Source organism: Arthrobacter vasquezii (assembly GCF_029455255.1).
Classification (GTDB): domain Bacteria; phylum Actinomycetota; class Actinomycetes; order Actinomycetales; family Micrococcaceae; genus Arthrobacter_D; species Arthrobacter_D parietis.
Window position 1 is genome coordinate 1 of sequence record NZ_JAROKN010000007.1, and the last position, 54,648, is coordinate 54,648.

Consider the following 54,648-nt stretch of genomic DNA (forward strand, 5'->3'; position numbering starts at 1 on the left):
GCGTGTTCGCGGGCAGAACGTGCAGCCTTGATGGACTCCACCTGCTTCTCGCCGCCCTTGGTCCACGTGAGGGCGAAGCCGCGGGGCAGAAGGTAGTTACGTGCGTAACCGTTCTTGACCTCGTGGAGGGCGCCGCAGCCGCAGCCGCCGTGCCCTGGCCGAGGGACGCGCGCGGACCACCCAACTCGGGAACCTGGAAGCTGAGGACAGCGGCAACGAGGGTAGCTCCGGCACCCACCCAATAGGCGCCGTCGAGCCCCAGAAAACTCATGGCAAGCGCGCCGGCGAACGGCCCCAGAAAGACACCGATCCGGGTCACTCCACCGAGGGTCGAGAGAGCGCGCGCCCTGAAGTGAACGGGCACCGCCTCAGTGAGGTAGCTCTGGCGCGCGAGCCCGAATACCGCCCCTGCCATACCGACCATGAAGATCGCAGCCGCGAATACGGCCAGGTTAGGCGCCGACAGCGCAAGGATCATCGCCGCCGAGCACCAGAGCGACGCCGCTACCAGCGCCCACCGCTCCCCAAACCGGGAGGTGATCAGCGTCGCAGGTACGTTGGTGACCAGCGATCCGATGCCGGTGAGCGTGAGGATGAGCGCCGCCGTCGCCACATCGGCGCCGAGCTCAGTGGCAGAGAGCACGATGACCGGGATGATGGACCCCGTTGCCGCGCCGTACAGGAGTGAGGGGCCGTATGCGCCAACGGCAATCTTTCGGAGGTTGAACGGTTCCTGGGGCACCGTTCACACGCTAGCGCAGTGCAGTGTCCTTCCGCGGAACCAGGAAGAAGCCGACGACGGCGAGAACTCCCGCTATGCCCTCGGCAACCGCGCTGAGCGTCTTCTCGAAAAACCACAGCGGTTCATACATGGCCGGAATCGGGCCCACTTGCGGGAGCTGGATATAGACGGACAGCACGACGGCGGCGAAGGCCGAGAGCGCAACCAGCGCGGCGATGGCGTAGGACAGGCGGCTTCCGCGGATCAGTACGTAGAGCCCCGCAAGGATGGCCGCCACGGCTTGGATGCGGAAAAGAGTCCCGCCGCCCATGCCGTCGGGGTAAGCCTGCTGGTATTGGGGAGCAAGGATGAAGTGCACGTAGGCGTCAACAGCCAACCCCAGCGCAATGACCACGCGGATCACCATCAGCAGCGGAGCCGAGCGTCCGCGCCCGCGGGTAACCCGGCCGTGCGTTGCCGCGTTAGCCATCGCTGCTCACCACCAGCGTCCCCGTCATGTTGGGGTGGTAGGTGCAGATGAAGGGGTACTCGCCCGGTTCGGACGGCGCGGTGAAGGTTACGGTCTCCCCGCCCTGCACAATGGCGTCGAAGTCTTCGGTCTCGGTGGTGGTCACCGTGTGGGGTGCGGTGTCCTCGTTGACTACCGTGATCTCCGCACCGGCAGGCACGGAGTCGGGCATCTCATACTCGAAGTTGCGGATGGTGATGACGATTTCCTCGGCCGGCGCTTCTTCCGTGGGCTCTTCCGAGGCCGCTTCGCTGGGCGCTTCAGAGGCCGCTTCGCTGGGCTCCGCAGCTGCGGTTGTCTCCTCTGCCGTGGGCTCGGCCGCACTACTGGTCTCGGCCGGCGGCGCCTCACTGGTCGGCTCGCCGCCTGAACCGCAGCCGGCCACTCCAATGAGCGCTGCAGCAAGGACCAGGCCAAGGGCACTACGCGTGATTTTCATTGCTCTCCATTCCGGCGGGATTCACCACCGGCTTCCCCGGGAGCATGCATCCCTCTCACCTGGTCTTCGCTGTGGGAAGCCGGATGAACTGCAGAGACAGAGTGATACTGGCGCTATCAGTCTTCGTCCAGCCGCCCTTGCGATGATTGTTCACAGAGAGTACACCCGTGAAAGGTGAAAATGACCCGGTTCCCAAGGAATCCACAGGTTCTCCGCGTGGTCCTGCTGGGGATCGACGGAGCGGGCAAAACAACGGCCGCGCGGTCAGTTGTTCGCAAGCTCCGGGAGGACGGCATCGAGGCGGCGCTGTTTCGCAATCCCGGCGGCCGGCGAACCCTCGACCGCTGGGCGTCACGGCACTCGCACACCGCTCAATCCCTGCTAGGAAGCCGCTTCCTGGATGCAGTCGAGAGTTTCCTCCGCGTGCTTGCAGTGCTGCGCTCCACGCTGCAGGCACGACGACGGCGGGGTGTCGTTCTCTTTGACCGCCACCTGCAGTGCCAGCTGGCCTTGCGGCGGGAGCGGGGTCTTGACGCCGGCCGACTGCTGCCCTGGTTGCTGCGCGTTCTGCCGCAGCCCGATCTTGTGGTTTACCTCAGCGTTGACCCGAACACGGCGCAGGCCCGCGTTGCGTCGCGGAATACCGACGAGGAAACCTTTGAATTCCTCACCGCGCTCGACGCTTCCTACCGGCAGTTGCCCGGGTTCGAGGACTACGCCCTCGTGGATGCGAACGGGACCGCGGCAGAGATTGCCGAGGCGCTCGCGAAGCACATCGAGCCCCGGCTCCGCACGCGCGGTTCGTCGTCAGTTGCTGCTGCCCTGGCGCTCCAGCCACTTCCAGTGCGCGAGGGTACGCAGGCGAGTCAGTAGCGCCCGCGACTGCTCGGGGCCGTACGGGAGAATCGGGATGGCCTTGGTCATGTCCACCGATGCCTCGTCCATGGCCACCTTCGTGACCCGGACCGCGCTGCGCATCTTGTTCAGCTGCGTGGCCACAAAGTCGACGTCCACCGGAGCACCATGACCGGGGACAAAGACGTCATACAGGTCATCGAGCGCCGTGATCTTGCCCAGCGTGCGGATCCACTCCGCCGGGAAGGAATCCTCAAAGCCGGGGTCTGCACCCTCCTCGACCAGATCACCGGTGAACAGCACGTTGCCGGCGCCGACCAGAAGGTCGTTGTCCGTGTGACCGAAGCCCAGGTGGAACAGGGTGACCGAGATACCGCCGAGGTCCAGATCCACCGGCGATCCCGAAACGTGCCTGTCGGCCGGGTGGATAGCCGTGTGATCACCGCGGTTCTCGGCCATCGCCGGCTCTGTCTTGCCAACTTCCGCACGCTGTTCCTCGCCGCTCTCGCGAACGACTGCGGCGCACCGGTCAGTTGCCCAGAAATCCTCAGCGCCGTGGGCGGCAAAATACGCGTTGCCGAACACGTGGTCGAAGTGCGAATGGGTGTTGACCACGCATAGCGGCAGGTCAGTCAGCCCACGCACAGCGTCGAGGATCCGGGCTGCTTGTTCCGGCCCCGCCCCGGTGTCTATCACGAGCGCCCGGTCCGTTCCCACAACCAGTCCGGTGTTCAGGCCGAAAGGATCGGTCCGAAGCATCCACACGCGGTCTCCCAACTGGGTCCAGGGGTGGGACTGTTCGTCTTCTCGCTCGGACATGGGTTCCTCTCTGGTGGCGGCTGTCCGCTAAGCGTAATCGTCAGAGGTCCGCGAGGACGCCGCCCGGGTTCTCTATTGCGTCGGCAACGTAGCGCAGGAAGCCTCCGGCCACACCACCGTCGCAGACACGGTGGTCAAAGGTCAGCGTCAGCTCGGTCACCTTCCGGACGGCGAGCTCGCCGTTGACGACCCACGGCCGGTCAATGATCCGTCCCAGCCCGAGGATCGCGGCCTCCGGGTGGTTGATGATCGCTGCACTGCCGTCCACGCCGAACACACCGTAGTTGTTCAGCGTGAACGTACCTGAGGTGAGTTCCGCGGGTGTCGCCTTGCCCTCGCGTGCGACGGCGGCAAGACGCCGGATCTCCGCATCCAGTTCCCGTGCGCTCATCCGGTCGGCCCGCTGAACCGCGGGAACCAGAAGCCCGCGGTCGGTCTGCGCGGCGATACCGAGGTTCACGCCGTCAAACTTCAGGATCTCCGAGCTACCGTCCTCACGCTCGACGATGCGCGTATTCAGTTCCGGGTACCGGGCGAGCCCGGCCAGTGCGAACCGTGCGACAAATGCCAGCAGGCCGGGCGTTGCATCCGGCTGCCTGCGCTTGAGCTCGGTGCGCAGGTCAAGCAGCGCGCTGGCATCGACGTCCACCCAGACCGTTGCTTCCGGGATCTCGCGCCGACTGCGGGTCATGGCCTCGGCTACCGCCTTGCGGACGCCCCGGACGGGGATGCGCTCAGCGATTTGCAGACCACTGCGGCGATCCTGGTCCACTCCCCCAGCGGTGCTTTGCTGGTTACTGGTGGTTTGATTCCTGCTGGTGCTTTGATTCCTGCTGGTGCTCTGCTTGCTGCTGCTCGGCAGGGACTCCTGCTTTTCGCCGGACGTGCCGGCGGAAGCCTGCAAAGCGCGCTCGACGTCCCGGCGCAGGACCATGCCGTCCACGCCCGTACCCTCGACAGAGGACAGAGTGAGGCCGGCATCCCGCGCAAGCTTGCGGACCAGCGGCGAGATGCACAGCACTGCACGCTGCTCGGACGCTGCCACAGGTGAGTCCTGCGTCTGCGTTGCCGGCACTTCAGCGGTCTCCGGCGCTTCCATGCTCGCCGGCGCCTCCGCTGCCGCAGCGGAGGTTGAGACCGCGGCTGAACCGGCGTCGCCCCTGCGACGCCGGGTCCGGCCTCCGGTACCGGTTCTGGGGGTGCCGTAGCCGATCAGGACATTGCCCGAACCTTCACCCGACTCTGCAGCTGATTCCGCGGCGTCCGGCGCTGCGGCGACCTCCGCGTCCGTAGGCACGCTGACCCCGGCTCGTTCCTCCTCGCGGTACGCCTCAGCGTCAGGGTTACCCGTGGAAGCTGCTGTGGCAGCCACTGTCTCGGCCGCTGCGCCGTCGGGCCGCACCGAGATCAGGGGAGCGCCAACGTTGATGGTGGTCCCGGCTTCACCGTGCAACTGGGCAACGACGCCAGCGAACGGAGAGGGTACCTCCACCATGGATTTCGCCGTCTCCACTTCGGCCACCGGTTGGTCGACGGAGACGGTGTCCCCCTCGGCCACGAGCCAGTTCACCAGTTCGGCTTCGGTCAGGCCCTCACCGAGGTCAGGCAGCAGGAACACCTTCACCGAGGGGCTCGTTGTCATGGCGCTCATGCGTCCTCCCACTGCAGTTCATCCACGGTGTCGAGGATCCGGTCAACGCTTGGCAGGAAGAAGTGCTCGAGCTTGGGTGCGGGGTACGGAATGTCGAACCCGGTCACACGCCGCACGGGGGCAGCCAGTGAGTTGAAGCAGCGCTCCTGCACACGGGCAACGATCTCCGCGGCGACCGAGGCGAACCCCGGTGCTTCCGCGATGACGACGGCGCGTCCCGTCTTCCGCACGCTGGCGGTGACGGTCTCGTCATCGAACGGCACGAGCGAGCGCACGTCGATGACTTCCAGGCTGCGCCCTTCGACCGCAGCCGCTTCAGCGGCGGCCAAGGCCGTCGGCACGGAGGGGCCATAGGCAATAAGGGTGGCATCTGTTCCGGAGCGGGCAACCACGGCGCGGCCCACCGTGGAACCGGCGGTGGCGGCGTCGTCGGCTTCCTTGCGAAGTTCGTCCAGGTCCAGCGTCTCCTTGGTCCAGTAGAGCTTTTTCGGCTCGAGGAAGACCACGGGATCGGGGAAGCGGATGGCGTCGCGGAGCATCAGATAGGCATCGCGCACGGTGGCGGGGGCCAGAACGGTCAGCCCGGGCGTGTGCACGTAGTAGGACTCCGAGGAGTCGCAGTGGTGCTCCACTCCCCCAATGCCGCCTGCGTAAGGGATGCGCATGACCAGCGGCAGCTTCACCTTGCCCTTGGTCCTGTTGGGCATTTTCGCGACGTGACTGACCACCTGCTCAAAGGCGGGGTAAGCGAAGGCGTCGAACTGCATTTCGACGACGGGAGTCATCCCGTTCATCGCCATGCCGACCGCCATGCCCATGATGCCCGACTCCGCCAGCGGCGTATCGAAGCAGCGTTCCTCACCGAAGCGGGCGGTGAGTCCATCCGTGATCCGGAAGACGCCGCCGAGCGGGCCGACGTCTTCGCCGAAGATGACGACGGAGGGGTCGGCCTCCATGGCGTCGGCCAAGGCTGTGTTCAGCGCCTTGGCGAAGGTAAGCGGCTGGAGCCCCGTCTTCGTGGTTCCGGCTGCCTTTTCGGCCGAACCGGATCGAACTGCGGTGTCAGTCATGGCTAGGCACCTTCCCGTGAGAGTTCGTCGGCCAGGAGTGCGGCCTGTTCGCGCAGTTGGCTCGTTTTCTCGGTGTAGACGTACTCGAAAAGGTCTGCCGGGTTGATCTCCGGCTCGGAGTTGAGCCCGTCCCGCAGGGTGCTGGCCGTCTCTTCGGCCGCCCCGGCGATACGCTGCTCCTCTTCTGCGGTGAGGAGGTTCAGGTTGCCCAGGTAGGTGCGCATGCGGGTGATCGGGTCTTTTGGAACCCACTCGTCGACGTCGGACTGGGCCCGGTACCGCGACGGATCGTCAGCGTTGGTGTGCGCCTGCATGCGGTAGGTGTGGGCTTCGACGAGTGCCGGGCCACCGCCGTCGCGCGCTCGGTCAACTGCCTTGCCCAGCACGGACAGCATGGCAGCGAGGTCATTGCCGTCCACGCGTTCGCCGGGCATGCCGTAGCCGATCGCCTTGTGCGCCAGCGACGGCGCCACGGTCTGGTGCTTCAGCGGAACCGAGATGGCGTACTCGTTGTTCTGGACCAGGAAGACCACCGGCACGTGGAACACGGCTGCGAAGTTCAGGGCCTCGTGGAAGTCACCCTCGCTGGTGGCGCCGTCACCGCACAGGGCCAGCACCACGGTGTTTTCACCGCGCAGCTTGGCCGCGTGGGCCACGCCGACGGCGTGGAGCAGCTGGGTAGCCAGCGGCGTTGCCTGGGTGGCGGTCTTGTACTCGTAGGGGTCATATCCGGAATGCCAGTCGCCCCTCAGGAGCGTCAACACGCCAAGGGGATCCACGCCGCGCGTGATGACAGCAACGGTGTCCCGGTAGGTCGGGAAGAGCCAGTCATCCTTTTCAAGCACGACGGCGGCAGCCACCTGGCAGGCCTCCTGCCCGTGCGATGAGGGGTAGACAGCCATCCGGCCCTGCCGGACCAGTGCGTTGGCCTGATCGTTGATGCGGCGGCCGACGACCAGCTTCTCGTAGGCGCTGAGGAGAGCTTCGCCGTCGGGCAGGGGGTAGCGGTCATTGTGAATGTGCTCGCCGCTGGGGTCCACGAGCTGGACCGGCTGGGCGGACGGGAGCATGTATTCCTCCGCCGTAGGGCCCTGGTCACTGCTGCGACCGGTGGGCTTCATTGACTCGCCGAACTGGTTGTTGGCGGAGTTGCCGGTTGAAATGGTCATACTGCCTCCCTCAGCCGTTCCACTGGGAGGGACGGCTTCGCTGCCTTGGCATCCTCGGCCCATGGCTGAGGAACTGTATCTGTTGCTCAATTATGCGTTTGCCATCCGATTCGTATCCACAATCCGGCAATATCGTGGAAGAATAGTCGTTCTGTGGCTGATTCTGCAGACATATCGACAATGTGAGCTGGATAACTAACAAGGGTGTAGACAGATGGCGGAACAGCCGCTCGATGAAGTGGACCGGAAGATCCTCGCCGAGCTCACCCGCGACGGCCGGCTCTCAGTCACGGCGGTGGCCGAGAACGTTCACATCTCCCGGGCGCACGCGTATTCCCGGATTGCGCGGCTGACAGAAAGCGGCGTGCTGACGAAGTTCACTGCACTGATCGACCCGATCAAGGCGGGGCTCCGGTCTTCGGCTTATGTAACGTTGAAGGTGCGCCAGCATTCGTGGCGGGAGCTCAGGGAGCAGCTGCGTGCCATTCCGGAGGTGCATCACATTGCGCTGGTGGGCGGCGATTTCGACGTCATCCTGCTGGTTCGCGCTGAAGACAATGTGGATCTTCGGCGGGTCATTTTCGATCAGCTGCAGTCCATGCCCGGCGTGCTGGATACCCAGACCTTCTTGGTGTTTGAGGACATGGATACGCGTTAGGAGTGCCCGGCGGAGGAGGAATTCCGAGGACGGTCTTATTGGTTTATTGAGCGTGGTCCTCATGGGGGCCTTTGGACGGGGAATTGCCCTGGCAGACATCCCGCCGGTTACAGATTGCGTGCATCCATCAATAGCTTCAGGGCCTTTGGGCCGACTCCGTGGATGTCACTTAACTCATCGAGGTTGGCGGGTAGGTCCGGCAGCGAGTCGTAGCCAGCGTCGATGAGGGCGCCGGTTGCTGCCCGACCGATTTTTAATCCGTCGAATGTCGGGCCCCGGTCGCGGGAAGCACCGCTGTTGTCGGTCATACCGTCTCCTTCACTTGTGGTCGGGATGCAGGAGTGGCGCAATTTAGCGGTAACCGTTCAGCGCCGAGGTCACTGCAACACCGGCGTCGTCCGCACACAATGACCAAGCAAGGGCGTGCGCTGACTACTCTTTAGCCCCTTGGTCGACGCATGACGATAACGAAATCGATCCCACCAACCTGCACTGACTTCCCCCAAACACAAGACTGAGACGTTCGCTACAGACTACCGAAAGGCAGCGGACTCATCAGGACCGAAGCACAGTGCTCGAACGCTGAGCGATTCTGCGGGCCGCCGGGTACGACGTTTCGGGGCTACCTAGGAATGCCGCCGATGCGAGTGCATTCTTGCCGCCAAGCGGGATCTGTGGTCCATAGGATTTGGACATGACAAGTGATGAAGAAAAAGACCCTCCTGTACCGTCTTACGTGGAGGGAGTCTCCCTGAAGCGCATCCACAACGATCGAGATGGAGAAGAGCGCGAGACCAACGACGTTGATTCTCCACCGCTCAACCACCCCGAGGAATAACGGTCCTCCTCTTGTCGCTCCATGAACCGCGTTTAGCAGAACACTCAGAACTGGATGAGCGGCGCAAGCCGATAAATACACGGACGGACCCGCTGGATTCACCTCCCACTTCTTGTGGGGCCACCCGAGTGGCTTCTTGACGGGGGCTGCTAGCCTCCTTGCATGGGGGATAATACGGCGAAGTTCGTCCGTGATTTCGGTGCGATGGTCAGGCTTGTGCAGTCGGCACAACCTACCTCGGAACGTGGTCGGGAACTGGTCAATGCCTTGGCTGCCCACCTCGGCGCTCCGCCATCGTCCCTTCCGCTGGTTGTTGAGGAAGTGCCTGTTCACCGGTTGGTCGACGCGGATATAATTCTCGCCTCGCTCGTGGGCGAGAACAGCACGCTGACTGGCATCGGCGGCGGTGACCAGAGGCACCATATGTCCTTGAGCGACATGGTCCAGCAGTCCGACATGTATCCCAACTTTCCGCTCTCGCAGCCCGACTACGCCAATCTGCCAGTCGGTCCTGACGAGCAACGACAAACTGTTGCGCTCGGTCTGCGCCTCTTTCACCACAACGGCGAACCAATCGCACTCCTGCAGCGCAAGGCGGAACCCCGATATGGTCGGCAGTTCGCTTCAATGGAAGTGCTCTGTGCGGATGCGGCGGTCACAGCCGACTTCCTCGCCGTATTTCGGCGCCGTATGCAGCGCGAAAGCATCCTCAAAGGACAAATACTCTCCTTCACCGTCGAGGAGTTCGGTCCTAGTAGCGCGGGCGTCACATTCCACCGGCGGCCGGATCTGACCAGGAACCAGATCGTGTTACCTGACGGTCTCCTTGCCAGGATCAGCGAGCATGCCCTCGGAATTGCCGCCCACAAGAACGAACTTGTCGCAGCTGGACAACATCTCAAGCGCGGGATTCTGCTGTACGGCCCACCCGGCACGGGCAAAACACACACAGTTCGTTACTTATTGGGCGCCAGCCCGGGAACAACGGCCATCATCTTGTCCGGAGGCACGCTCGCCCATGTGGGTGAAGCAGCCCGGATGGCACGAGCTCTTCAACCGTCCATCGTGGTGCTTGAAGATTGTGACCTCATTGCGGAAGACCGCAGCTTCGGCCATGGCCCGCAACCTCTACTCTTTGAAGTGCTGGACGCCATGGACGGCCTCGATGATGACGCGGACGTCACGTTCGTGCTTACGACCAATCGTGTGGTCATGCTCGAACGCGCCCTTGCGCAGCGTCCCGGCCGGGTGGACCTCGCTGTCGAGATTCCGCTTCCGGATGAGGGTGAACGCGCCGCCCTGTTGAGGCTTTACGCACCGCGGCAAGCGTTCAGTCCCGAAGCTGTCCACGCGGCAGCGGTAGGAACGGAGGGAACGACGGCCTCTTTCACGAAGGAACTCGTTCGCCGTGCCGTGCTTGCTGCAGCTTCTGATGCGACTCCCTTGAGCGACGATCACCTGCTAGTCGCGGTGAATGAGTTGATGGCCGACGGTGCCGCCCTCACCCGGAGCCTGCTGGGTAGCAACTCTCAACGGGGAACAGACGGGCCGGCGGAAGATGCCAGCCCGTCCTTCGGGTATCGCCCTCATGCCGAGCACTATTCCGGGTCCTATGCGCCGGCGTATAGCTCAACCATGTCCGTGACTTTTGACGATCACCAAAATGTATCGGACGCTCAGCATCCACAACCTGATGACGTCGAACGCGAGAGCGAGGATTCGTGAAAGCCGATCTGTATGACGCTTTTGCTGACAGCTATTCGGCGGAGAACGAGTCCAGCCTTCTCAACGCATACTACGAGCGGCCGGCGATGCTCGCCCTCGCCGGCGACGTCGACGGCCACCGGGTCCTTGACGCAGGGTGCGGCTCTGGGCCACTGGCCGCCGCTCTGAAGGCGAAGGGCGCCATCATGACCGGCTTTGATTCCAGCCCCGCGATGCTCGAACTGGCGCGACAGCGTCTGGGCGCGACGGCGAACCTGTGCCTGGCAGATCTCGGCAAGTCGCTCCCCTTCGCCGATGACTCGTTCGACGACGTCGTCTCGTCCTTGGTGCTGCACTATCTCGAGGACTGGTCAGGACCCCTTGCCGAAGTGCGGCGGGTGCTGAAGCCCGGGGGCCGCCTGATCCTGTCGGTGAACCACCCCACAGTCAGCCTGATCAACCAACCCGACGAGGACTACTTCGCTATCCGGCAGTACTCGGAGGACTACGAATTCGATGGCGAGCCCGCGGTCCTGACCTTCTGGCATCGACCACTCCACGCCATGATCAACGCCTTTACATCGGCGGGATACCGCATAGTCACCGTCAGCGAGCCAGCGCCATCTCCAGAAACCCCGCGCGAACTCCTTCCGCAACGCATCCTTGACGGCGAGAAGACGGCGTTCTTGTCCTTCATCTTCTTTGTCCTCGAAGCCGGCTGACGCAAGAGCGTGAACGCAGGTCCGGATTGAGCCGATCCGAGGAACTGGAGTTGTTGGACCAGCTTCGCCTAGGCTAGCCCGAGGTAGAGACTGGATCCTGGAGTCACTACGACGAGGAAAGTAGTGACCGGACGTCCGCCGTACTGGAGGTGACATCCCGTTCTGAATGTCACCATCCCCCATGAGGCCCCCCGGCAGACTGCTCCGGCCACCTGTCCCAGTAAATGCCACGAAAAGACAAATGTCGGCTCTTCACCGCAGATTACGCAGTATTGAGTTCAAACCGTTGCATAACTGGTTGCTTTAGCGTATCGAATTCGCGTTCAGTCGCGGACCAGAACCAGTTCGTCCAGCGACAAGCGCGTGCGCGGAGCCGTCTCACGCTCAGCAAGCGCATCGACCAGCTTTTCTGCCTCATCCACAACTCCGACGGCGGTCACGGTGACCGGCTTCAGATTGTCCGCCAGATCAAAGGCCGCGGTGATCTGGTCCCAGTCGACGCCCGCCATCTGGTGGGTGTGAAGACCCTCATGATGTGCCTGAACCGAGAGGTGTGCCACCGACTGCCCCAGGTCATACTCTGCCCACTGCCGCGGCTCGCCTTCGACTGTGGAGGTCTCCGCAATAGCTACAATCAGCGCTGACGAGTTTCCTGCCCACGCGGCGTTGAATCCCATGAGTGCCTTGACAATCGCATCGAATGTGGTGCTCCCGCGGCGGCCCACAACAAAGCGGCGGGGCTGGCTGTTCGCCGCGGACGGCGCCCAGCGTGCTGCTTCAAGCAGCGCAGTGAGCTGCTCGTCCGTGAGGGTGGCTGTAGGATCAAACGAACGCGGGCTCCAGCGCTCGTCGAGCAGTGGAACCAGCGGGACACTGGTCTCTGCGTTGCGGACGGTGGAATCGAGTGTTGTCGAGGTCATGCTTGCGACAACCAGTTGGATTCCGGCGAGATTCCAGAATCGGCTGTGACATAGGACTCCTGCCGCCGTCACCCCTTGAAAATGGGCGCCCTTTTCTCCTGGAATGCCCGGAATCCTTCGGCGTAGTCCGGGCTGCTGCAAAGCTCACCCTGGACGGTGTTCTCGTCAGCAACCGACTCCCACAAGCCAAGCCTCCGGTCACGAATGGATGCGACCAGTTCCTTCGACGCGCGGAATGCACCCGTAGCGCCCTGGGCAACCCGCTCCACCGTGGACCTCGTTGACGGTAACAGCTCCTCCGCCGGAAAAGCCCTACTGAAGAGTCCGGAAGCGACGGAGTCCGCACCACTCATCAGATCGGCTGTATAAATGAGGTCGAGCGTGCGGTGCGCGCCGAGCCGTTCAGTGAACAGCCAATGCCCGCCCGAGTCCAGCGTTGCACCCAGTTTGGCGAACGGGGACCCGATCTTCGCTGAGTCGGCAACGTACACCACGTCCGTTGCGATCAACAGACCCAGTCCTACCCCGAGACAGGCGCCGTGTGCGGCGGCGAAAGTAGGAGCGGGAAAGGCCGCCATCTTCTTGAGCAGCGGGGTGACCAGCCCGTCCAGGTAGGCAACGGCGTCGTCGGTTTCGGGGGTTACCTGCGAAATATCGCGCCCGGCGCAGAAAGCCCTTCCTTCGCCCCGCAGCAGCAGCGCGCGGACCCGGCCTTCCGCGGCAGCGGAGGCGGCGTCGTCGTACGCTTTTGACAGTTCAGACAGCCCCTCCTCGTTGAGGGAGTTCAGCTTCTCTGGCGCGTCCAGGACTATCTCGGCGACGTTGCCGTCAATGGTCAGGTCGATCAAGCGACCGCTCCTCTTCTGTGATGGGGGTCAGGCGTCGTAGTCGACGGTGACTTCGGGGCTGGTTGGCCTCGACTGGCACGTCAGCACGTAGCCGTTCGCCAGTTCGTCCGGCTCCAGCGCGTAGTTCTCCTCCATGTCCACGGTTCCGCTGACCACCTTGGCGCGACAGGTGCCGCAGACTCCCCCGGCGCAGGCGAACGGCACATCAGGTCGGACGCGAAGCGCCGCGTTGAGGATGGACTCGCGTGCATGGGTGGGGCTGGAGACTGTGCCCTGCAGGCCATCAAGGTTGAAGTTGATGGAGTAGGAATCGGCGTTGCCGTCGTCCTTCACCGGCCGGCCGATCTGGCCCTCGGGTTTGGTCGGCTCGCCGGTGGTGAACAGCTCGAACCGTATCTTCTCCGGGGCGACGCCGCGCTCGGCGAGGGTGTCGCGGCACAGTTGGACGAGTTCGAAGGGACCGCACAGGAACCACTCGTCCACCTCTTCGGTGCGGATGACGCTGGTCAGCATGGTCTGCAGCTTTTCGGCGTCGATCCGCCCGCTCAACAGCGGGGAAATGCGCTGTTCGCGGGAAAGAACATGGTGCAGCGCGAACCGCGCGGGGTACCGGTCCTTCAGGTCCGCGAGTTCCTCGAGGAACATGACGTCCATCGCGGCCTTGTTGGCGTAGATGAGGTCGAACCGGGTTGCAGGGCTGGCGGCGAGCACCGAGCGCGCAATGGCGATGACCGGCGTGATCCCCGAGCCGGCGGCCACCGCTACGAAGGAGTGCTCGGTGGTGGTGTCAATGCTCTCGGGATCGTTCAGCCCCGCCATGGGATGCTTCGAGATGAACTGGCCCATGGGGCTCATCACGTCCAGCTTGTCGCCGGCTTTGAGGAATTCGTTGGCCCAGGTGGAGAAGGTACCGCCGAGATCCTTCTTGATGGCAACGCGGATCTCCCCCGGCTGCGGCTCGGCGCAGATGGAATAGCTTCGCCGAACCTCTTTCGGTTCCCCGTCGATGTCCATCGTGGTTCGCAGCGCTACGTACTGCCCGGGCACGTAGTCAAACCGGCCGGCCAGTTCCTCCGGAACGGCAAAGGTCACTTCAATGGCATCCTCGGTGAGCCTGCGGACTTCGGCGACCGTCAGTTCGTGGAAGGCGGTTCTCCGCTTGGTGGACGGAGCCAGTTTCACTGCCATTAGTGGACCTTGAAGTAGTCGAAGGGCTCCCGGCAGTCCTGGCAGACGTAGAGCGCCTTACAGGAGGTGGAGCCGAAACGGGTGAGCTCACGGGTGTTCAGTGATGAGCACTGCGGGCATTTCACGCTCAGGCCTATGCTGACTTTGCCTGCGGCGGCCTTCCCCGTGGGCGGCGCAACGCCGTACTCCTCGAGCTTCGCCTTGCCCGCCGCGCTCATCCAATCCGTGGTCCAGGCCGGAGACAGCACCAGGTTGACCCGCACGTTGGTGTGGCCCTGCACCGCGAGTGCGGTGATGATGTCGTCGCGGATGGCGTCCATGGCCGGGCACCCCGAGTAGGTGGGGGTAACGGTGACGGTGATGGCGCCGTCGTTGTCGATGTTCACCGCGCGAAGAACACCGAGATCCTCAATGGTGAGCACAGGAATCTCGGGATCGGCCACTGTTGCGGCGATGTCCCAGACAGTCTGCTCAAGGGTAAGTATTGTGGTCACCATGTCGCTCCCGGATGTTCGCGGGCCAGGACCTGCATTTCGGCAAGGATGTACCCGAGGTGTTCGCTGTGGCGCCCGTAGCGCCCGCCGCCAACGGCGAAGGGGACAGCAGGCACCTCAAGCTCGGCTTCGGCGAAGAGAGACTCAATGTCTGTATCGAAGGCCGGGCGGAGGTCCGAAGGACGCACCGCGACGCCGTCGAGGCCGGTCACAAGATCATCATCCTCGAAGAGCTCGCCCACGTACGGCCACGTAAGAAGGATCCCCTCGACGATGCGACGGCGGGATTCCTCCGTGCCCAGCGCCAGGCGCAGCACCCATTGACGGGCGTGGTCCCGGTGGTAATCAACTTCCTTCACGGCCTTGGCCGCGATGGCAGCAAGGGTGGCATCGGTGGAATTCATCAACCGGGCGTACAGGGTGAACTGATATTGCGAAATCACCAGCTGCCGCGCAATGGTCCGCGCGAAATCGCCGTTGGGCTGCTCCACGAGGTGGCACGAGCGGAACTCGTCCTCGCCGCGGAAGTACGCGAGATCATCCTCCGTCTTGCCCCAGGCATGCCCGGCGTAGGCGAGGAAAGAGCGCGCATGCCCAATCTGGTCCAGCGCAATATTGCCCAGCGCCACGTCCTCCTCGAGCTCCGGTGCGCGGGAAATCCACCAGCCCAGACGCTGCGCAAGAATCAGGGCGTCATCACCCAGGCGCAGCGCGTACTCCCCCACGGCTTCGCTCGGCTTGACGTCTGACGCCGCAATGTCCTCCGGCCGGAGCGCGTTACCCGGAGTGATGCGCGTGGCGCTCGCATTCGACTCGCTCACAGGTGCTTCACCCCTTCGCTCTTGGTGTAGTAGGTGGCATGCCGGTAGTCCTTGCCCTGCGGCGACTCGAAGAACTGCCCCTTGGCGTCCGGATCGCTGGAAATGATTGACGACGCCGGTACTACCCATAGGCTCACACCCTCGTTGCGCCTGGTGTACAGATCGCGGGCGTTGCGGACGGCCATGTCAGCATCAGGGGCGTGCAGCGAGCCGGCATGCACGTGGCTGAGACCGCGTGAGGACCGGACGAATACTTCCCATAGCGGCCACGGTTCGGCCGCCGGATGACCCGGCTGCTCCGCGCTGGGAGCCTTGGAGCCGTCGTCGCCCGTTGTTGATCCGCCGACCATTTATGCCGCCTCTTTCATTTCAGAATGCTTCGCGGCTTGCTTTGCAGCGTAAGCCGCCGCGGCCTCACGGACCCAGGCGCCGTCGTCGTGCGCTTCGCGACGCCGCTCGAGGCGCTGGGCGTTGCACGGTCCGCGGCCGGCGAGGACTTCCTTGAACTCATTCCAGTCCAGCGGGCCATGCTCCCACTTGCCGGTGGCCTCGTTGTAATTGATCTGGTCATCCGGGAGGGTCAGGCCGAGGGTCTTGATCTGCTCGACGATCATGCCCACAAAGCGCGAGCGCAGTTCATCGTTGGAGAACCTCTTGATGTTCCAGGCCATGGACTGCTGCGAGTTCGGTGAATCCTCATCCGGCGGACCGAACATCATGAGGCTCGGCGCGTACCAGCGGTTCACGGCATCCTGCGCCATCTGCTTCTGTGCTTCGGTTCCGTTGGCGAGTTCCAGCAGAATCTCGAATCCCTGGCGCTGGTGGAAGGACTCTTCCTTGCAGATGCGGACCATGGCACGCCCGTACGGACCGTACGACGCACGGCAGAGCGGCACCTGGTTGGCGATAGCAGCGCCGTCGACCAGCCAGCCGATGGCACCCATGTCAGCCCAGGTGCGCGCGGGGTAGTTGAAGATGCTGGAGTAGCGGGCCTTGCCGGCGATGAGGTCAGCCATCATCGAATCGCGAGTTGTTCCGAGAGTCTCCGCCGCTGAGTACAGGTACAGGCCGTGCCCGGCTTCGTCCTGGACCTTAGCCATCAGAATGGCCTTGCGCTTGAGGCTCGGCGCGCGCGTGATCCAGTTGGCCTCCGGCTGCATGCCGATGATTTCGGAATGCGCGTGCTGGGAGATCTGGCGGGTGAGGGTCTTGCGGTAAGCCTCGGGCATCCAGTCACGGGGCTCAATACGGGAGTCCTCGGCGATCAGCCTGTCGAACTGTTCCTGCTCCGCTGTCAGGTCCTGCGGAGCGTCAGTCGCGGTTGTCATGATGGTCACCTCACTGTGCGAGGCCGGCCCAAGTGCCAGCCCGAAATAATTACCGACCGTTCGTTCAGGATATCGGCGAGGTGAGTTCAGAGTCAACACCGGTGCGGTCCCGGGACGCACGAAGGGCCGGAACAGCACGCTCTGCTGTTCCGGCCCTTTCCCTGCCTGGTTGCTACTTCGCCTCGAACACCGCCACCGTGAGCGGCGGGACGGTGAAGCTGCCCGTCGCGGGGTCGAAGGACGCAGCCTTCACCACATCATCCGAGCCGCTGCGCTGGACCGGATGCAGCCCGAAGGACTGCCCTTCCGCCCCCGGAACCGTCTGGGTTGCGGCAGTGTCAGACGCATTGAAAACGACGACGACGCCGGTCCGCTCGCTATCCACGTCCGGTCCGGTGGTGTCGTCAATGTGCATCACGATCACGCCCGGAGTCTGGCCAGGGCCGCCGGTGGGGAACGACACCTTCTGCTGAACCAGGTCGCCCGTACCCAGATGGAACAGCGGCGTGCTCTTGCGGATTTCGAGGAGGGACAGAGCCTGCTCGCGAGCCGTTGCAATTTCCGCCGGCGCGGGCTTGAGCGCGGGATCCGCCAGCAGCGGCTTCATGAATTCGTACTTGTCCGCGTTATCCGCACGCGGCGGCAGTCCACGGGCGAAGCCGTTGTCCGTGCCGGTGTGGTCCAGGAGGTTGAACCAGTCACCGGAGTCATAGCTGTTGCGATCCAGCGACTTGCTGCGCAGGGCCTCTCCCCCGGCGTGCCAGAAGGAAATGCCCTGACCGAAGGCCGTAGTGCTGAGCGAGAGGGTCTGGAACCGGATGCGGTCGGCCATCGATGTTCCTGGCGCCAGCTTGAAGGCGAGGCTGTCGAACAGGGTCTCGTTGTCGTGGGCCTCGACGTAGGTGATCGCTTCCTGCGGATCGGCGGTGTAGCCCGCGGGGCTGCCGTTGTAGTCGACGTCGGCGCCGGTCACTTCCGCTCCGGTGCGATCGATGAAGGTGTAGTCCCGCAGGTTTCCGGTCAACCCCACCTTGATCTGGTCCTGGCTGAGCAGCAGGCGTGCGCGCTGCTCCTCTGGCGTGCCATTGACCTCCGCGCCGTTGGGCTGGGTCCAGAGACCGGAGCCGAAGCCCTGCACGCGGGGGTCCTCATCGAACGGTCCGCCGCCGCGCACGGCGTCACGCAGCCTGTCATTGAAGGTGCCGATGCCCGTGCCCGCCATGTTCAGCTGGGTGGCCTGCTCGAACCGCGCGTTGTTGGCCACCTCGCCGAAGTTCCAGCCTTCGCCGTAGACATAGATGCTTTTGCCGTCGACGCCGTCTTTCTTCAGCGTCAGCTCGTCGAGCGCCGCGCGAACGTCGAGCATGTTCTGCTTGCTGTGGTGACCCATCAGGTCAAACCGGAAGCCGTCCAGCTTGTAGGTGCGCGCGAGGGTCACAATGGAGTCCACCATGAGCTTGCCCATCATGGCGTTCTCGGTTGCCGTATTTGGGCAGCAGGTCGAGGTCTCGACGCCGCCGCTGGTCGGGTTCAACCGGTGGTAATACCCGGGCACGATCCGGTCCAGGTTGTTGGTCGAGGTCTGGCCGGCGCCGGCGGTGTGGTTGTAGACCACGTCCTGAATCACCCTCAGGCCCGTGGTGTTCAGGCCCACCACCATGTCGCGGAATTCGCGGATGCGGGTGGAGTCCTCAGGGTTGGTGGAGTAAGAGCCTTCCGGTGTCGTGTAATGCAGCGGGTCATAGCCCCAGTTGAAGCCGTCCTTGCCCGCGACGGCAGAGACACAGGCCTGCTGTTCCTCGCTGTCAGGAGCGAAGCTCTCCAGATCACATTGCGGCTCGGCTTGGACGTCGCGGCGCTCCTCAATCGTTCCGATGTCATTCACCGGCAGGAGGTGCACGGCGTTCAGCCCGGCATCCGCCAGGTCCGCAAGCCGCTTCATTCCGTCGCTGCCCGTTTCGGCAAAGGCTGCGTACGTCCCACGGCGCTCGGCAGGCACTGTGGTGTCGGAAATCGAGAAATCCCGGACGTGCAGTTCATACAGTGAAAGGTCTTCGGGCTGTGCAAGGGCTGGCTTCTCGAGCGACTTCCAGCCGGACGGCGCCAGTGCCGGATCGTCCAGGTCAACGATCAGGCTGCGCTCGGAATTAGTAGACAGGCCTACGCTGTAGGGGTCGGTGACGAGGTTGCGCTCCACTGCCCCCGTTTCCGGCACGTAGACCTCCACTTCGTAGAGGTAATAAGCGTCTTTCCAGTCCTTCTCGCCGAGAAGCGACCACACGCCGTCGTGCCCTTCTTTCAGGGGAACTGTGGCCAGGGCCTCGCCGCCGGACCCCTCGCGGTACACGTGGAGGCTCACCTGGCGGGCTGTCGGCGCCCACAGGTCGAAGCGCGGGCGCGGGCCCTTCCAGCTCAGACCGAGTGTGCGCTTGAGGGCTTTCGGGTAGAGGGCGTCCAGTACGCGGGGAACCTGCACGCCGGTGGCCTGCAGGACCGTTCCGTCGGCACCGACCTGCACAACAAGCAGCTCGCCCTTGAGCAGGTCTTTTGCCTGGCGCGCGGCCTTCTTCGGAAGGGCCAGAGTGTCGAAGGATGCCAGGTGCGGAGACGTGGCGGCCAGCTCGGCGCCGAGCGAGTCAGAACTGCGTTGCAGGTCAACGTAATTCCCATTCGGAACCGCGCCGTCAACCACTTCCAACCCGCCGTCGGGCGCGTAGTAAAGGCGGTAAGAGGAGCCCTCCGGGGCGTCCGCAAGGTCCCACGCCAGGACGCTGGGCGCAAGCCAGTGGGCTGCGGCGCCGGAGACCAGCGAGGCCGGAACATCACTGGTAATCACATGGGTGCTGTGGTTGTAGGTGAAGGTGATCTGCCCTCCCTGGGACGTCAGGGCGATATCGGCACCTCCTGCCGCACCGCCGTCGCCGTAGTTCTCGGCCCAGGTGCCATTGAGGGCCGTTTTGTAAGCGTAATCCCCTGCGGGGAGGTCAAAGGTGGCGCTGTAGGTGCCGGGCGAGCCTTCGACTTCGTTCAGTGCCGTCGCCGTGCACTCGGGCTGCCAGTCGCCGGGGCAGCCGAGCTCGGACTGCAGTGAGCCCACGAGGGTGACGGACGCCGGCAGAGCGCTGTGATCGGCGAGCGCCGGAACAGGCACCAGACTGACGAGCAGCGGTACAGCGAGGACACCGGCGGCCAGCCCGGCTGCGCGCCGTCGGCCTGGATAAACGGATGGTGCGTTGGACATGGATCCTCCTCGACGCGCTCCAGTGCACGTCCGATCTTGGTAGTAGGCGCTTCTCACCCTAGGAAGGCGTCGCTGGCCGGTCAAGAGCTTACTGAAACTTTCATGAAACTTTTCAGCGGTCCGTATCAGCCGGATACGATGGAACAGTGACCCTTCCTCCCCAGACAGAAAAGCCCCGGCTGGAGGATGTAGCACGCCATGCCGGAGTGAGCGTGCCCACGGTTTCGCGGGTGCTGAACGGGCGGAGCGGGGCCTCGAGGGAGACGCGCCAGGCTGTACTGACGGCCATGGATGACCTCGGTTATGAGCGGCCCGACCGCCTGTCCGGCAGGGCCAAGGGGCAGATCGGCATTGTGGTGCCTGACCTGGTCAACCCGATTTTTCCTGCCTTCGCCGGCGCGATCAGCGCTCTGGTTGCTCCCAATGACTACATTCCCGCACTCTGCACACTGCCAGGCGGCGGCGTTCCCGAGGATGAGTACGTGTCCCTTCTCCTGGATCAGGGCGCACGCGGCCTGATCTTCGTGTGCGCTGCCCATGCGGACGGCCGTGCAAGCGTTGAGCGATATCAACGGCTGCGTGCGCGCGGCATCCCCTTTGTGCTGGTCAATGGAACACGGCCGGAAATTGACGCCCCGGCCATCGCGAATGACGATTCCATCGCCGTCCAGACCGCCGTCCGTCACCTTGCCTCGTTGGGGCACCGGCACATCGGTTTCGCCACAGGCCCGGAACACTTCATCCCCAGTCGCCGGAAGGCGGAAGGATTCCGCGTCGGCCTGGAACAGCACCTCGACCAGATCGATCCCGCCGAACACACCGCCGTCACTATGTTCAGCATCGAGGGCGGCCACAGCGCCGCCGTCGAGCTTCTGGATTCCGGCCACACCGGCATTGTCTGCGCCTCCGACGTCATGGCTCTTGGCGCCATCCGCGCCGCACGCTCGCGGGGGCTCCGCGTGCCCGAGGACGTGTCCATTGTCGGGTTCGATGACTCGCCCCTGATGGCCTTCACCGACCCGCCGTTGACCACGCTGCGGCAACCCGTCTCAGCGATGGCCGAAGCCGCCGTCCAGGCGCTGCTCACGGAACTCTCCGGTGAACGCAGCAGTCGCAGCGAGGTTCTGTTCGAGTCCGACCTGATTGTCCGGGGATCCACCACGGCCGCTCCCGGCTGAGTTGCCCGCTCTCAGGCAGGACGGCCTACCTCTGGCAGGATGGAGCCATGACTCTCACCCCTCCCGTTGCCAAGAAAGTCCCCACCGAACGCACCCACCATGGGGACACCGTGATTGACCCCTACGAGTGGATGCGAGCCAAGGACAACCCCGAAGTGGTTGACCATCTCAAGGACGAGAACGGCTACACCGAGGCAGTCACCGCCGGGCAGGAACAGCTTCGCCAGGACATCTTCAGCGAGATCAAGAACCGCACGCAGGAAACCGATCTGTCCGTCCCCGCCCGCAAGAAGGACTGGTGGTACTACTCCCGTACCGAAGAGGGAAAGCAGTACAGCATTCACTGCCGGGTACGGGCATCGGACACCGGGGACGTCGCCCGGGATTGGACGCCCCCTGAGGTGGTCGCCGGCCAACCAGTCGAGGGCGAACAGGTCCTCATCGACAGCAACGCAGAGGCGGAAGGCAAGCCCTTCTTCTCACTGGGCGGCCTCACCGTCAGCGAGGACGGGAACCTGTTGGCCTTTAGCGTGGACAACGCCGGGGATGAGCGTTTCACCCTGCGCATCAAGGACCTGTCCACCGGCCAGCTCCTGCCCGACGAGATCCCCAACATCTTCTACGGTCTTGCGTTCTCACCGGACGGATCCCAGGTGTTTTACACCGTCGTTGATGACAGCTGGCGCCCCTACCAGGTGAAATCGCACCGGCTTGGCACCGCCGTCGAACAGGACGAGCTGGTGTACCAGGAGGACGACGTCGCCATGTGGACGGGCTTCGACCTCTCCGCGGACCGCACCCAGCTGCTCATCGGCATCGGCTGCTCCGAGTACAGCGAGTACCGGGTGCTGGACCTTGAGAATCAGGAGGCCGGTCTCACCACGCTGATTCCGCGCTCTGACCGCGTCCTCTACGAGCCGGAGCCGCTGCGGATCGAGGGCCGTCTGCACTACCTGCTTACGCATGATCTCGGCGCGAAGAACTCGATGGTCAGCCTCGTGGACGCCGAGCAGTTCCAGCGCCCGCTGGCCGAGCAGGAGTGGTTGCCGGTGATCGAGCACGACGACGCCGTCCGCGTCCACGGTGCCACCGTCACCGCTACGCACGTCCTGGTTTCGGTTCGCAAGGACACCACCATGCGCGTGCAGATCCTGCCCCGGGTGGGCCTCGGCACGCCTGCGCAGCCGGTGCCGCTCGAGCCTGCCTTCGACGAGGCGCTCTACACCTGCAACCTGGCAGGTGCCGAGTTCGAGTCCCCTGTGATCCGGCTTTCCTACGCCTCCTACTTCACTCCACCGCGCGTCTATGACTACCTGCTCGACGGCGGTGTACTCACCCTGCTTAAGGAGACGGAGGTGCGCGGCGGATACCGCTCGGAGGACTACGTCGCCGAACGCCAGTGGGCGACGGCGGCGGACGGCACGCAGATCCCGCTCTCCGTCCTTCGGCGCCGGGATCTGCAGCAGGACGGAAGCAACCCCGCCGTTGTCTACGCCTACGGCAGCTATGAAATCAGCATGGATCCGGCTTTTTCTATCTCGCGCCTGTCGCTGCTGGACCGCGGAGTGATCTTCGTCGTCGCACATATCCGTGGTGGCGGAGAGATGGGGCGCACCTGGTATGAGAAGGGGAAGAAGCTCGAGAAGAAGAACACCTTCACGGACTTCGTCGATGCCACCACGCACCTGGCCGGCTCCGGTTGGGTGGACCCGAGCAGGATTGCCGCTATCGGCGGCTCCGCCGGCGGGCTCCTGATGGGCGCCGTCGCCAACCTGGCTCCCGAGAAGTACCGCGCAATTGTGGCGCAGGTGCCGTTTGTGGACGCCCTGACCACCATTCTGGATCCGGAACTTCCACTCTCTGCCCTGGAATGGGAGGAATGGGGCAACCCCATCACGGACCCCGAGGTCTACCGGTACATGAAGGAATACACCCCGTACGAGAACATCCGCGCAGCCGAGTACCCGCGCATCGCCGCAGTGACGAGTTTCAACGACACCCGCGTGCTGTACGTGGAGCCGGCCAAATGGGTGGCGAGGCTGCGAGAGGAAACCACCGGAAGTGAACCGATTGTCCTCAAGACCGAGATGGACGGCGGCCACGGCGGTGCGAGCGGGCGGTATGAACAATGGAAGGATGTCGCGTGGGATTACGCTTTTGTCGCTGACGCGTTGGGTGCCACCCGGGTGCTTTCAGGAGCGAGCGCCACAGGATAGCCTCCCGAATTTCCAGCGCTGCTGCGATACTTCGGTGCCGGGGCTCCGAACACTCTGTATGGAAACTTCAGGCGTGGGAGGAGCTCGGCCCGTCGTCCGGGCCGCTGGTTCCCGGCGCCGGGCCAGAACAGCCCGGCGCCGGTATAGTTGACAGATGGACAGCAAGAGTGCCGGATCGGCACATGCTGCAACGACGGTGGGAGACCCAGGCTCCCAACCCGACCTCGGCCTACCCCAGGTCCTTGGCGGGCGGTATCGGCTGGATGCCCTCCTCGGTCAGGGAGGCATGGCCTCGGTGCATCAGGCGCGGGATGAAGTGCTTGATCGGGATGTGGCCATCAAGGTGTTCCACACCGGTTCGATCAGCCCCGAGGATGAAGCTCGCCAACGGGCGGAAGCCCAGATTCTGGCGGGGCTGAACCACCGCAATCTGGTGACCGTTTTCGACATCGGCACTGACACGGTTGACCTGCACCGCCGGACCTTCCTCGTGATGGAGCTGATCAAGGGTGAGGATCTTCACCGGGCCAACTTCCATGCTCCCCTCACTGCGGAAGAGACGCAGGCCATGGGGAGGGGCGTGGCCCAGGCTCTGGCCTATATCCATAGTCAGCGGGTAATCCACCGCGATGTGAAACCGGCCAACATTCTCCTCGGCACCAGCGGCAATCCACACCGGGCCGAGCATCCCAAGCTCACCGATTTCGGCATCGCCCGCCTCGTGGAAGAAGCTCATCTGACTGCGACGGGGCAATCCGTCGGTACCGCCGCCTACTTCAGTCCGGAACAGGCGGAAGGTCTCGGGGCCACCGCTGCCAGCGACATCTACTCTCTCGGCCTGGTGCTGCTTGAGTGCCTTACAGGAGAGGCGCCCTTCCCTGGCCCGGCGGCAGCGTCAGCCGCAGCGCGCCTTCACCGAGACCCGGTGATCCCTGCCCATCTGGGTAGCCACTGGAGCCCGCTGCTCAGGGGTATGACGCACCGGGATCCGGCGTCCCGCCCGTCCGCGGAGGATGTTTCCCGCGCACTCGGTTCACCCTCCATGACAGCGGACGGAATGGGCGGGTTCCGCAAGGACTCGCCGGAAGCATCGGAACCTCCCACAGAGCAGCAGGAACGCATCCGGCAGGACCCGCAGCCGGTGCAGGAGCGGCCCGGGACAGCGCTGCATGCACCTGACGACGACGGCGGCCGGGAGGACGACGGCGGGCCGGGAAATTCCGCGACAGCTGTCCCCACAGCTCCGCAGGGACGAAGAAAGCCTGGGGTGCTTCGTTGGGCGTTGATTGCACTCGCAGCGGCACTGATGCTCTTGATTGCAGCAGTCATCCTTGTACCCGCTCTTATGTCCGGAGCTGGTTCCGAGCCGGTCAACTACCCTCCGGCAACAGGAGAACTCGGTGTGCTGCTGGAAGAACTACAGGAAAGCGTGACCCCATGAGGAGCCGAAGAACCCGCCTGGGCGCTGCAGCGGCGGCGCTGAGCCTGATCCTTTTCAGCGGCGGGTGCAGTCTCGCTCCCGATTACGGTGCCGCCGCCTCGCGGCAATTACAGGCCGATGTCCTGGACATCACGCAATTGTCTGTTGACGGCGATTTCGCGGAGGCACTGGATGCACTCGACGCTCTCAGTACGCGGCTGGCAACGCTTGGTTTCATCGGCGCAATCGAGCCTGCACAACAGCAGGAGATCGAAGAAGCGATAGCCAATCTCCGGGCGTACTTCGAGCGCACCTTGAACGAGAGCTCAACTCCGGCCACGCCAACAGATCCCTCGACACCAACACCGGAGCAGGCAGAACTTGAACCGACGCAGCCCACCCCGGGTCCGGTGCCGCCACCTGCGCCGGTCCCCGTTCCCGCTCCGATTCCCGTTCCGGAACCGGATACGTCGCGTGAGCCCGTGCCGGATCCCGCATCTACTCCTCCACCCGTGACCGATCCCCCAGACCCAGCGCCGAGCCAGGCTCCGCCGCCCGAGCCTGGACCTGAACCGGAACCCACCGGACCCGCCCCGGTCGAACCTCCACCCCCAACGACACCGGCGCCCGCTCCGCCCTCTCCCGAACCTTCAGGGCCGGCCGTGCCTGAACCTCCGCTCCCCTCCGCACCCGCCGTCGGACCACCAACCACTCCGGCACCACCGGCAAGCCCCGCACCACCGGGGTGACCGGATCCGCCGGCACCGCCGGGAGACTGACACCACCCGGCGTGTTTGCAGCCAATTTCTGCCGGTACCACGCGCGCCACAATGCCTTCATCTGCTTGACAGTGGAGGCGGTTCCGGTATTACCTAATGAACGATCGGTAAATAATTCTGAGAGGCCTGTATGAAGGACACTGACGTCCGCCCTGCGCACCCCATCCTCGAACAGGACCACGCCTCCCGCTGGATGGGAATCGAAGTTCTCCGTCTCGCTGACGGGCATGCAACCATCACCATGCGTCTGCGCGAGGAAATGCTCAACGGCTTCGGGATCGCTCACGGCGGCATGGTCTTTGCCTTCGCGGATTCGGCCTTCGCGCTCGCCTGCAATCCTCCCGGTGAGACGGAGACGATCACCGTCGCATCCGGCGTCGACATCAATTTCCTTGCCCCCGCCTTTCCGGGCGATGTGCTGACCGCGGTCGCTGACCGAAAAGCCTCCGCCGGCCGGAGCGGCCTCTATGACATTTCGATCACTGCCGCGAACGACGACGGCGGCACCCGCCTGATTGCCGAGTTCCGCGGCCGATCGCGCACCGTTCCCAACAAAGCCGGCCGCGGTGCTTCAGCCACGAACCAGCCCGAGAAGAGGACCCCATGAGCACCACGGCCATCAAGGCGACAGCAGCGGATGCAGCCACCTTGGATCCCGAGGAGACCTATGACCGCGGGCGCATCGAGGAACTCCAGCTGGAGCGGCTGCAGTGGACGGTGAAGTACGCGTACGAGAATGTGGACCTGTACCGCCGCAAGTTCGACGACGCCGGCGTGCGCCCTGAGGACCTTCGGGAGCTTTCCGATCTGGCCAAGTTCCCCTACACCACCAAGGAAGACCTCCGGCAGACGTACCCCTTCGGGATGTTCGCGGTTCCGCAGGAGCGCGTGGCCCGCATTCACGCGTCGTCGGGCACCACCGGGCGGCCCACGGTTGTCGGTTACACCTCCGGGGATCTTGACCGGTGGGCGTCGCTGGTTGCGCGGTGCCTGCGGGCCAGCGGGGTCAAGAAGGGCGACAAGGTCCATAATGCCTACGGCTACGGGCTCTTCACGGGCGGGCTGGGGGCACACTTCGGAGCAGAGAAGCTCGGCTGCACCGTCATCCCGATCTCCGGCGGGCAAACCGAACGCCAGGTGCAGCTCATCCAGGACTTCGAGCCGGACGCCATCCTCAGCACCCCCACCTATCTGCTCACCATCCTGGACGCGATGGTTGCGGCCGGCGTTGATCCGAAGGGCACGTCCCTCAAGACCGCGGTGCTGGGGGCGGAACCCTGGACTGACCGGATGCGCACCGAACTTGAGCAGCGAATGGGATTCGACGCGTGCGACATCTACGGGCTCTCCGAGGTGATGGGCCCCGGCGTCGCCGGAGAGTGCGTTGAAACGAAAGACGGCTCGCACATTTGGGAGGACCACTTCCGGCCGGAGATCATCGATCCTTTCACTGACACGGTGCTCGATGACGGCCAGTCCGGTGAGCTTGTCTTCACCTCGCTCACCAAGGAAGCGCTGCCGATCATCCGGTACCGCACGCATGACCTGACCCGACTGCTTCCGGGCACCGCCCGCCCCGGCATGCGGCGGATGGACCGGATCACCGGGCGCAGCGATGACATGATCATCCTGCGTGGCGTGAACCTCTTCCCTACGCAGATTGAGGAGATTGCACTTCGAATCCCTGCGCTCAGCCCGCATTTCCAACTGGAGCTCACACGTCCGGAGGGGCAGCGGATGGACCAGCTGACTGTCCGCATCGAGCCGCGCGAAGGCGTGAGCGCCGACGACGCTGCTGCTGCAGCGTCCGAGCTGAGCAAACAGATCAAGATCCACATCGGGTCAAGCTGCGCGGTGTCCGTCGTCGAGAGCGGTTCCCTGGCACGCTCAAGCGGGAAGCTGAAGCGCATCTATGACCTGCGGCCGAAGCTGTAACTGCGTGCTGCACTCTTCGGAGTCTGACGTGCGGACCGCAGTGGGGCCTGACCGAACGTTCATGCGAAAATAGCCCGTATGCCAAGCTCACAGGCCGCAACCCGTCGCGGACGTCCCGGATACGATCAGCAAACTGTGCTCAACATCGCCGTCGGTGTCTTCAACCGGCATGGCTACGAGGCCACGTCGATGGGCGTCCTTGCGGAGAACCTGGGCATCAGCAAGTCGGCGATCTACCATCACGTGCCGTCGAAGGGCGATCTGCTGCGCCTGGCACTGGATCATGCGCTCGGAGGCCTCGAAGCCGTCTTGACGCATGCGAGTGCAACGTCCGGCAAGGCGGATCAGCGGCTCGAGTACGTGCTGCGCGGCACCATCGCTGTGTTGACCGAGCGTCTTCCCTTTGTGACGCTCCTACTGCGGCTGCGCGGCAATACGGAGGTTGAGCGCGAAGCCCTTGAGCGCCGTCGTGCCTTTGATCATCAGGTGGCGTCCCTGGTTGAGGCTGCGCGGTCCGAGGGCTCCATCCGTAAGGACATCGATCCGCGGACCACAACGAGGCTGCTGTTCGGCACGATCAACTCGGTGGTCGAGTGGTACAAGCCGGGGGGTCCGCTGACGCCGCAGAAGCTTGCCGACGATGTCATTGCCATGGTCTTTGAGGGACTGCACCACCACGCCTGAGCCCGGCCACACCACGCCCTCCTCGTCGGGACAGTCCGAAGCTCCTGCCGCGAATCCCACCCACATGCGTCGTCCGCTGGGAATAAGCAGCCCAATCCCAGCAGTCTCACCCGGTCGCTGGGAGCAGGGGTTATCCACATAGCCGTCCGAGTCCATCCGCACCCCATGCGTCCTGGGCAGTATGGAAGCATGGACATCGTCGCAGCCCTGCAGATACAAGGAGGAGTTGCGCGCCGAGGTACTCTGCTCGCCCACGGTGTCCCCCGTCAGCGCATTGACGAAGCTCTATCCGCACAGCGTATTCTGCGGCCGGCCCGAGGCGTCTACGCACTTCCGGGATCTGATAGTGCACTGGTCAGCGCTGCCTGCGCGGGAGCCGAGCTTGCCTGTATCACCGCTGCGAAACACCTAGGGTTATGGGTGTTCCGGGAACCGTCATTTGTCCATGTGACCGTCGATCACGGCCGACCGCTTGAAGGAGTCTTCCGGGTCCACCGCCAGGTCAAGCCGCTGTCACTTGCGGACATCTGCGTGCAGAGCATGAGGTGCCTGCCGGAACTGGATGCGCTCTGCATTGTTGAGTCCGCCGTGGTCCAGAAGAAGGTCACGCTCGAACAGCTTCGCGCTTCTGCAACCGGCGCCCGCGATGCTCCCCTGCGCCGGATCATCGGACTGGTTGATCCTCATGCCGAGTCCATTCTTGAGACAGTCGCGCGCTACCGCCTCGGGGAGGAGGGTCTTCACGTCAGCTCGCAGGTCTACATCCCAGGTGTCGGGCGGCTTGATCTTTTTGTTGAAGGGATTCTGGGAATAGAGGCAGACGGTCGGGAGCACCACAGCGGTCACAAGGAGTTCGAGGAGGACCGCCGGCGGTGGAACCTGCTCACAGTGAAGGGCATCCCGATCCTGCGTGTCAGCGCAAAATTGATCCTACGGGAGCCCGACTCGTTCATTCGGTTAGTCCGGCAGGGCCTCGCTTCCCGAAAATCCCAGTAGAACGTCCATCCGGGTGGGATTGGACCGCCGTGTCCCACTCAGTTGGGGCACCCAGTGGGATAGGCGGTCCGGGCCTGCGGGCCTACTTCTCGACGAGGGTCAGGACGTCGTAGGTCGCCACGATCTCGTCATTCTGGTTGGTGAGCACCGCATCCCAGGACACCTCGCCGTACTCCTCGTCCTCGCGCGGCGTGATGCGCTTGGCCGTAAGGGTCACGCGGATCGAGTCACCGGCAGCAACGGGAGTGATGAACCGCAGGTTCTCGAGGCCGTAGTTCGCGAGGACGGGCCCCGGAGCAGGTTCCACGAACAGCCCGGCTCCCCAGGACAGCAGCAGATAGCCATGCGCAACAATGCCTGGGAAGAACGGGTTCGCGGCTGCAGCTTCCTCGTTGGTGTGCGCGTAGAACTTGTCGCCGGTCTCGTTCGCAAACGCCGTGATGTCCTCAAGCGTCACCTGACGCAGGTCCGAGCGCACTGCATCACCGATCCGCAGTGTCGCGAGGTTCTTCCGGAACGGGTGCTCTTCATCGAAGTTGCGGTCCGCCCCGGTGTGCCAGACGCCCGTAATCGCGGTCAGCATGTTCGGTGATCCCTGCAGGGCTGTGCGCTGCATATGGTGCAGCACTGAGCGGATGCCGCCGAGCTCCTCGCCACCCCCGGCACGCCCCGGCCCTCCATGCACCAGGTGCGGCACCGGCGAACCGTGGCCGGTGGAAGAACGCGCATCCTCACGGTTCAGCAGCAGAACGCGGCCGTGGTGGGCCGCAATGCCCATCACCAGCTCACGTGCAATGGCCGGATCGTTGGTGCAGACCGTCGCCACCAGTGACCCCTCGCCCATGGCGGCCAGCCGTACGGCGTGTGCGGTGTCCTCATACCCCACCACCGAGGCGACGGGACCGAAGGCCTCCACCGTGTGAAGTTCAACCGCATCAGAGTTTTCCCAGGTCAGGAGCATGGGAGCCATGAAGGCGCCGTCCTCAGCGACGTCCACGGTCCCGTCAGCGTGGGTCACCCGGGGAGAGTCCAGGGTTCCGTAAGCGAGTTCGCCGCCTGCTGCAAGCATGGTCTCGACGGCGGCGCGGACGTCGCGCATCTGCCCGACCGAAGCAAGCGCGCCCATGGTGACGCCCTCAGCACGCGGGTCACCGAGCGTGATGCGCTGCTCAATGCGGTCGCGGGCGGCAGCAACGACGTCGTTCACCAGAGCCTTGGGAACCAGGCTGCGGCGGATACTCGTGCACTTCTGGCCCGCCTTGACCGTGATCTCGGTGACGAGGGACTTGATGAACGCGTCGAACTCGGGCGTTCCGGGAACCGCGTCTTCGCCGAGGATTGCGGCGTTGAGGGAGTCGGTTTCGGACGAGAAACGCACGCCGCCCGTGGTCACGTTGTCGTGGGACTTCAGCTTGTTCGCTGTGGAAGCGGAACCGGTGAACAGCACCATGTCCCGGTAATCAAGCGTGTCCAGCACGTCGCGGGCCGGTCCCGAAATGAGCTGCAGCGACCCGGCGGGCAGAATGTTGGACTCGATGATCAGCTTCACGACGGCGGCCGTCAGATAACCGGTAGGCGTTGCAGGCTTCACGATGGTCGGCACTCCGGCCAGGAACGCCGGTGCCAGCTTCTCGAGCATTCCCCACACCGGAAAGTTGAACGCGTTGATCTGCACGGCGACCCCGGGGATGCGGGTGTAGATGTGTTCGCCGAGAAAGGACCCGTCCTTCGAAAGAACCTCGACAGGCCCGTCGATGACAACCTGCGAGTTCGGCAGTTCCCGCCGGCCCTTGGAACCGAACGTGAACAGGACGCCGATTCCGCCGTCGATGTCCACCATGGAGTCCACCTTCGTGGCCCCGGTCCGCGCAGAGAGTTCGTAGAGGTGATCCCGCTGTCCGTTCAGGAACTGGGCGAGCGCCTTGAGCTTCAGTGCGCGTTGGTGGAACGTAAACTTCCCGAGTTCACTCTGGCCGGTGGTCCGGGCGTAATCGACGACGTCGGCAACGTCCAGGCCGCTGGTGCTCACCATGGCAAGCAGTTCGCCGGTGCTGGCGTCCCGTACTTCAGTGGCGTTGTCTTCGGACAGCGTGTGCTGGTCGGGGGTCCACCAGGCGTCGCGGATGAAGCTGGGGACAATGTCCACGCTGAGGGCGGTCGAAGTCATCGTTGACCTTTCGCGTTTGGGGAGCTCAAGAAACATGACAAACATTACTGAACGGACGTTCGGTAATATGTCCAGAGTACATGAACGCACCATCCCTCCACATCCCACAAGGAGCCTTCAGTGACCGGCGAACCCTGGCAGATTACCCTCGGCGAGCTCGACGAGAAGATGGGCGTGAAGATCCTCGAACAGTCGGTCGAGCGGGTGGTCGCGACGATGCCCGTGGAAGGTAACCGGCAGTCCTTCGGCCTCCTGCACGGTGGGGCGTCGCTCGCGGTCGGTGAAGCCGTTGGCTCCTGGGCAGCCGTCATCCACGCAAGCACGCTGGGCAAGACTGCCGTGGGCGTGGACGTCTCCGCGACCCATCACAAGTCCGCGCGCAGCGGCACTATCACCATCACCGCCACCCCCATCCATCTGGGGCGCACCCTCGCTACACATGAGGTGCTGATCACCAACGACGACGGCGGCCGCCTCTGCACGCTGCGCATCACCAATCTGCTGCTTGAGAAGAAATAGGCGCTAAAACGTCAACTTCGCTCGGACAGCGTCAAGCTCCCCCTGCGACAACCCGGCGTCACGGAGATACGCCTCGGCGTCAAGGCCGTCCAGCAGCTCCAGAAGATGCGCCCGGGTGTGCATGACCCAGTCGTGCAGTTCCTCGGGAGACTTCGGCGTCTCGTGCGGCGTCTCCTGCCCGAGGTGGTGTTCGTTGATGCCGTGGACGGCGAGCGCATAGTCGTCAGCAATGTGCTCATGGTCAACGCCCGCGAGGGTCAGCAGCACTGCGGTCACCATGCCGGTGCGGTCCCGCCCCGCAGCACAGTGCACGACGACGGCGCCCTCCGACTCCGCCACGGCCCGCACCACTGCGGCGATCTTCTCCGGCCATCGGCGCAGGTTCTCCAGGTAGTACTCCGGTGAGTTCAGGTAGGGCCCGACCAGCTGCATGAACTCCTCATCCGACTGGTCCTCAGTAGGGCAGTTCACCACCTGAAACCGGTCCAGGACTGCGGTGTTCAGGACCGGATCCGTTTCCCTCCGTCCTCGCTCATCAGGGTTTCGAAGGTCAACAACGGTGCGGACGCCGTCGTCGTACGCTTGCTGCCAACCGGCGTCGGTGAGCCATTCATGGCGGCCCATCCGGTACAGCCGACCGGCCTTGATGTCAGGGCTGACGCCACCGAGATCCCGTGCATTCACGGCGCCGTCCCAGGGGACGTTACGGTGCGAGCCGTGTCGATGCAGTTGGGCCAGATCAATCGAAGCCATGGCTGAAGAATAACAAGCGGCACGGCGCGCCGCTTCGCTCTATCCGGCACCCCGGTTCAGGAGTATGTTGATGCGATGAAACTTCTCCGAATTGCGGCCAGCACACTCCTGGCTTCGGGCCTCCTTGCAGGCTCAGCGGTTTTGCCGGCGTCGGCAGGCGATCGCGGAACTACCCAATATGTCGCGCTCGGTGACTCGTACGCATCCGGGGTTGGGGCCAACTACTACATGGATCCAGACCCGGCAGACTGCCTTCAATCAGCGCTCGGTTACCCCGAACTGCTCGACGAGCGCAAACGGATCGACCTGGTCACCAACGCGACCTGCAGTGGCGACACCATTTCCGACGTGTTCTCAGCGCTCGGCAACTTGAACGCCACGACAGACCTCGTCACCCTGACAGTCGGCGGTAATGATGTGGGATACCAGTTCGTGATTGCTGCCTGCGGCTACGGAACGCTGACCTGTACAGCCGCTGTAAATCAGGCGGTGGGTACCGAAGCGCAGAACCAACTTTCCGCCGGGCTCAGCGCACTGTATGACGGAGTCAGAGGCTCGGCTCTCTACGCTGATGTAGTTGTGACGGGTTACCCGCACCTCTTCTCACCCGAGTTCGGCACCACGCTTTTCGTGCCCGCCATCAATCTGGAGACAGGATTGCCCATCCTGGACCCGACGGGCGCGCCGGTTCCGCCGCTGCCGCTCACACCGGCCGAGCAGCAGATCCTCAACGACGGCGCCGACGCCCTGAACGCTGCCATCCGCACCCAGGCGGAACTTGCCGGCTTCACCTACGTCGACGTCGTCAAACGGTTCGACAGGCACGGCCTCGGTTCGCCGCAGCCCTGGATCCAGCCGTTCACGGACCCGGGCGCGCTGCACCCAACCGCGAAGGGTTACAAGAACGGGTACCTGCACGAGATCCGGCAGGCAGTGAAGCACCTCGACTAATCCACAGTAATGATCGCCTGCACCGGCGTGTGGTCGGATGGCCACGCGCCGTTGTAGCGGGTGGTGTTGATACCCGTCTCCACAACGGTGACCCCCGAGTTCACCATGACCCAGTCGATCCGCTTGCGCCCCTGCTTCGGCGCACGGTAGTGCGGGAACGTCCCCCACAGCTCGGTCAGCCGCTCCTTGGCCTCATCCCAGGCATCCGCCAGCACTTCACCGCTGGTCATCGCCTCGTACGGCTGCGACGCCGCGCCCGTATTGAAGTCTCCGGTCACGACGACGGCCCCCTCGGTCTGCGCGACCAGGGACCGGATTGCCTCCGCCGAACGCTGACGCGACTTTCGGGACATGTGGTCGAGATGGGTATTGAGGACGGTCAGTTTTTTGTCGGTTTCACGGTCCCGGAAGCGAGCCGTCACAACTATCCGCGGGATGAGGTTGCCCCACCCATTTGATCCTGGGGTGTCCGGGGTGTTGGACAGCGCGTCCTGATCCCATTCCAGCAGTTCCAGGCGCCGTGCATCGTAGACGATCGGGCACTGTTCACCACCGCCGTCCGCGTTACGGCCGCGGCCGATGCTGCTGTAACCCTCGCCCAGCCCCTCCAGGATCGCCGGCATCTGGTCCGGCAACGCCTCCTGCACACCGAGGATGGTGGGCTGTTCGGCCGCCAGAAGCCGGCGGACCAGCGGTTCGCGGCGACCCCAGAAATCATGGCTCCACGGGTTCACATGAGCCACCCGGCGCCGGATGTTGTAGGTCATAATATGAAGCTGCGGCGGCTCAACAGGTCCGATCAGCGGTTTCTCTGCCAGCGTCGTCCGCTCAGTCATAAAAAAACCTTAGCCCTTGCCTGCGGCATGGGCTACTCGTCCCACGCGAAGAACCCCTGACCCGACTTACGCCCGAGCTCCCCGCGCGCAACCTTGTCCCGGAGGACCTGCGGCGGAGCAAAGCGCTCCCCCAGCGTCGACTCCAGATATTCGGCGATCCCGAGCCGCACATCGAGGCCGACGATGTCCGTTGTCCGTAGCGGACCGACCGGATGCTTGTACCCGAGCACCATTGCCGTATCAATGTCTTCAGCGGACGCCACGCCCTCCTCGACCATGCGCATCGCTTCCAGCGCAATAGCAACACCCAGGCGGGAGCTGGCAAAACCGGGCGCATCCTTGACCACCACGGGAGTCTTGCCGAGTGCTTCAGCCCAGCCGCGGGCCTTCTCGGCCAGCTCTGCCGAGGTGGAAGGCGCGAGCACAACCTCGATGAGCGTTGACGCCGGCACCGGATTGAAGAAGTGAAGGCCGCAGAACCGGTCCGGCCGCTGCAGGACGCCCGCCAGCTCACCGACCGACAAGGAGGACGTATTCGTGGCGAGCCAGGCGCCGTCGTCGAGCTGTTCCTCCACGCCGCGCAGCGCGGCCGTTTTCAACGCAAGGTCCTCCGGCACGGCTTCGACCACCAGGCCGCAGGACGCAAAAGCCTTGTAATCGGTGCTTACCTGCAGCCGCGCCGAGAGCGCGTCCAGGCTTTCCTGCGTGCTCCCTTTGGCGATGCTGCGGTCCAGCGCAGCAGTGATCCGTCCGCGCGCCGCCTCCGCGGCGTCGTCGTTCTGTTCAACAACGACGACGGCGGCACCGGCCACACAGAATGCGTGTGCGATTCCCGCGCCCATCCGCCCGCCACCCAGTACGCCAACGGTCTCCGGAACGCTGTTGGTCCCCGCTGTGCTCACTTTTTCATCTTCCGTTCGGTGTCTTTCCTGGTCAGGAAGGCCTGCATGCGCTCGAACTTGGCCTCGGACTCGAACAGGATGCCCTGTGCAAGCTGATCGATCACGGGATGCGCCTCGGGTGGTGCATGGAACACACTCTTGGTGATGCGGGTTGCGAGTGGGTCCTGGCGCGCGATGCGATCAGCGAGACGGTGCGCTGCCGGGAGCAAATCCACGGCCGGGTGGATTTCGGTGATGAGCCGGACGGCGAGGGCTTCATCGGCGTTCAGTACGCGTCCTGAGAGCAGGATCTCCTTGGCGAGCGGCTCACCGACAAGCTCGCGCAGCCGCCAGGTTGCGCCGGCCGCCGGCAGGATGCCGAGGCCCGTTTCCGGGTTGCCGATCTTCAGTGCGGGTGTCCCGATCCGGAAGTCCGCAGCGAAAGCGAGTTCCGCACCGCCGCCAAGCGCATAGCCGTCCAGCGCCGCGATCACCGGCATGGGAAGTTTCGCAATCCGGGAGAAGAGTGTCGAGTTGATTCCGGCGAGGGCGTCGTCGCGCCGTCGTTCTCTTAGCTGTGCAATGTCGGCGCCGGAGGCGAAGACGCCGCCCGTGCCGGAGAGCACGAGGATCCGCGGGTTGCGCTCAAGGTCGGCGCACACCTCGTGAAGCTCGTCAACCATCTGCTGGTCGATTGCGTTGCGGACCTCGGGCCGGTTGAGCTGGACGCTGAGGCGGTTCCCGCCGTCGTCGATTGTCAGGGTCTGCACTACACACGCTCCAGGAGCAGGGCTGTTCCCTGTCCCACGCCCACGCACATGGTGGCAAGTCCCAGGCTTCCGCCTTCCCGTTCCAGCCGACCCATGAGGGTGATGGCGATCCGCGAGCCCGAGGAACCCAGCGGGTGCCCCAGGGCGATGGCGCCGCCGTCCCGGTTGACGATGTCCTCGTCGAGGCCAAGCCTGCGGATCGAGGCGAGGGACTGTGTGGCGAAGGCTTCGTTGAGTTCGACGGCGTCGAGGTCGCCGATGGACCGGCCGGCGAGCTTGAGGACCTTCTGCGTGGCCGGGACGGGTCCGATGCCCATGATTTCCGGCGGCACTCCGGCGGAGGCACCCGTGACGATGCGGGCGCGCGGGGTCAGGCCGAGCCGGGTGAGTGCGGCTTCGGACGCTACGATCACGGCGGACGCGCCGTCGTTCAGCGAGCTCGAATTGCCCGCCGTCACCACGCCGTCCTTTGCTACAACCGGCTTCAGCCCCGCGAGCACCTCGAGCGTGGTGTCCGGTCTGGGTCCCTCGTCCGTATCAACGGTGACGTTCTTCTTGCGGTGTGTGGTGTTAACGGGAACGATCTCGTCTTTGAAGTGCCCTGACTCGATTGCGGCAATGGCCCGCTGGTGGGAACGGAGTGCGAAGGCATCTGCATCCTCCCGCGAGATGCCGTCCACGCGGGCAACCTCCTCGGCCGTCTCCGGCATCGAGAACGTGGTCTTCTCCTGGGCCGCGAAGGTGGGGTTGGTGAAGCGCCAGCCAATCGAGGTGTCGAAAGCGGCGCCAGGCTTCGCGAATGCCGTCGTCGGCTTTTCCATCACCCACGGCGCACGGCTCATGGACTCGACACCACCGGCAATAACGACGTCGGCAGCTCCTGCCTTGATCATGTGGGAGGCCATAATGATGGCCGACAGACCGGATGCGCAGAGCCGGTTGACGGTGATCCCCGGAATGGTGTTGGGCAGGCCGGCAAGCAGCGTGGCCATGCGGGCGACGTTGCGGTTTTCCTCGCCGGCGCCGTTCGCGTTGCCGAGAATGACCTCGTCGATTGCCTCGGGGTCCAGGCCGGTGCGGTGCACCAGCTCGCGGAGGGTCAGCGCCGCCAGGTCATCGGGCCGGACCGCCGAAAGCGCTCCGCCGTACCGTCCCACCGGGGTTCGAACCCCGCCCACCAGAAAAGCCTCGGCCATGCCAGCCTCCGTCATCGTCGTCGTCGTCGTCAGAGCGTGCAGGAAGGGCGGCATAATTACCGACCGTTCGTTCTATAAAGAATCGCACGGGGCGCCGGAGCGGTCAACTGACGTGACGGATTGGGATTGTTCCGTGTTCGGCTCGCCTATGGGATAGGGCAAAAAGCGCCGGCGGAGCCGCCCCGGGATCTTCGCATCGGGGCTGGCTCAACGCCGGCGAGAAGACGGGCGCGGGTTAGAACCACGTAGGAAACAGCCTGCCCCTGCTGCGGGCGTTCGTCAACGGTTTCTTTAACGGCCGCGGTCGACCGCCGAAGGTCGGCCGTCGGCAGGCGGTCCACGCGAGTCAGTCCACGCGAGTCAGTCCTCCAGGCGAAAGCCCAGCTTGACCGTGACCTGCCAATCGGCGACGGCGCCATCCACGAGGTGCCCCCGGATCTCCTTGACCTCGAACCAGTCGAGATTCCGAAGGGTCTTCGCTGCCTGGGTCACTGCGTTGTTGACTGCCGCGTCCACCCCGTCCGGCGACGTTCCGACGACCTCGGAAATGCTGTAAGTATGGTTCGCCATGCTTCCTCCTGAATCCGGGCGCCGGCAACTCCGGCGGGTGGGTGCCACGCTAGTCCTCCCCACCGTCGCGGTCCAGCCCTTCGAAGCTCGGCTCCAGCCATGTATTGCGGACGCGAATCGTCCGGAATCTTCTGGATTGAGCCGGCGGACGCGCCTACCCTCTTGTTTCATGACGTACAGCATCCAGATAGTGATCGACAGCGAAGATCCCCACACGCAGGCAGGCTGGTGGGCGGAAACCCTGGACTGGAGGGTGGAGCCTACGGACCAGGACTTCATCGACAAGATGCTCGCAGAAGGTTATGCGCAGCAGAGCGACCTCATCGAGCACAACGGCATCCGCGTCTGGAGCACCGGTGAGGCAATCTGCCGGCCGGACGAGGACGGAAAGACGGGGCGGCAACGCATCCTCTTCGTCAAGGTCCCCGAGCCCAAGACGGTCAAGAACCGCACGCACCTGGACATCCGTCTTGACGGTGATGATAAGGACGCCGTCCGCACCGCACTGGAAAAGCGCGGCGCACGGTTCCTGTACCAGGGCAATGAAGGCCCGCACATCTGGTACACGATGACGGATCCGGAAGGTAATGAGTTCTGCGTGAGCTAGCCGGCCCACCACTTTGAAGTTCCCCCCGTCTCCAAAGCTAGACTCGATTGGTGACCACAGATCTCCCACCCCAGGTATCCGATGTCTTCGACCCTGCCCGCTGGCGGCTCGTGGAGGGGTTCGAGGATCTGCAGGACATCACCTACCACCGCCACGTGGACCGCAGCCAGAACGGCGGCGCCGGCACACGCGATCTGCCGACTGTCCGCATTGCGTTCAACCGGCCTGAGGTCCGTAACGCCTTCCGCCCTGGCACGGTGGATGAGCTGTACCGCGCAATGGATCACGCACGAATGACCCCGGACGTTGCAACGGTCCTCCTCACAGGCAACGGCCCTTCTCCCAAGGACGGCGGGCACTCCTTCTGCTCCGGCGGTGACCAGCGGATCCGTGGGCGGGATGGGTACAGGTACGCAGAGGGTGAGACCAGGGAGACCATCGACCCGGCACGCGCCGGCCGGCTCCATATCCTTGAAGTCCAGCGGCTGATGCGGACCATGCCCAAGGTGGTCATCGCCGTCGTCAATGGGTGGGCAGCAGGCGGCGGGCACAGCCTTCACGTTGTGTCGGACCTAACGATCGCCTCCAGGCAGCACGGCAAGTTCAAGCAGACTGACGCGACCGTAGGCAGCTTCGATGCCGGCTACGGCTCGGCGCTCCTCGCGCGCCAGATCGGCCAGAAGAAGGCCCGCGAGATTTTCTTCCTCGCCAGGGAGTACTCGGCCGAGGACATGGTGGCCATGGGCGCCGTGAACCAGGCCGTTGACCACGAGCGGCTCGAGGACGTGGCGCTTGAGTACGCGGCAGACATCGCGAACCAGAGCCCGCAGGCAATCCGCATGCTCAAGTTCGCGTTCAACCTGGCCGATGACGGCCTGGCCGGCCAGCAGGTCTTCGCCGGCGAGGCCACGCGCATGGCTTACATGACCGATGAAGCGGTCGAGGGCAAGGAAGCGTTTCTCGAAAAGCGCAGTCCCGACTGGTCCAGCTTCCCCTACTACTTCTAGGCGCCCATGGAACTCTTCCCCGTTCACACTCCGCCCGGCTTCGATCCGCATACACTGCTTGCACCTCTCGCAGCGGCCCTTGCCGGTGAAGGACCTGCGGTAGCACCGCACTCCGATGGGCATCAGAGCTTCAACGGCGAACTGCCCAACGATGAGATCGCCGCAGTGCTCAGCACCTCCGGCTCCACCGGCACCCCAAAACAGACCATGCTCAGCGTCGACGCCCTTGCCGCATCCGCCATGGGGACCGCCTACGCCCTGAAGTCCGAGGGCCAGTGGCTGCTCACCCTGCCCGTGCACTATGTGGCCGGCTTCCAGGTGTTGGTGCGCTCGCTGTACGCGGGGACACGGCCGTGGGCGATGGACCTTACCGAGACGTTCAGCCCGGAGCGATTCACGGAAGCTGCCGGTGAACTGACCGACAAAGTGCGCTTCACGTCCCTGGTTCCCACGCAGCTCCACCGGCTGCTTGAGGACCCGGCCCCCCACACCATCAAGGCGCTCCAGCGCTTCAACGCAATCCTGCTCGGCGGGGCGGCGGTCACCGACGCCCTCCGCAGCAGAGCCCGCGCACACGGCCTGAAGATCGTCCGCACCTACGGTATGAGTGAAACCTGCGGCGGGTGCGTGTACGACGGCGTCCCCCTCGAAGGCGTACAGCTCACCAACGACGACGGCCGGCTCTGGATCAGCGGACCGGTCCTGGCCGACGGTTACCTGGGCCAGCCGGATCTCACCCGGGAAAAGTTCCCGTTCAACTCTGGCCGGCGCTGGTTCCGAACGGACGACGACGGCGCTATTGACGGCGGCGTCCTCACCGTCCACGGCCGCGTGGATGACGTCATCATCACAGGCGGACTCAAGGTGTCCGCGGTCGCAGTGTCCAGTGTCCTTGAGGGCATGCCGGGGGTCAGCGAAGCACTGGTGCTGGGGGTACCGCATCCGGAGTGGGGCGCACAGGTGGCTGCCGCCGTCGTAGGCTCGGTCAATCCGGACGCAGTGCGGCAGCATGCGCAGGAGCATCTTGGGTCACACGCGGCCCCAAGGATTGTGCTGACGCTCGATAAACTCCCAATGCTGCCCAATGGCAAACCCGACCGGATGGCCGTGCGCGCACTGTTCGAGCAGTCAGCGCTGTAGCGAATCCGCCCGCAGGTTCAGGGCATCCAAGCGAAAATCCAGAGAACAGATAACCGGAGGAGCACCGTGGCAACAGCTGCGCAATGGGTGGAGGGAGCGCGCCCCCGCACACTTCCCATGGCGGTGGCGCCCGTCATTATCGGCTGCGCTGCGGCTTTTGACCTCGGCGCGTTCAAACCCGTCAACGCCCTGCTCGCCGCACTCGTCGCCATCCTCCTGCAGGTGGGAGTGAACTATGCCAACGACTACTCCGACGGAATCCGCGGCACGGACAACGACCGCGTCGGCCCGCTGAGGTTGACGGGTTCCGGGGCCGCGAAGCCGCGGCAGGTGAAGTGGGCGGCCTTCGGATGTTTCGCGCTGGCGATGCTCGCTGGAATCGCACTGATTGTGCTCTCCCAGGCGTGGTTCCTGCTGCTCGTGGGCCTCGGCTGCGTAGCCGCTGCGTGGGGCTACACGGGCGGGCGCAATCCCTATGGCTACATGGGCTTGGGCGACCTGTTTGTCTTCGTCTTCTTTGGACTGGTCGCTACCCTCGGAACCACCTACACGCAGGCAGGTCAACTGAGCGGCCCGGCATGGGTCGGTGCGGTCTGCACGGGAATCATTGCCATGGCGCTGCTGATGGCCAACAACGTGCGGGACATTCCCACCGACCGGGAAGCCGGCAAGCTTACCCTCGCTGTCCGTCTCGGCGATACCGCCGCCCGTATCAGCTATGTGATGATGCTCGCGGTGGCCCTGCTGCTGCCGCTGCTCCTGGTCTACGACTACCCGTGGGTGCTGCTGGTGCTGCTCCTCATCCCTCTGTGCCTGATGCCGAGCTGGCTGATGCTCAAGGGCAAAAAGCGCCGCAGCCTCATTCCGGTCCTGAAGCAGACGAGCATCATCAACCTCGGCTTCAGCGTGCTCTTCGGCGCCGGTGTGGTGCTCTCGGGAGTGCTGGCCTAGCTTTGAGCGGCCGGGCTACGCCTCCACGGCGGAGCTAGGGCTTGCGGCGGTCGGAATTCACCGGGGTGTTGGGATCCAGGCTGTCCTCGGCGTCCGCATCACGCAATTCACTGGCTGAACGGACCGGCGGAGCTCCGTCACGGAAACGGCGCTGCAGGGAGGACGCGGCACGATTGCGCATCTCGCGGAAGAACAGGTATGTGACGCACCACGCCAGAATTGCACCGGCTATCACCGAGAAGATCGCGCCCAGACCCAAGGAATAGCAGATCACGGAGAACACCGCGACGAAGCCGAGGCGCAGAGCGGTGAATTTTAGGAAAGGCACGTCTCAAGTTTACTCGCCTACAATTGATGCATGCCCCGCCTGCTGCTGCTCCTCGTGATCCTGGGGATCGCCGTCATCATTTACGCGCTGTTCGACTGCATCATGAGCCGGGCAGAATCGGTGCGCAGCATTTCGAAACCAGCCTGGTTCTTCACCATCCTCCTCGTCCCCCTTCTGGGCGCCGGCCTCTGGTTCCTCTTCGGTCGGCCGGGCAGGGACGACCGCCCAGCCCAGCGCCAGAAGCGGGGCCCCACGGCACCGGATGATGATCCCCAGTTTCTGCGAAACCTCGAGCTCAGGCGTCGCCAGGAAGCCCGCGAGGCCGAACAGCGAAAGCGCGACGCTGAGGAACGTGCACGCGAAGCCGAGAAGAAGAAGAACGACGAGGGCACGGCCAGCGACGGCAAGACCGCCTAGGCCGGTACGTAGGCGGTCTTGCGTAGCGCTCAGGCAAAGCCTTGTGGGCTACCTGACACGGCTGCGGGTTGATGTTCCCTGACAGCCGCGGCACAGTGTTCCCGAGATGGTGTCCCGTTTCCACTTCCATGTCACCTATTTGACGGTCTGTGCAAAGATTTGCACAACAGCCCTTGGTCTGGATAGTCAGAATGACTACGCTGAATGAAATCCTTCCGACAATAGTGGTCAATCTGACCAGCCCCCACCTGGAGAGCTCCGCAGACCGATGAACAAGGAACCGCGCCACACCAGAGATGCCATTGACCGGGCTGTGCTCGAGGCACTCGACGCCGAGCCTCGGATGACCATTCTCGCGATCGCCCAGCGGACGGGCCTGGCCCGAGGCACCGTCCAGGCCCGCCTCGACCGATTCGAGCGTGAAAGAGTCCTCAGGCCGCACAACGTACGGATTGATCCGGAGGCACTGGGCATGGGAATTTCCGCGCATGTCGCTGCCGAGCTGGATCAGCACCGCATAGACCTCGCTGTTGAGGGACTGCGCGCCATTCCAGAGGTCATCGAATGCCTTGCGCCTGCCGGCGAGACAGACCTGCTGTGCCGCGTGGTGGCCCGGGACCCTGACGATCTCTACCGGGTGTCCGAGGAAATCCGCCTGTGTCCGGGAATCCTGCGGACCAGGACCAGCATGTTCCTGCGCCAACCGATTCCCTACCGGATGGCGCCCCTGCTGAGGGCGATCGCGGGTTAGCAGGCATCCTCCCGCCATTGTGCGGTAAACACTCCGCGGGCAGTGGGCGCCGGCCTCCGCAATCGTCGGTCAACCATTCGGTTGATGTCGCTGTCGCCCGGCGCGGCTAGGGTTGCTGTATGCGAGACCCCGCGAGCACGGCCGGATACATGGCCGCTCCAACCGTCCTGCGGATGCTCCGGATCACCCTTCACGCCGGTTTCCTGGCACTGCTTCTGGTGGGAGTGGCGGCGACCGCAAGTTCCGAACCCGGCCCGGCAGTCGTGTATCCGGTTCTTCTCTTCTCCCTGTGCCTCGGCGGACTGTACCTGGCCGGAACCATCAGCGAGAAGCGGGCCGCCAAGCGGCAGGTGGTGCCGCCGTCGTCGTCGCATGGAACCCGCTACGCCCGGTTCTGGCTGGCCGGAGTCACCGGGCTCTGGATTGTCCTCATGGTGCTCAGTGCCGACTTCTCCTGGCTGGCATTCGCCCTCTTCTTCCTGCACCTGCACCTGCTCAGCACCAGGCATGCAGTGGTTGCGATCGTCCTCCTGACCGGCGTCGTCATTGCGGCCCAGTGGAGCCGCGAGGGAGAGCTCCAGGCGCCGATGATCCTCGGTCCGACGTTCGGTGCGGTCTTCGCGGTAGTCATGACGATCGTCTACCAGAGCCTCTACCTGGAGGGCGTCAACCAGCGGCAGGCGCTCGAGGAGCTCCGGCGCACCCGTTCCGAGCTTGCACGGACGCAGCACCAGGCCGGAGTGCTCACTGAACGGGAGCGTCTGGCCCGGGAAATCCATGACACGCTGGCGCAGGGCCTGTCCAGCATTGTCCTCATCTCACGTGCAGCCGAAGCCTCACTCGAAGCCGGGGCAACGGATACGACGCGGGAACGCATTCGCACGGTGCAGCAGGCGGCGTCCGACAATCTTGCGGACGCGCGCCGCTTTGTGCGCGGGTTGAGTGCGGCTGAAGGTGATCCCGAATTCCTCGTCGGCAGCCTGCGCAGAACCTGCGCAAGCGTCGAACAGCAGGCAGCAGCCCAGGGCACCAGCCTGCGTTGCCGGTTTGAGATTGACGGCACACCCGTCCGGATGCCGGCTCCGTACGAGGTTGCTCTCCTGCGTGCCGCGCAATCGGCTCTGTCCAACGCCCTGCAGCACTCAGGGGCGGGCACCGCCGTCGTCACGCTCACCTTCGTGGGCTCAGAGGTAACGCTCGATATCTACGACAACGGCAGGGGGTTCAATGTGGATGGTGCACTTGAGTCTGCGATGAAGCGGACAGATGGAACCGGATTCGGGCTGAGGGCCCTGCGGGAGCGGATCAGCGCCTTGGGCGGAGTTCTTGACATCGAATCCGAGGCAGGTGAGGGCACCGTCGTCGGCATCCGTTTGCCCCTGCTGCCGTTTGATGACGGGACAGCGGATGACTGAGATCCGCGTACTTCTGGTGGACGACCATCCGGTTGTCCGGGCCGGCCTGAGGGCAATGCTCAACGACTTCGACGGCGTCTTCGTGGCCGGAGATGTGGCTGACGGCGCTGCCGCCCTGGCAGAAGTACAAAAACGCGCGGCCCTCGGTCACCCGGTGGATGTTGTCCTCATGGACCTCCAGATGGGCGAAGGCATGGACGGAGTCACGGCGACGCGGAGCATCCGCGCGCTGGCTGACCCGCCGCAGGTGCTGATCCTGACCACTTATGACACCGACGCGGACATCATCGCTGCTGTGGAGGCCGGAGCCGGCGGATATCTGCTGAAAGACGCTCCGCCGGAAGAAATCCGTCGAGCGGTGCAGTCCGCGGCCCGCGGACAGACAGCGCTCGCACCGGAAGTAGCCGCGCGTCTGATGGGCCGCATCTCAAGCCCGACGACGTCCCTGAGCGCCCGCGAGATCCAGCTGTTGGAACTCCTTGCCACCGGCATGCCGAACCGGCGTATTGCCAAAGAGCTGTTCATCAGCGAGGCAACCGTGAAGACGCATCTGGTCCATATCTACGACAAGCTCGGCGTGGACAACCGCACCGCCGCCATATCAACGGCGAGGCAGCAACGCATCATCAGGAGCTGAAGGCTTAACTTCGCGTTGGATCAGACTCCGGCGTAGCTGTGCAGTCCCGAGAAGTAGATGTTGACGATCGTGAAGTTGAAGACGATGCACAGGTAGCCGACAATCGAGAGCCAGGCCGCCCTTGTCCCGGTCCAGCCACGGGTTGCCCGGGCGTGGAGGTAACCGGCGTAGACCACCCAGATCACAAAGGTCCAGACTTCCTTGGTGTCCCAGCCCCAGTACCGGCCCCAGGCCTTCTCCGCCCAGATTGCGCCCGCCATGAGGGTGAAGGTCCACAGCACGAACGCGATCGCGTTGATCCGGTAGGAGAGATTCTCCAGGCTCAGCGCGGAGGGAACCAGCCGCATGAACGGCAGCCGGTCTTCACCGCCGGAGGCGAGACGTGCAACCCGGCTGGCCTGGATCAGCTGAAGTACGGACATCGCGAAGGTCAGGGTGAAAAGGGCGGAGGCAGCAACGGCCACGGACACGTGGATGATGAGCCAGTAGCTCTGCAGCGCAGGCACCAGGTTAGCCACCGGCGTCGGAAATCCAATGGTGGCTGCGCACAGCATGACTACCACGAGGCCAATCACGAAGGTTCCGAGGAAGCGCAGGTCCTTGCGGGTGAGCACCAACAGGAAGACGACGGCGACCACCAGCCCGCCGGTGGTGCAGAACTCGTACATATTGCCCCACGGCACGCGGCCAGCGGCAACGCCGCGGGTGACAACAGCTACTGCATGGATCACCGCAGCAACGATGGTGAGCGCGACGGCGATGCGGGCGGCGGAGCGTCGCTCTCCCTGATAGTCCATGGCGTCGTCGGCGGTGGAGCCCGTTGGAGCGCCGTCAGCGGATGCCTTTCCGCGCTTGCCTCCGGCCACGGCGCCAGCAAGCACCAGTTCCCGGTCCTTGGCGGATTCCGCGAGACCGGCTTCAATCTCGCGGATTCGCCGGCTGCTCTTGACGAGGTCCCAGGTGAACGCGAGGAATCCCACTGTGTACGCCAGGGCAGCGAGCAGCATGAAGAGCTCGCTGTACTGTCCCAGGGTCTGGTTTATGTTCTGCATCAGTTGTCCTTACCGCTTCCGGGCGCTGACGCCCCCGCGTGCGCTGTCTCATTCTCGTCGTCTTCTGTGCTGTCTGCCAGCCAGCGTTGCCGGAGCAGTTTTTCGATCGCTGCCCCTTCGCCCGCCAGACGGTGGTCTTCACCGCGCGCCAGCAAGCCGTACTCGACCGTGATGCTGCCGTCAGTGCGTGTGCCGGTGGCAATCCAGACCCTGCGTCGGCCGATGAACAGGGACGCGCTGAGCCCGGCAAGCGCAAGCGAGGAAAACACCAGGGCGCCCAGCTCAGCCGGGTCATGCGTGATGTCCAGGGCTGCATAGCGGCGCAGCCCGTCGAAGGTGATGGAGCCCTTGCCATCGGGCAGTTCGAACGTTTCCCCGGCGTCGAGCACAATGCCGCCCGCCTCGCTGTTCCGGCTGTTCAGCTCGGTCAGGGTGTCCGTGTCCAGAACGTAGACGTTCTGCGGATTTCCGTCGTCGAGTCCGAGATCACCGTAGTAGGAGTTGAGGTTCAGCTGCGGAAGGAACGGGTCCGGGTCGCGGGAGAAGGAGACGCCGTTCTCGTCTACTGCTGCGGTGGGCAGGAAGAACCCGACAAAACCGAGCTGGTTCGGCTGTGCGTCCGGTACTTTCAGCACGATGAGGGAGGTGAAGAGTCCGTCCTGTGGAATGGACACAACAGGTCCCTGGTGCGCAATGTTGCCCTCGCCGTCACGCACCGTAATGACGGGGGCGTAGCCATTGCCTACCAGGTACACGCTGGTGCCGCCGATGGTCAGCGGTTCATTGACCTTCAGGATCTGCTCTTCCGGTTCAGCCCCCGGAGCGGTCCTGGTGGTCATGGTGGCGGTGAAGTCGATGGGCTGGCCGTAATGCGTGAGCTGCCGGTCAAACTGCACCTCGAAGTCCTCGAGCGTGATCGAATACGGATCCAGGTTGTCTTCGGAGAAGTTGGTGCCCGGCGTGAAGGAGTCATAACCCACCAGCGTGTTCACGAAGGTCTCACCCTCGATCAGGATCTTCTGCCCCCGGTATCCGAACAGCCCACCCACGGCAACGGAAATGAGCACGCCGATGAGGGACACGTGGAACACCAGGTTCCCGAGCTCCTTCAGGAATCCCCGCTCTGCGCCGACGGAGGGCCGCGCACTGTTTTCATCTCGCACATCCACCCGGTAGCCGCGCTTCTTCAGCACAGCTGCGGCGTCGACGACGGCGGCACCCGCCGAGACGGGCCGCTCCCCTCCCTGGCCGCTGGGCTGGGACTGTTGCGCGGCCGGCAGGACGAATGTCCCGTGAGCGGGCATCCGCGAGAGCCTGCTCGGAGTCCGGGGCGGCTTCGACCGCCAGGCACGGCCGTGGACCATCGCGCGCGGGATGACGCACCCGATCAGTGAGATGAACAGGAGCAGGTAGATCGCTGAGAACCAGACGGACGAGTAGACATCGAACAACTGGAACCAGTCCAGAATGGGTCCGGTCTCCGGATTGTCCTGAATGTACTGGGTGACGACTGCCGGGTTTGCCGGGCGTTGCGGGAAGAGCGAACCGGGCACGGCGGCGACCGCCAGCAGGAGCAGCAGGAAGAGGGCTGTACGCATACTCGTCAGCTGAGTCCACATCCAGCGCACGGTGCCGAGGAATCCAAGAGCGGGCAGCGCGACGCCGTCTTCTCGCTCCTTCGTTGCCATGGAGTCTTCCTTTGGTTTAGCCATCAGTTGTTCAGATCGGTAACGTCACGCCGCCGAGCCACTGCTGAAGCTCGTTGATCCACAGGTTCCAGACACCGGACGCCATGAGCACGCCGACCAGTATCAACATTCCGCCGCCGGTTCGCTGCAGCAGCAGCCGGTGGCGTCGGAAGAATTTCATGGCTCCCATCCCCCGCCGCAGTCCGAGCGCGATCAGCAGGAAGGGCAGTCCCAGGCCCAGGCAGTACACGAAGGTGAGGAGCGCGCCTTTGGCGGCACTGGCGCCGTCGTTGGAGAAAGCCAGCAGTTGCACGGCTGAGAGCGTGGGCCCGATGCAGGGCGCCCAGCCAAGACCGAAGGTGAGGCCCAGCAGCGGCGCACCCCAGAGGCCGCTCGGTACGCGGGCGTGGAGCTTCCGGTCCTGTTGGAACCAGGAGAATCCGCCCATGAAGACGATGCCGAGCACAATCACCACGAGCCCGAAGATCCGGATCAGCCACTCCTGCGAGCCTGCCAGCCAGGCTCCCAGCTGACCGAAAAGCGCTCCGTACGCCATGAACACTGCGGAGAACCCGACGACGAACAGCCCGATTCCCGCGACCATCCGTCCACGCTTCTGCTGCTCCAGATCCACACCGGTGAGTCCGCTGACGTAGCCGAGGTACCCGGGCACCAGGGGCAGCACACACGGTGATACGAAGGACACCAGGCCTGCGAGCAGCGCCACTGGCAGAGCAAGGAGCATTGAACCGTTCAGGACCGTATCGGCAAAGGCATTCCCGGCCGGCGCGAGGGCCATAGCGGCACCGAGTGGGAGGGAAGCGGACACAGCCACTACTCGGCCAGCGCGGAGTCAATGAGTGCGCTGAGGGTTCCCTTGTCGGCCAGGCCCAGTATGCGGGCCGAAACGCGGCCCTCCTTGTCAAGCACGAGAGTTGTCGGCACAGCCTGCGGCGGGACGTGGCTGGTCATCGCCAGGAGGACCCCGCCGTCGGAATCGTTGAAGCTGGGGTAGGGAATGCCGAAGTTGCGCTCGAAGGCCTCGGCGTTCTCCTTGCTGTCCCTGATGTTGACGCCGTAGAACTGCACATCCTCCGACTGGTACTCCTCATGCAGCGCAACGAGGTCCGGAGCCTCTTCCCGGCAGGGTGCGCACGCTGCGTACCAGAAGTTCAGTACCGTCACCTCTCCTGGCCACGCGGATGAGGAAACAGTTTCGCCGTTGTAGAGGGTCCCCTCGATCTGGACGGGTTCACCGCGTTCGGCAACGGCGTACTCGGTGACGGAACCGTCGCCGGCAATGTAATTCTTGTTGCTGCCCTCGGCCGCTTGCTGGGCCAGCGGGTCCTGTGCAGCACAGCCAGAAAGGACAACGACGGCGGCAATCGCCGACGCGGCAAGGCACATCAGTGCGCGGCCTGGCCGGCGGCGCGGGGCGGCTTCAGTTTGAGTCACAACGGCTTCCACGAGTTCTACAACGTGTAGTAATTGTATTACGCTCCCGGGATGTTCTTCGCGCGCGGCAATAGATCAGCACAGGGCTCCTCATACCGCACGCCAGTGAGCTGGTCGCCGTCGAAATAGAGGGAGGTTACGGAGCTCAACGTGCATTTACGCTGGCGCGGATCATGCCACAACCGCCGGTTCTCGGCTGCCAGCCGCGCAACCCAGATGGGCAGCTGATGGCTGACCATGATCGCCTCGGCGTCCTTGCCGCCGGAAGCTTCCAACGCCGCGCGCCGCGCATCATGGACAGCGGACATGACGCGCTCAACCTGGGCACTGTACGGCTCACCCCAGGATGGAGTGAACGGGTTTCGCAGGGACTTCCAGTGCCGGGGGTGCTTGATCTGCTGGGCGACCTGCGCCATCCCCTCGAACCGGTTCTCCGCCTCGATGATGCGCTCATCGGTTACAACGGTGAGGCCGAGCTCACGAGCTGTCGGTTCAGCGGTCTCCTGTGCGCGCGTGAGGGGTGAGGCGACGAGATGCACGATGTCGGCGCCGTCGTTCCTGCGCTCCGCAAAGTAGCCCGCAACCCGCTCGGCCATCTCACGACCGAGCTCTGACAGATGGAACTCGGGCAGGCGGCCATAGAGGATCCCGTCCGGGTTGTGGACTTCGCCGTGGCGCACGAGGTGAACGGTGGCTGAGGGCATGTCATCAAGTTTCGCATCCCTCGCGCCAGAGGGCTAAATCGGCCGGCGACTGGTTGTCGGAAGAGGCGGTAGAGAAAAATATTTGAAGATTGAAGCAATCTCTGGAATAAAAGATGCAAATGCATGTTTATTAGAGGTACACGCTCGTTCGGTCGCCTCGGCCGCACACCAACCCAAAGCACGACAGATCAGGAGAAACATCATGGCTATCCCCACCGGACTCACTCAGGGCACCTGGAACTTCGACGGCTCGCACAGCGAAGTGGGCTTCAGCGTCCGCCACGCCGGGATCAGCAAGGTACGCGGGAACTTCGACACCGTCGACGCCACCCTGCAGGTTGGATCCTCACTCGAGGATTCGCAGGTCACCGCAACCATCAAGACCGAATCCTTCAACTCGAACGATGAGAACCGCGACGCCCACGTTCGCGGCGGCGACTTCTTCGACGCTGAGCAGTTCCCCGAGATGACTTTCGTGTCCAAGCGGGTCGAAGGCGCCGGCGAGACCTACAAGCTGATCGGCGACCTGACCATCCGCGGGATCACCAAGGAAGTTTCCATCGATACCGAGTTCAACGGTGTTGCTGTTGACCCCTTCGGTGCCACCCGCGCTGGATTCTCCGGCCAAACGGTCATCTCCCGCAAGGAATTCGGCCTGACCTGGAACGCAGCTCTTGAGGCCGGCGGTGTTTTGGTGGGCGACAAGGTGACCATCAACCTTGACGCCGCTTTCGTGGCACCCTCGGCCAACTAGGCTCTTTGCTCACGAATCCCTTCGAGGGGGCGTGCCGGCTTTCCGGCACGCCCCCTCGTTTTTTCTGTCCTGAAAGCCCGACGGCGAAAGCTTGACGGCGGTACGCTGAGCGCATGAGTACGCCATCACACGATCCTTCAGAACGCGATCCGCACCAGCTCTCCGGAACTGAGTCACTCAATCCCAATGAGCCCGGACCAACACAGAACTCCGGTGCGGGCCTCTCCCCCGAACCGCAGAAACCTGCATCTCCATACTCCTACCAGTCGGCCCAGCCCGCAGGGTATGCCTACCCGAGTGCAGCCCGCATGCCGGAACAGGCGCGGCCGCCCCTCCCCAAGGAAGTCAATCTGGCTTTTTGGCTGATCATCGCCGCTGGGGTTCTCAACTTCATCACCACCCTGATGGGATCAGGCACCACGGGTGGGCCGGCGGGAGCGGCTGCAATCGGTGTCGGCATCGGGATCGTTGTCGGCATCCTTACCACCGGCGTATACGTACTGCTGGCCGTCTTCATCCGCAAGGGACACAACTGGGCACGCATAACCGCCACTGTTCTTGCGGGTATTTCGGTTCTGCTCATGATCATGAGTTGGGTGACGCTCGCCGCGCTGCAGGGCAACGCTGAAGTCCAGGCGCAGCTGGGTGGGGAAAGCCTGCAGCCAAGCGGATTCTCCATCGCGCTGAACGTGCTCGTGGTGCTGCTTGGCGTCGCCGGAGTTGTGCTGTGCTGGCTCAAGCCGTCCAACGCCTACTTCAAGCGGCAGCAAATCACGCACTAGCGCGCAGAAGCTTGCTGGACCGGCCCTACTGGGCCGCGCGGGCGCTGGAACCGGCATCAAGATCCGGATCCTGCGCCCGCTGTGCGTGGTAAGCGAGGATCTGCAGCTCCGTGGCCATGTCCACCTTGCGCAGCTGCACCCGGTCAGGAACCTGCAGCACTACCGGCGCGAAACTTAGGATGCTTGTCACCCCGGCCGCAACAAGTTCATCGCACAACTGCTGTGCAACGCCCGCTGGTACCGCGAGAACAGCCATATTGGCGCGCGTCCTGTGAAGCACGGTTGCCAGATCCTCCACTGGGCTGACGCGCAGCCAGCCGACCTCCGTACCGACGATCATCTGATCTGCGTCGAACAGCGCGACCACCTCGAAGCCCCGCGACTGGAACCCCGAGTACCCGGCGAGCGCACGCCCGAGGTTTCCGGCTCCGACGATGGCTACCCGCCAGTCCTGAGTCAGTCCCAGGGCTGTGGAGATCTGGCTGTTCAGGTACTGGACGTCGTAGCCGACACCCCGCGTGCCGTAGGAACCCAGGTAGGAGAGGTCCTTGCGGAGCATGGGCGAATTCACGCCCGCCGCGTCTGCCAGTTCCTCCGAAGACACTCGTTCAATCCCCTCCGCCAGAAGGGAGTTGAGGGCGCGCAGATAAATGGTCAGGCGGGCGAGCGATGCAGGCGGAATTTGCCTGCCCTGCTGATCGCTCGCGGCGGACCGTAATCCGGGAAGCTCCGACATGGTCACTGGTTCATCTCTCCGTTATTTGTTCGCCGGCGGCCTGAACTGCTCCGCCCGCCCGCCGGAGGATGACGGCGGGATAGTCCCACTTTAGGTCCCTGATGGAAGCCCTCAAAGTCAGGAGGGCGCTGAGCACAACGGCTCAGGTGAGTAGCCTGCGCAGGCGCGCTTCGTCGATTGTCCAGAAGTCCCGCTGGACCCCGTCGAGAAGCAGAACCGGCACCTCTTCCGAGAATCGTTCCAGCAGATCGGCGTGATCGGCAATCGACTCTTCCCGCCAAAGCACGCCCAGTTCGGCAGCCACGCGGCTCACTGTCTCCCGGGCGGCGTGACAGAGGTGGCAGTCCGGCCTCGTCACCAACACGAGGCCCGTGCTCCATTCCGCGACAGGCGGTTGGGTCTGCTGAGTCATGGTCCACAAGCTTACTGGCCGCGGGCTCCGTGCAGGTCGCCATTACGGAACGCCCTCGAAGCGTGAAAAATCGGCTGGTTGCTGTGGGTGTCCGCGGACACGCTGAACGCCAACCAGTGATTAGACTCGTGCTATGTCTGCAGCCAGCCTCCGACCCGCAGTCGAGCCCGGGTCTTCCACGGAGACTGTGCCTGCCGAATCTTCTCCGCTGGGCGGACCGGCCGGGGAAGCAGCATTTTTCGACGTCGACAACACGATGATGCGCGGCGCCAGTCTCTTCCATGTGGCGCGCAAGATGTACCAGCGGCGGGCTTTCACGCTTCGTTTTGCCGCAGGGCTGGCCTGGAAACAGCTGCGCTTCGTGATGCGCGGCGAGAACATGACCGACATCCATGCTGTCCGTGATGCCGCTCTTGCCTTCGCTATCGGCATTGCGCATGAAGATGTGCTGGCCCTTGGCGAAGAAGTCTATGACGAAATGATCGCGTCGAAGATCTGGCCGGGAGCGCGTGCCCTCGCGGAACAGCACCTCCGCAACGGGCGCCGCGTCTGGTTGGTCACGGGCACTCCCGTCGAAGTGGCCAGCGTGATCGCCAACCGGCTTGGGCTCACGGGTGCACTCGGCACTGTGGGAGAGGTCTCTGAGGGCTTCTACACAGGCAAGCTCGTGGGTGAGTTCCTCCACGGGCCGGCAAAGGCCACGGCCGTCAACGAACTTGCCGGGAAAGAGGGCCTGGACCTGTCCCGCTGCTGGGCGTACAGCGATTCCTACAACGATGTGCCACTGCTCAGCATTGTTGGCCACCCGGTCGCTATCAACCCTGACCATCGCCTTCGCAAGCACGCACGTGACTCCAACTGGCCAATCTATGATTTTCGAAGCGGCCGCCGTGCGGCAACATTGGGGCTCAAGGCGGCAACGGGAGCCGGTGCCATCTACGGCCTGTGGCGCGGCTTCACCCGCATGAGAGGCTAGTCCTTAAATGCAAAACCGGTCCGCCTCACTGGCGGACCGGATGCGATGCTACTTCTTGTTGCGGCGCTGGTGGCGGGTCTTGCGAAGCAGTTTGCGGTGCTTCTTCTTCGCCATCCGCTTGCGGCGCTTCTTGATTACTGAACCCATAGAGTCCTCACAAACTATTCATTCCGGTTCCGGACAACCTCTACCGCATGAACTGCGGCAGGGGCGTTCGAATCTGACAAAAGACGCACATCGCGGTGACGTACATCATGCGGCCGCACATACGACCGTCTACGCAAAACGCTTCTTAACAGAGTACCCGCTCAGACCGGTCTTCCTGACCGGCACCATCCGCGACCCTAGCCTGTACCCGACTCACCCTCCACGGATGCGGAGCGCAGATACTGTTGCACAGCGGATTCGGGCACCCGGTAGGAACGCCCGAACTGAACCGCCGGCATGTCCCCTGAGTGCACCAGCCGGTATACGGTCATCTTCGATACCCGCATCACTTCGGCAACTTCCGCAACTGTCAGGAAGCGCACGTCGGAGAAGTTGCTGCCGCTCGCCATCTCACCACTGTCCTTTTCTCTGGAGCTAACCCTGAGAGGCGCGCCCACCGCACTTGATGGAACGCCGGACGGCGTGTCGCCTTGAGACCTGAGGATTATCCGTCTAGGGAGATACTCTAGTGGTTCCTGTGATCAAAGTGAAAGCACGCCAAGGTCACGAAACGCCACCCTGACGACGCCGGCGCGAACCTCTCGCGAGATCGCCAAGCACCGATGCCGTAACACCCCAGCCCATGCAGGCGTCGGTCACGCTCTGGCCGTAGGCAAGTCTGCCTCCAGCTGTCACATCAAGTTTCTGCGCGCCCTCTACGAGGAAACTTTCCAGCATGACGCCGGCTATGGTGCCGGAACCGGATATTGCATCCGCAAGTTCCCGGGCGACGTCCGCCTGCCGCCGATGGTCCTTGCCACTA

The 54,648-nt window shown here is 64.0% G+C and carries 59 protein-coding genes and 2 pseudogenes (1 of these 61 only partly in view); 26 read left to right on the forward strand and 35 right to left on the reverse strand.

All coding sequences use genetic code 11. The features are described 5' to 3' along the window. The 4 genes and pseudogenes from P4U43_RS04740 to P4U43_RS04755 form a co-directional block, all read right to left on the reverse strand. Positions 1-134 (reverse strand): annotated as a pseudogene (locus P4U43_RS04740) (50S ribosomal protein L9); the annotation flags it as partial. Positions 135-226: 92 nt separating this feature from the next. Beyond that, positions 227-742, reverse strand: a pseudogene (locus P4U43_RS04745) (MFS transporter); the annotation flags it as partial. Positions 743-752: 10 nt separating this feature from the next. Then, a complete protein-coding gene (locus tag P4U43_RS04750) occupies positions 753-1,211 on the reverse strand; it encodes a hypothetical protein (protein WP_277357694.1) in 459 nt (152 codons plus the stop codon). Then, on the reverse strand, positions 1,204-1,689 hold the full coding sequence (locus tag P4U43_RS04755; protein ID WP_277357695.1) for a cupredoxin domain-containing protein: 486 nt from the start codon (positions 1,687-1,689) through the stop codon (positions 1,204-1,206). The genes P4U43_RS04750 and P4U43_RS04755 overlap by 8 nt, the downstream gene beginning before the upstream one ends. A 180-nt stretch (positions 1,690-1,869) precedes the next feature. Here P4U43_RS04755 and P4U43_RS04760 point away from each other — a divergent pair, with 180 nt between their 5' ends. Next, positions 1,870-2,562, forward strand: coding sequence for a dTMP kinase (locus P4U43_RS04760; RefSeq protein ID WP_277357696.1), 693 nt, complete (start codon positions 1,870-1,872; stop codon positions 2,560-2,562). On the opposite strand, the gene P4U43_RS04765 is transcribed toward P4U43_RS04760, so the two are convergent. The 4 genes from P4U43_RS04765 to pdhA are packed head-to-tail and all read right to left on the reverse strand — an operon-like array spanning position 2,497 to position 7,253. Continuing rightward, positions 2,497-3,363 (reverse strand): MBL fold metallo-hydrolase, encoded by an 867-nt coding sequence (locus tag P4U43_RS04765; RefSeq protein ID WP_277357697.1) that lies wholly within the window; start codon positions 3,361-3,363, stop codon positions 2,497-2,499. The two genes, P4U43_RS04760 and P4U43_RS04765, sit on opposite strands and share 66 nt — an antisense overlap. Positions 3,364-3,403: 40 nt before the next feature. Beyond that, the gene (locus P4U43_RS04770) at positions 3,404-5,014 is read right to left on the reverse strand and encodes a dihydrolipoamide acetyltransferase family protein (protein ID WP_277357698.1); all 1,611 of its coding nucleotides are present in this window, start codon (positions 5,012-5,014) and stop codon (positions 3,404-3,406) included. Then, a complete protein-coding gene (locus P4U43_RS04775) occupies positions 5,011-6,084 on the reverse strand; it encodes an alpha-ketoacid dehydrogenase subunit beta (protein ID WP_277357699.1) in 1,074 nt (357 codons plus the stop codon). The genes P4U43_RS04770 and P4U43_RS04775 overlap by 4 nt, the downstream gene beginning before the upstream one ends. Before the next feature lie 2 nt (positions 6,085-6,086). Next, the gene (gene pdhA / locus P4U43_RS04780) at positions 6,087-7,253 is read right to left on the reverse strand and encodes a pyruvate dehydrogenase (acetyl-transferring) E1 component subunit alpha (protein ID WP_404800702.1); all 1,167 of its coding nucleotides are present in this window, start codon (positions 7,251-7,253) and stop codon (positions 6,087-6,089) included. Between the two features lie 214 nt (positions 7,254-7,467). Between pdhA and P4U43_RS04785 the strand changes: the two genes are divergently transcribed. Beyond that, positions 7,468-7,911 carry an Lrp/AsnC family transcriptional regulator gene (locus tag P4U43_RS04785; protein ID WP_056543672.1) on the forward strand — a complete coding sequence of 148 codons (444 nt, stop codon included), beginning with the start codon at positions 7,468-7,470 and terminating at the stop codon, positions 7,909-7,911. Between the two features lie 107 nt (positions 7,912-8,018). Here the strand turns inward: P4U43_RS04785 and P4U43_RS04790 are convergent, their stop codons facing one another. Further along, the gene (locus tag P4U43_RS04790; protein WP_277357700.1) at positions 8,019-8,219 is read right to left on the reverse strand and encodes a helix-hairpin-helix domain-containing protein; all 201 of its coding nucleotides are present in this window, start codon (positions 8,217-8,219) and stop codon (positions 8,019-8,021) included. 386 nt (positions 8,220-8,605) lie between these two features. Here P4U43_RS04790 and P4U43_RS04795 point away from each other — a divergent pair, with 386 nt between their 5' ends. The 3 genes from P4U43_RS04795 to P4U43_RS04805 all read left to right on the forward strand — a co-directional run bounded on the left by P4U43_RS04795 (position 8,606) and on the right by P4U43_RS04805 (position 11,175). Then, positions 8,606-8,749 carry a hypothetical protein gene (locus tag P4U43_RS04795; protein ID WP_277357701.1) on the forward strand — a complete coding sequence of 48 codons (144 nt, stop codon included), beginning with the start codon at positions 8,606-8,608 and terminating at the stop codon, positions 8,747-8,749. Positions 8,750-8,911: 162 nt separating this feature from the next. Beyond that, positions 8,912-10,474, forward strand: coding sequence for an AAA family ATPase (locus P4U43_RS04800; protein ID WP_277357702.1), 1,563 nt, complete (start codon positions 8,912-8,914; stop codon positions 10,472-10,474). Next, on the forward strand, positions 10,471-11,175 hold the full coding sequence (locus P4U43_RS04805; RefSeq protein WP_277357703.1) for a class I SAM-dependent methyltransferase: 705 nt from the start codon (positions 10,471-10,473) through the stop codon (positions 11,173-11,175). Before P4U43_RS04800 ends, P4U43_RS04805 begins: the two co-directional genes overlap by 4 nt. A 323-nt stretch (positions 11,176-11,498) precedes the next feature. Here the strand turns inward: P4U43_RS04805 and P4U43_RS04810 are convergent, their stop codons facing one another. From P4U43_RS04810 to pulA, 8 genes are all read right to left on the reverse strand, one after another. After that, positions 11,499-12,095: a nitroreductase family protein gene (locus P4U43_RS04810; protein ID WP_277357704.1), complete on the reverse strand. Its 597-nt coding sequence runs from the start codon at positions 12,093-12,095 to the stop codon at positions 11,499-11,501. Positions 12,096-12,163: 68 nt separating this feature from the next. Then, the gene (locus tag P4U43_RS04815; RefSeq protein WP_277357705.1) at positions 12,164-12,943 is read right to left on the reverse strand and encodes an enoyl-CoA hydratase/isomerase family protein; all 780 of its coding nucleotides are present in this window, start codon (positions 12,941-12,943) and stop codon (positions 12,164-12,166) included. Between the two features lie 27 nt (positions 12,944-12,970). After that, the gene (paaE, locus tag P4U43_RS04820) at positions 12,971-14,131 is read right to left on the reverse strand and encodes a 1,2-phenylacetyl-CoA epoxidase subunit PaaE (RefSeq protein WP_277357706.1); all 1,161 of its coding nucleotides are present in this window, start codon (positions 14,129-14,131) and stop codon (positions 12,971-12,973) included. Beyond that, a complete protein-coding gene (paaD, locus tag P4U43_RS04825; RefSeq protein ID WP_277357707.1) occupies positions 14,131-14,628 on the reverse strand; it encodes a 1,2-phenylacetyl-CoA epoxidase subunit PaaD in 498 nt (165 codons plus the stop codon). Before paaD ends, paaE begins: the two co-directional genes overlap by 1 nt. Further along, positions 14,622-15,446, reverse strand: a complete 825-nt coding sequence (paaC, locus tag P4U43_RS04830) for a 1,2-phenylacetyl-CoA epoxidase subunit PaaC (protein ID WP_277357708.1) — start codon at positions 15,444-15,446, stop codon at positions 14,622-14,624. The genes paaD and paaC overlap by 7 nt, the downstream gene beginning before the upstream one ends. Next, positions 15,443-15,796 carry a 1,2-phenylacetyl-CoA epoxidase subunit PaaB gene (gene paaB / locus P4U43_RS04835; RefSeq protein WP_056543633.1) on the reverse strand — a complete coding sequence of 118 codons (354 nt, stop codon included), beginning with the start codon at positions 15,794-15,796 and terminating at the stop codon, positions 15,443-15,445. The genes paaC and paaB overlap by 4 nt, the downstream gene beginning before the upstream one ends. After that, positions 15,797-16,774, reverse strand: a complete 978-nt coding sequence (gene paaA, locus P4U43_RS04840) for a 1,2-phenylacetyl-CoA epoxidase subunit PaaA (RefSeq protein ID WP_277357709.1) — start codon at positions 16,772-16,774, stop codon at positions 15,797-15,799. It abuts the gene before it with no gap. 172 nt (positions 16,775-16,946) lie between these two features. Beyond that, positions 16,947-20,015 carry a pullulanase-type alpha-1,6-glucosidase gene (gene pulA, locus P4U43_RS04845; protein WP_277357710.1) on the reverse strand — a complete coding sequence of 1,023 codons (3,069 nt, stop codon included), beginning with the start codon at positions 20,013-20,015 and terminating at the stop codon, positions 16,947-16,949. A 146-nt stretch (positions 20,016-20,161) separates the two neighbouring features. On the opposite strand from pulA, the gene P4U43_RS04850 reads away from it, so the two are divergent. The 8 genes from P4U43_RS04850 to P4U43_RS04885 all read left to right on the forward strand — a co-directional run bounded on the left by P4U43_RS04850 (position 20,162) and on the right by P4U43_RS04885 (position 29,223). Then, complete coding sequence (locus tag P4U43_RS04850; protein ID WP_277357711.1) at positions 20,162-21,193, forward strand: LacI family DNA-binding transcriptional regulator; 1,032 nt, start codon at positions 20,162-20,164, stop codon at positions 21,191-21,193. A gap of 47 nt (positions 21,194-21,240) precedes the next feature. After that, a complete protein-coding gene (locus tag P4U43_RS04855) occupies positions 21,241-23,409 on the forward strand; it encodes a S9 family peptidase (RefSeq protein WP_277357712.1) in 2,169 nt (722 codons plus the stop codon). Positions 23,410-23,563: 154 nt separating this feature from the next. Then, positions 23,564-24,850, forward strand: a complete 1,287-nt coding sequence (locus tag P4U43_RS04860; RefSeq protein ID WP_277357713.1) for a serine/threonine-protein kinase — start codon at positions 23,564-23,566, stop codon at positions 24,848-24,850. Beyond that, positions 24,847-25,578, forward strand: a complete 732-nt coding sequence (locus tag P4U43_RS04865; RefSeq protein ID WP_277357714.1) for a hypothetical protein — start codon at positions 24,847-24,849, stop codon at positions 25,576-25,578. The genes P4U43_RS04860 and P4U43_RS04865 overlap by 4 nt, the downstream gene beginning before the upstream one ends. A gap of 160 nt (positions 25,579-25,738) precedes the next feature. After that, on the forward strand, positions 25,739-26,215 hold the full coding sequence (gene paaI, locus P4U43_RS04870) for a hydroxyphenylacetyl-CoA thioesterase PaaI (protein ID WP_277357715.1): 477 nt from the start codon (positions 25,739-25,741) through the stop codon (positions 26,213-26,215). Then, a complete protein-coding gene (gene paaK / locus P4U43_RS04875; RefSeq protein WP_277357716.1) occupies positions 26,212-27,543 on the forward strand; it encodes a phenylacetate--CoA ligase PaaK in 1,332 nt (443 codons plus the stop codon). The genes paaI and paaK overlap by 4 nt, the downstream gene beginning before the upstream one ends. Before the next feature lie 78 nt (positions 27,544-27,621). Beyond that, on the forward strand, positions 27,622-28,227 hold the full coding sequence (locus P4U43_RS04880; RefSeq protein ID WP_277357717.1) for a TetR/AcrR family transcriptional regulator: 606 nt from the start codon (positions 27,622-27,624) through the stop codon (positions 28,225-28,227). A gap of 189 nt (positions 28,228-28,416) precedes the next feature. Next, positions 28,417-29,223, forward strand: a complete 807-nt coding sequence (locus tag P4U43_RS04885) for a type IV toxin-antitoxin system AbiEi family antitoxin domain-containing protein (protein ID WP_277357718.1) — start codon at positions 28,417-28,419, stop codon at positions 29,221-29,223. Between the two features lie 82 nt (positions 29,224-29,305). Here P4U43_RS04885 and paaZ read toward each other — a convergent pair whose 3' ends face one another. Next, positions 29,306-31,390, reverse strand: coding sequence for a phenylacetic acid degradation bifunctional protein PaaZ (paaZ, locus tag P4U43_RS04890; RefSeq protein WP_277357719.1), 2,085 nt, complete (start codon positions 31,388-31,390; stop codon positions 29,306-29,308). 168 nt (positions 31,391-31,558) lie between these two features. Here paaZ and P4U43_RS04895 point away from each other — a divergent pair, with 168 nt between their 5' ends. Further along, complete coding sequence (locus P4U43_RS04895) at positions 31,559-31,909, forward strand: PaaI family thioesterase (protein ID WP_277357783.1); 351 nt, start codon at positions 31,559-31,561, stop codon at positions 31,907-31,909. A 3-nt stretch (positions 31,910-31,912) separates the two neighbouring features. On the opposite strand, the gene P4U43_RS04900 is transcribed toward P4U43_RS04895, so the two are convergent. Beyond that, positions 31,913-32,662 (reverse strand): tyrosine-protein phosphatase, encoded by a 750-nt coding sequence (locus P4U43_RS04900; protein ID WP_277357720.1) that lies wholly within the window; start codon positions 32,660-32,662, stop codon positions 31,913-31,915. A 75-nt stretch (positions 32,663-32,737) separates the two neighbouring features. Between P4U43_RS04900 and P4U43_RS04905 the strand changes: the two genes are divergently transcribed. Further along, positions 32,738-33,613, forward strand: coding sequence for an SGNH/GDSL hydrolase family protein (locus P4U43_RS04905; protein ID WP_277357721.1), 876 nt, complete (start codon positions 32,738-32,740; stop codon positions 33,611-33,613). Here P4U43_RS04905 and P4U43_RS04910 read toward each other — a convergent pair. The 5 genes from P4U43_RS04910 to P4U43_RS04930 all read right to left on the reverse strand — a co-directional run bounded on the left by P4U43_RS04910 (position 33,610) and on the right by P4U43_RS04930 (position 37,866). Continuing rightward, positions 33,610-34,449 carry an endonuclease/exonuclease/phosphatase family protein gene (locus tag P4U43_RS04910; RefSeq protein WP_277357722.1) on the reverse strand — a complete coding sequence of 280 codons (840 nt, stop codon included), beginning with the start codon at positions 34,447-34,449 and terminating at the stop codon, positions 33,610-33,612. The genes P4U43_RS04905 and P4U43_RS04910 overlap by 4 nt on opposite strands. Before the next feature lie 32 nt (positions 34,450-34,481). Then, positions 34,482-35,291, reverse strand: a complete 810-nt coding sequence (locus P4U43_RS04915; RefSeq protein WP_277357784.1) for a 3-hydroxyacyl-CoA dehydrogenase family protein — start codon at positions 35,289-35,291, stop codon at positions 34,482-34,484. Positions 35,292-35,347: 56 nt separating this feature from the next. Next, entirely contained in the window at positions 35,348-36,100 is a 753-nt protein-coding gene (locus tag P4U43_RS04920; RefSeq protein ID WP_277357723.1) for an enoyl-CoA hydratase/isomerase family protein, read from the reverse strand. Beyond that, positions 36,100-37,296 (reverse strand): thiolase family protein, encoded by a 1,197-nt coding sequence (locus tag P4U43_RS04925; protein WP_277357785.1) that lies wholly within the window; start codon positions 37,294-37,296, stop codon positions 36,100-36,102. Before P4U43_RS04925 ends, P4U43_RS04920 begins: the two co-directional genes overlap by 1 nt. 360 nt (positions 37,297-37,656) lie before the next feature. Beyond that, positions 37,657-37,866: a dodecin gene (locus P4U43_RS04930; RefSeq protein WP_056543571.1), complete on the reverse strand. Its 210-nt coding sequence runs from the start codon at positions 37,864-37,866 to the stop codon at positions 37,657-37,659. Between the two features lie 169 nt (positions 37,867-38,035). On the opposite strand from P4U43_RS04930, the gene P4U43_RS04935 reads away from it, so the two are divergent. The 4 genes from P4U43_RS04935 to P4U43_RS04950 all read left to right on the forward strand — a co-directional run bounded on the left by P4U43_RS04935 (position 38,036) and on the right by P4U43_RS04950 (position 41,571). Then, positions 38,036-38,473: a VOC family protein gene (locus P4U43_RS04935; RefSeq protein ID WP_277357724.1), complete on the forward strand. Its 438-nt coding sequence runs from the start codon at positions 38,036-38,038 to the stop codon at positions 38,471-38,473. Between the two features lie 50 nt (positions 38,474-38,523). Continuing rightward, on the forward strand, positions 38,524-39,480 hold the full coding sequence (locus P4U43_RS04940) for a 1,4-dihydroxy-2-naphthoyl-CoA synthase (protein WP_277357725.1): 957 nt from the start codon (positions 38,524-38,526) through the stop codon (positions 39,478-39,480). 6 nt (positions 39,481-39,486) lie between these two features. Continuing rightward, positions 39,487-40,620, forward strand: a complete 1,134-nt coding sequence (gene menE, locus P4U43_RS04945; protein ID WP_277357726.1) for an o-succinylbenzoate--CoA ligase — start codon at positions 39,487-39,489, stop codon at positions 40,618-40,620. 66 nt (positions 40,621-40,686) lie between these two features. Then, positions 40,687-41,571: a 1,4-dihydroxy-2-naphthoate polyprenyltransferase gene (locus P4U43_RS04950; RefSeq protein ID WP_056543559.1), complete on the forward strand. Its 885-nt coding sequence runs from the start codon at positions 40,687-40,689 to the stop codon at positions 41,569-41,571. 34 nt (positions 41,572-41,605) lie between these two features. On the opposite strand, the gene P4U43_RS04955 is transcribed toward P4U43_RS04950, so the two are convergent. After that, a complete protein-coding gene (locus P4U43_RS04955) occupies positions 41,606-41,899 on the reverse strand; it encodes a DUF4229 domain-containing protein (protein WP_056543557.1) in 294 nt (97 codons plus the stop codon). Between the two features lie 30 nt (positions 41,900-41,929). Between P4U43_RS04955 and P4U43_RS04960 the strand changes: the two genes are divergently transcribed. From P4U43_RS04960 to P4U43_RS04975, 4 genes are all read left to right on the forward strand, one after another. Next, positions 41,930-42,316 (forward strand): PLD nuclease N-terminal domain-containing protein, encoded by a 387-nt coding sequence (locus P4U43_RS04960; protein ID WP_277357727.1) that lies wholly within the window; start codon positions 41,930-41,932, stop codon positions 42,314-42,316. Between the two features lie 268 nt (positions 42,317-42,584). After that, the gene (locus tag P4U43_RS04965; RefSeq protein WP_277357728.1) at positions 42,585-43,067 is read left to right on the forward strand and encodes an Lrp/AsnC family transcriptional regulator; all 483 of its coding nucleotides are present in this window, start codon (positions 42,585-42,587) and stop codon (positions 43,065-43,067) included. A 119-nt stretch (positions 43,068-43,186) separates the two neighbouring features. Next, positions 43,187-44,482, forward strand: a complete 1,296-nt coding sequence (locus P4U43_RS04970; RefSeq protein WP_277357729.1) for a sensor histidine kinase — start codon at positions 43,187-43,189, stop codon at positions 44,480-44,482. Then, on the forward strand, positions 44,475-45,119 hold the full coding sequence (locus P4U43_RS04975; RefSeq protein ID WP_277357730.1) for a response regulator: 645 nt from the start codon (positions 44,475-44,477) through the stop codon (positions 45,117-45,119). Before P4U43_RS04970 ends, P4U43_RS04975 begins: the two co-directional genes overlap by 8 nt. 20 nt (positions 45,120-45,139) lie before the next feature. On the opposite strand, the gene ccsB is transcribed toward P4U43_RS04975, so the two are convergent. The 5 genes from ccsB to P4U43_RS05000 form a co-directional block, all read right to left on the reverse strand. Further along, complete coding sequence (ccsB, locus tag P4U43_RS04980) at positions 45,140-46,171, reverse strand: c-type cytochrome biogenesis protein CcsB (protein WP_277357731.1); 1,032 nt, start codon at positions 46,169-46,171, stop codon at positions 45,140-45,142. Further along, the gene (gene resB / locus P4U43_RS04985) at positions 46,171-47,859 is read right to left on the reverse strand and encodes a cytochrome c biogenesis protein ResB (RefSeq protein WP_277357732.1); all 1,689 of its coding nucleotides are present in this window, start codon (positions 47,857-47,859) and stop codon (positions 46,171-46,173) included. The genes ccsB and resB overlap by 1 nt, the downstream gene beginning before the upstream one ends. 31 nt (positions 47,860-47,890) lie before the next feature. Further along, complete coding sequence (locus P4U43_RS04990) at positions 47,891-48,658, reverse strand: cytochrome c biogenesis CcdA family protein (RefSeq protein WP_056546421.1); 768 nt, start codon at positions 48,656-48,658, stop codon at positions 47,891-47,893. A 35-nt stretch (positions 48,659-48,693) separates the two neighbouring features. Next, positions 48,694-49,266, reverse strand: coding sequence for a TlpA family protein disulfide reductase (locus P4U43_RS04995; RefSeq protein ID WP_277357786.1), 573 nt, complete (start codon positions 49,264-49,266; stop codon positions 48,694-48,696). An 86-nt stretch (positions 49,267-49,352) separates the two neighbouring features. Next, a complete protein-coding gene (locus tag P4U43_RS05000) occupies positions 49,353-50,018 on the reverse strand; it encodes a histidine phosphatase family protein (protein WP_277357733.1) in 666 nt (221 codons plus the stop codon). Positions 50,019-50,220: 202 nt separating this feature from the next. Between P4U43_RS05000 and P4U43_RS05005 the strand changes: the two genes are divergently transcribed. Both P4U43_RS05005 and P4U43_RS05010 read left to right on the forward strand, forming a co-directional pair. Beyond that, positions 50,221-50,772 carry a YceI family protein gene (locus tag P4U43_RS05005; RefSeq protein WP_277357734.1) on the forward strand — a complete coding sequence of 184 codons (552 nt, stop codon included), beginning with the start codon at positions 50,221-50,223 and terminating at the stop codon, positions 50,770-50,772. 113 nt (positions 50,773-50,885) lie between these two features. Then, entirely contained in the window at positions 50,886-51,554 is a 669-nt protein-coding gene (locus P4U43_RS05010) for a hypothetical protein (protein WP_277357735.1), read from the forward strand. A gap of 25 nt (positions 51,555-51,579) precedes the next feature. Here the strand turns inward: P4U43_RS05010 and P4U43_RS05015 are convergent, their stop codons facing one another. Then, the gene (locus P4U43_RS05015) at positions 51,580-52,290 is read right to left on the reverse strand and encodes a redox-sensing transcriptional repressor Rex (protein WP_277357736.1); all 711 of its coding nucleotides are present in this window, start codon (positions 52,288-52,290) and stop codon (positions 51,580-51,582) included. Positions 52,291-52,432: 142 nt separating this feature from the next. After that, the gene (locus tag P4U43_RS05020) at positions 52,433-52,702 is read right to left on the reverse strand and encodes a glutaredoxin family protein (protein ID WP_277357737.1); all 270 of its coding nucleotides are present in this window, start codon (positions 52,700-52,702) and stop codon (positions 52,433-52,435) included. A gap of 133 nt (positions 52,703-52,835) precedes the next feature. On the opposite strand from P4U43_RS05020, the gene P4U43_RS05025 reads away from it, so the two are divergent. Continuing rightward, positions 52,836-53,678, forward strand: coding sequence for an HAD family hydrolase (locus P4U43_RS05025; protein ID WP_082565809.1), 843 nt, complete (start codon positions 52,836-52,838; stop codon positions 53,676-53,678). A gap of 48 nt (positions 53,679-53,726) precedes the next feature. Here the strand turns inward: P4U43_RS05025 and P4U43_RS05030 are convergent, their stop codons facing one another. The 3 genes from P4U43_RS05030 to P4U43_RS05040 all read right to left on the reverse strand — a co-directional run. After that, the gene (locus tag P4U43_RS05030; RefSeq protein ID WP_003792170.1) at positions 53,727-53,825 is read right to left on the reverse strand and encodes a 30S ribosomal protein bS22; all 99 of its coding nucleotides are present in this window, start codon (positions 53,823-53,825) and stop codon (positions 53,727-53,729) included. A gap of 197 nt (positions 53,826-54,022) precedes the next feature. Continuing rightward, positions 54,023-54,235, reverse strand: coding sequence for a helix-turn-helix domain-containing protein (locus P4U43_RS05035; protein WP_056543520.1), 213 nt, complete (start codon positions 54,233-54,235; stop codon positions 54,023-54,025). 154 nt (positions 54,236-54,389) lie between these two features. Beyond that, on the reverse strand, positions 54,390-54,648 hold the final stretch of the coding sequence (locus P4U43_RS05040) for a 3-deoxy-7-phosphoheptulonate synthase (RefSeq protein WP_277357738.1). The gene runs 821 nt beyond the window's last position; only the last 259 of its 1,080 coding nucleotides appear in the window; its start codon lies beyond the right edge, outside the window; the stop codon is at positions 54,390-54,392.

Coding starts and splice junctions, on each gene's coding strand:
- P4U43_RS04810 (WP_277357704.1), bottom strand. CDS start 12,095: ATGACCTCGACAACACTCGATTCCACCGTCCGCAACGCAGAGACCAGT.
- ccsB (WP_277357731.1), bottom strand. CDS start 46,171: ATGCAGAACATAAACCAGACCCTGGGACAGTACAGCGAGCTCTTCATG.
- P4U43_RS04990 (WP_056546421.1), bottom strand. CDS start 48,658: ATGGCCCTCGCGCCGGCCGGGAATGCCTTTGCCGATACGGTCCTGAAC.
- P4U43_RS05000 (WP_277357733.1), bottom strand. CDS start 50,018: ATGCCCTCAGCCACCGTTCACCTCGTGCGCCACGGCGAAGTCCACAAC.
- P4U43_RS04905 (WP_277357721.1), top strand. CDS start 32,738: ATGAAACTTCTCCGAATTGCGGCCAGCACACTCCTGGCTTCGGGCCTC.
- menE (WP_277357726.1), top strand. CDS start 39,487: ATGGAACTCTTCCCCGTTCACACTCCGCCCGGCTTCGATCCGCATACA.
- P4U43_RS04770 (WP_277357698.1), bottom strand. CDS start 5,014: ATGAGCGCCATGACAACGAGCCCCTCGGTGAAGGTGTTCCTGCTGCCT.
- P4U43_RS05035 (WP_056543520.1), bottom strand. CDS start 54,235: ATGGCGAGCGGCAGCAACTTCTCCGACGTGCGCTTCCTGACAGTTGCG.
- P4U43_RS05010 (WP_277357735.1), top strand. CDS start 50,886: ATGAGTACGCCATCACACGATCCTTCAGAACGCGATCCGCACCAGCTC.
- P4U43_RS04930 (WP_056543571.1), bottom strand. CDS start 37,866: ATGGCGAACCATACTTACAGCATTTCCGAGGTCGTCGGAACGTCGCCG.
- P4U43_RS04755 (WP_277357695.1), bottom strand. CDS start 1,689: ATGAAAATCACGCGTAGTGCCCTTGGCCTGGTCCTTGCTGCAGCGCTC.
- P4U43_RS04975 (WP_277357730.1), top strand. CDS start 44,475: ATGACTGAGATCCGCGTACTTCTGGTGGACGACCATCCGGTTGTCCGG.
- P4U43_RS04970 (WP_277357729.1), top strand. CDS start 43,187: ATGCGAGACCCCGCGAGCACGGCCGGATACATGGCCGCTCCAACCGTC.
- P4U43_RS04910 (WP_277357722.1), bottom strand. CDS start 34,449: ATGACTGAGCGGACGACGCTGGCAGAGAAACCGCTGATCGGACCTGTT.
- P4U43_RS04785 (WP_056543672.1), top strand. CDS start 7,468: ATGGCGGAACAGCCGCTCGATGAAGTGGACCGGAAGATCCTCGCCGAG.
- P4U43_RS04855 (WP_277357712.1), top strand. CDS start 21,241: ATGACTCTCACCCCTCCCGTTGCCAAGAAAGTCCCCACCGAACGCACC.
- resB (WP_277357732.1), bottom strand. CDS start 47,859: ATGGCAACGAAGGAGCGAGAAGACGGCGTCGCGCTGCCCGCTCTTGGA.
- P4U43_RS05020 (WP_277357737.1), bottom strand. CDS start 52,702: ATGACTCAGCAGACCCAACCGCCTGTCGCGGAATGGAGCACGGGCCTC.
- P4U43_RS04760 (WP_277357696.1), top strand. CDS start 1,870: ATGACCCGGTTCCCAAGGAATCCACAGGTTCTCCGCGTGGTCCTGCTG.
- P4U43_RS04885 (WP_277357718.1), top strand. CDS start 28,417: ATGGACATCGTCGCAGCCCTGCAGATACAAGGAGGAGTTGCGCGCCGA.
- pdhA (WP_404800702.1), bottom strand. CDS start 7,253: ATGACCATTTCAACCGGCAACTCCGCCAACAACCAGTTCGGCGAGTCA.
- P4U43_RS04900 (WP_277357720.1), bottom strand. CDS start 32,662: ATGGCTTCGATTGATCTGGCCCAACTGCATCGACACGGCTCGCACCGT.
- paaB (WP_056543633.1), bottom strand. CDS start 15,796: ATGGTCGGCGGATCAACAACGGGCGACGACGGCTCCAAGGCTCCCAGC.
- P4U43_RS04915 (WP_277357784.1), bottom strand. CDS start 35,291: ATGGGCGCGGGAATCGCACACGCATTCTGTGTGGCCGGTGCCGCCGTC.
- paaZ (WP_277357719.1), bottom strand. CDS start 31,390: ATGACTTCGACCGCCCTCAGCGTGGACATTGTCCCCAGCTTCATCCGC.
- P4U43_RS05015 (WP_277357736.1), bottom strand. CDS start 52,290: ATGTCGGAGCTTCCCGGATTACGGTCCGCCGCGAGCGATCAGCAGGGC.
- P4U43_RS04750 (WP_277357694.1), bottom strand. CDS start 1,211: ATGGCTAACGCGGCAACGCACGGCCGGGTTACCCGCGGGCGCGGACGC.
- pulA (WP_277357710.1), bottom strand. CDS start 20,015: ATGTCCAACGCACCATCCGTTTATCCAGGCCGACGGCGCGCAGCCGGG.
- P4U43_RS04765 (WP_277357697.1), bottom strand. CDS start 3,363: ATGTCCGAGCGAGAAGACGAACAGTCCCACCCCTGGACCCAGTTGGGA.
- P4U43_RS04795 (WP_277357701.1), top strand. CDS start 8,606: ATGACAAGTGATGAAGAAAAAGACCCTCCTGTACCGTCTTACGTGGAG.
- P4U43_RS04960 (WP_277357727.1), top strand. CDS start 41,930: ATGCCCCGCCTGCTGCTGCTCCTCGTGATCCTGGGGATCGCCGTCATC.
- paaK (WP_277357716.1), top strand. CDS start 26,212: ATGAGCACCACGGCCATCAAGGCGACAGCAGCGGATGCAGCCACCTTG.
- P4U43_RS04965 (WP_277357728.1), top strand. CDS start 42,585: ATGAACAAGGAACCGCGCCACACCAGAGATGCCATTGACCGGGCTGTG.
- P4U43_RS05030 (WP_003792170.1), bottom strand. CDS start 53,825: ATGGGTTCAGTAATCAAGAAGCGCCGCAAGCGGATGGCGAAGAAGAAG.
- P4U43_RS04935 (WP_277357724.1), top strand. CDS start 38,036: ATGACGTACAGCATCCAGATAGTGATCGACAGCGAAGATCCCCACACG.
- paaD (WP_277357707.1), bottom strand. CDS start 14,628: ATGGTGACCACAATACTTACCCTTGAGCAGACTGTCTGGGACATCGCC.
- P4U43_RS04865 (WP_277357714.1), top strand. CDS start 24,847: ATGAGGAGCCGAAGAACCCGCCTGGGCGCTGCAGCGGCGGCGCTGAGC.
- P4U43_RS04800 (WP_277357702.1), top strand. CDS start 8,912: ATGGGGGATAATACGGCGAAGTTCGTCCGTGATTTCGGTGCGATGGTC.
- P4U43_RS05025 (WP_082565809.1), top strand. CDS start 52,836: ATGTCTGCAGCCAGCCTCCGACCCGCAGTCGAGCCCGGGTCTTCCACG.
- P4U43_RS04925 (WP_277357785.1), bottom strand. CDS start 37,296: ATGGCCGAGGCTTTTCTGGTGGGCGGGGTTCGAACCCCGGTGGGACGG.
- P4U43_RS04895 (WP_277357783.1), top strand. CDS start 31,559: ATGGGCGTGAAGATCCTCGAACAGTCGGTCGAGCGGGTGGTCGCGACG.
- P4U43_RS05005 (WP_277357734.1), top strand. CDS start 50,221: ATGGCTATCCCCACCGGACTCACTCAGGGCACCTGGAACTTCGACGGC.
- P4U43_RS04995 (WP_277357786.1), bottom strand. CDS start 49,266: ATGTGCCTTGCCGCGTCGGCGATTGCCGCCGTCGTTGTCCTTTCTGGC.
- paaI (WP_277357715.1), top strand. CDS start 25,739: ATGAAGGACACTGACGTCCGCCCTGCGCACCCCATCCTCGAACAGGAC.
- P4U43_RS04775 (WP_277357699.1), bottom strand. CDS start 6,084: ATGACTGACACCGCAGTTCGATCCGGTTCGGCCGAAAAGGCAGCCGGA.
- paaA (WP_277357709.1), bottom strand. CDS start 16,774: ATGACAACCGCGACTGACGCTCCGCAGGACCTGACAGCGGAGCAGGAA.
- P4U43_RS04790 (WP_277357700.1), bottom strand. CDS start 8,219: ATGACCGACAACAGCGGTGCTTCCCGCGACCGGGGCCCGACATTCGAC.
- P4U43_RS04860 (WP_277357713.1), top strand. CDS start 23,564: ATGGACAGCAAGAGTGCCGGATCGGCACATGCTGCAACGACGGTGGGA.
- paaE (WP_277357706.1), bottom strand. CDS start 14,131: ATGGCAGTGAAACTGGCTCCGTCCACCAAGCGGAGAACCGCCTTCCAC.
- P4U43_RS04880 (WP_277357717.1), top strand. CDS start 27,622: ATGCCAAGCTCACAGGCCGCAACCCGTCGCGGACGTCCCGGATACGAT.